Origin of the sequence: Pseudoselenomonas ruminantium (genome assembly GCF_900113715.1) — a bacterium.
Lineage (GTDB): Bacteria > Bacillota > Negativicutes > Selenomonadales > Selenomonadaceae > Selenomonas_A > Selenomonas_A caprae.
Map to the genome: position 1 here is coordinate 1 of NZ_FOQK01000019.1, position 57,671 is coordinate 57,671.

Genomic DNA, 57,671 nt, shown 5'->3' on the forward strand with positions numbered 1-57,671 from the left:
ATGAGCAGGTTTGTACGAACCGTTTCTCTCGTAACAAGCACATCGCTGTAATTCGTAGCCTAATGCCGGAACAAAGCAGGCTTATCCAAACGTAGCAGAGGGCGGGAGCGGAGAAAAAGTGCACCCGCCCCCACCCAAGCTGAGCTGTAACGAGTTTATTTTAACCACGCACGAACAGACAAACTGCAATTTGTCATGGGAATCTGCGAACTTTTCCTTGCTTTCCGCATTCTTGCATGGTATAATTTTCTAGTCGTGAGACAAATATAGTTTTGAGTTGAAATGATTCGTTTCAACCTCTGCTCCTGTTCGAGCAGGAGCCAAAGACCAAAGAGGGAGGTGATTTCGTGAGAAAGTACGAAGTCATATTTATCGTTAAGCCGATGGAAGAGGAAGCTACGAACGCTGTCATCGACAAGTTCACCAAGATCATCACTGAGAATGGTGGTACGATCGATAAAGAAGATCGTTGGGGCAAGAAGCGTCTTGCTTATGAGATCAAAGACTGCGCTGAGGGTTTCTATGAACTGCTCTACGTTACGGCTGAGCCGGCATGCGTTGCTGAGTGCGAGCGCGTAATGAAGATTACGGACGACATCCTGAAGCACATGATCGTTAGATCCGACGAAGAGGCATAAGACGTATAAAGTGCACCGCAAGGTGACAGGGAGGATTTACCATGAATAAGGCAATTTTGATTGGACGTCTGACGCGCGATCCTGAGGTTCGTTATACGCAGTCTGGTGTGGCTGTCTGCACATTCACCCTGGCTGTTGACCGCCGTTTTGCCCGCAGGGAGGAGAACAACGGTCAGCCGACAGCGGATTTCATTCCTATCGTGTGCTGGCGCAAGCTTGCTGAGGTTTGTGGCAATAATCTGGTCAAAGGCCGCCGTATTTCGGTGGAAGGCCGCATTCAGGTCAGAAGCTATGATGCACAGGATGGCTCGAAGCGTTATGTGACGGAAATCATAGCTGACGAAGTTGAGTTCCTGGATTCTAGAAGCTCGGCTCCGCAGGCAGGCGGCTTCGGCGCCCCTGCTCCGGCAGCTCCGCAGCAGCCGGCTGATGCAGGTTCCTTTGGCCCGTCCATCCCTGAAGAAGAAATTCCATTTTAAGACAGGAGGGAATTACTTTGATGAGACGTGACAGAGGCAGAAGACCTCGTAGAAAGGTCTGCTCGTTCTGCGTAGACAAGGTCGAGCATATCGACTATAAAGACGTTGCTAAACTGCGTCGCTTCATTACGGAGCGTGGCAAGATTTTACCGCGTCGTATCTCTGGCAACTGCGCTAAACATCAGCGTCAGGTTACCGTTGCAATCAAACGCGCACGCAACATCGCGCTGCTGCCGTTCACTGCAGAGTAAGAGACATTTCAGGGTGTTGTACTTCGGTACAGCACCTTTTTTCTATTTTGCTTCAGCCGCAGGGAGGTGGCTCTATGACCAACAAGATTGAGACGGCGATGCGCATCTTCACAGAGCCGCGTCATTTCAAGCTTCGTTTGTTTTTGGAAGGAAATATCATCGGCATCTTCACAGGTCTGACGATTGCGCTGTTCCGTTATTTGCTGGAGCTGTCGGAAGACTACACGCCGCTTATCTATGGCTGGCTGCGGAATGATCCTGCCTGGCTGCCGGTCTGGATCTTCGCATTGCTGGTGGTGGGCTGGCTGCTTTACCGCATCGTGCAGAAGGATGGCATGACGTCAGGGTCAGGTATCCCTCAGCTCAAGGGGATGCTGCTGGGCCGTATGGATATGGACTGGGCACGCGTATTGGTGCTCAAGTTTACGGGGGCGGTGCTGGGCATTGGCGCTGGCCTGTCGCTGGGGCGCGAGGGACCCAGCGTGCAGCTCGGGGCCTGCATCGGACAGGGCGTGGGCCGGGTGACGAAGCGTTCGTTTGCGGAAAACCATTACTTGCTTACGGCTGGTGCGGGGGCTGGTCTGGCCGCGGCGTTCAATGCGCCGCTGGCTGGGGTGATTTTCTGCCTGGAGGAACTTACGAAGAATTTTTCGCCCTTTGTGCTCATGGGATCGATTGCGGCAGCTGTGACGGCGACAACGGTTACGCAGTATTTCTTCGGCATGGAGCCGGTCTTCCACATGGGTGAGATTCCCGTCGTGGCGACGGGCAGCATCTATGCCTTGCTGATTGCACTCGGGGCCTTCGTCGGTCTGCTGGGGTTGGCGTTCAACCGGATGCTGACGCGCTCGCTGGATGGCTACGACAAGGCAAGGCTTCCGCATTGGGCCAAGCCGATGGTGCCGCTCCTGCTGGCCTGCGTGCTGGGCTTTGCTTTGCCCCAGGTGCTCGGCGGCGGCAGCCGGCTGGTCGATGCGCTCGTCGTGACCGATTACTCGCTGCTGTTCCTGGTGATACTGCTGCTGGGGAAATTCTTTTTCACGATGGTCTGCTTTGGCTCCGGTGTGCCTGGCGGCATCTTCCTGCCGATGCTCGTGCTCGGCAGTGTCGGTGGTGCGATCTTTGCGAAGCTGGCTGTAGCGGCTGGGGTCATGGAGCCGGTCTGGACAGTCAATTGCATCATTTTCGGCATGGCTGCTTATTTTGCCGCGGTCGTCAAGTCGCCAGTCACTGGTGCGGTGCTTATCATGGAGATGACGGGGTCCTTTGATCATATGCTCGCATTGATACTTGTTTCGATGACGGCTTATCTGGTGGCAGATCTCACGAACAGTGAGCCGGTCTACGATATGCTGCTCAATCGCAGCCTGGCGCTGCGGACACGGATCGAGACAGCGGTGCGCCGTCATCGCATCATGAGCGAGCTTATCGTCGGCATGGGCAGCCAGCTGGATGGCGCGCTGGTCCGTGAGATCTGCTGGCCGGCTGGCAGCCTGCTGGTCAATGTGCGCCGTGGCGGTGAGGAGCTCGCCCCCAATGGCAGCCTGCAGCTGCGGGAAGGCGATTATCTCTATGTCTTGAGCGACGATGTGCACAGGGCCGCATTGGAATCGCTGGCCTTGGAAAAGTCCTCTTGATAATTTCTCGCAGATTTAGTACAATAGTCGTACAACAAGAGCAAACAATAACCTAGGTTTTCTTTTATAGGAGTGAATGAAAAGATGTTTTTGGAAGAACGTCAGGAAATTATTCTCAACATGCTTGCACGGGATGGCAAGGTTCGTGTCCGCGAGCTCAGTGAGAAGTTCAAGGTAACGGAAGACTGCATTCGTAAGGATCTTGGCGCCCTCGAAAAGAAAGGCAAGCTCAAACGTACCTATGGTGGTGCTGTACGCATCCGTGAGAACAGCCATATGGTCGAGGTCAGCAAACATCGCAATACCGATGTGGAGGCCAAGCAGCGTATCGCGCAGGCAGCTGTGAAGCTCATCCATGAGAAGGACATGGTATTCCTGGATATCTCGACGAGCAATCTGGCTATTGCCGAGCTGCTGGTCAAGATGGATCAGGATATCACGGTTGTCACGAATATGATCGATATCCTCGTCGTCCTTGCACGCAACCCGAAGATCCGCGTGGTCTTCGCTGGCGGCAAGATCAACAAGAGCCGCGATGGTTTCTGGGGCGGCATGACGCTGGATTTCATCTCGCGCCTCAAACCGGACATTGCATTCGTTGGTGCAGTAGGCGTTGATGTCAAGGAAAACAGCGTTTCGACCTATGACATTGACGATGGTATCAACAAAGCAGCCATCATCCGTCATAGCAAGAAGGCTTATGTTGTTGCTGAGGCCCGCAAGCTCAGCACGGATGGCAACTACAACTACACGACGCTTGATACGCTTTCCGGCCTGATCACGGATACGCTGCCGGCTCGTGACATCCAGGATGCGGCTGATTCTTATGGAGTTGAGATCATCCTGCCATGAAAATCACCTTTCCTGCTAGACTGAGCTGGGAAAATTTTCATACGGTAATGCTGAAAGGACTGAAGGTATATGCGTTTTACCTGGCAGTCCTTTCCCTTTTCCGGCTCTTTTTCATTGTGTATCTGCATGACTATCTGGGGCCAGCCAGTGGCACAAGTGATATCCTGCTGGCTCTCTGGCGTGGCAGCAGGCTGTCGATGCAGACGGCTGGCTGCCTGGCGCTGCTGAGCTTCCTGCCGTCGCTGTGCCTGCATTATCTGTGGCCGCGCGCCGAGCGATGGAGCTGGCGTGTCATGAACTTCATCGTGCTGGCGGTGCTGGCGGTGCTCTATGCCGCCAGCTTCCCGTTCTACCGGCAGTTCCGCATGAACTTCAACCAGATGCTCTTCACGGGGGCCAATGACGATATCTATGCGTTGTTCATCACGATGATCCAGCAGTACTGGCTGCCTGTGCGGCTGGCCGGTGCTTTGCTGCTGGCGTATGGCCTGTGGCGGCTGCTCTTGGCCTGGCTGCGCTGGACGCCTGTGGAGACGCGGCTGCGGACTGTCTGTCTGGCCACGCCTGTACGCTGGCTGGGGCGTCTGGCCTTCCTCGGGGGCATATATCTGGCCGTACTGTTGGGCATCTTTGGCGGCAGCCTTGGCTGGCAGACAGCCGTCGACTGGGAAAATGCTGGTGTCACGAAGGATGAGTTCCTCAATGAGGCCATCTTGGATAATCCGCAGGCCATTTATCGTGCCTGGGTGCTCAACAGCCGTATGCTGGCCTGCAATGGCCTGGATTTTACGGTGGAGGATATCCGCAGCCTGGCGGCAGTGCTGGCGGGGCGCCAACCCGACAGTGATAATCTCGATGTCTATCTGCAGAAGCAGGCACAGGGCGCACGTATCGATAAGCCGCGTCATGTTTTTGTCATCCTGTCTGAGAGCTTTGCCAATTGGCCGCTGCTCGATAAGTACAAGGATATCCCGATTGCGGCAGGGATGCGTGCCCTGCTGGCTGAGCCGGATACGGATTATTGCCCGACATTCCTGCCCAATGGTGCGAGTACGGTTTCGGCTGTTACCGGGGTGGTCACGGGCTTTGCCGATGCCAACCTCTATCTGACGACGATGCCCGAATCGTTCCGCGAGCCATATGTCACGGCCAGTGCGCCGCAGATGGAGAAGCTCGGCTATACGACGGATTTCTGGTATGCGGGGCCGGCGACCTGGGAGCGTATCGGTGCGTTCACGCAGGCACAGGGCTTCGATCGTTTCTACAGCCGCGGCGATTTCGGCGATGTGCCGGGAAGTGTCTGGGGCTGCGAAGATGAGTGCCTTTATGCGCAGATCCTGGCGGGGCTTTCGGATACGCCGGGCTTCCATGTCATCCTCAACGCCTCGAATCATTCGCCCTATGATGTCGATGTTGAGGCTAAGGGCTTTGACAAGGAGGCCGTGCGGGCGGCGCTGCCGCCAGAGGCACAAGCCGATGAGGAGCTTTTGCGTGAGCTTGGCCATTATTGGTATGCAGACCGCGAATTGGCGAAATTCGTCCGGGAGGTCAAAGACAGATATCCGGACAGCTTGTTTGTCATTGTTGGCGATCATGCAGACCGCTATAACATCGATAAGATGCCGTCGACTTATGAGCGTTATGGCATCCCCTTCATCATCAGCGGGCGCGGCATCCATAAGGGAACGCTATTGGCTGACTCGGCGGGAAGCCAGATCGATATCGTGCCGACAATCATCGAACTCATTGCACCTAAAGGGTTTGCTTATATGGCCATTGGCTCAAGCTTGACGACGGTGAACAAACGCGGCGTCAACTATGGTTTCTGGATCACGCGGCAGGCCATTGGCAAGGCCGATACGGTGCCATTGGTGCCGGAGGCAGTCGGCGGCGGTGCTCCGCCGGCCATTGATGACCAGGCCATGCAGGACTATATCAACGCGGTGCGCAGCCTGTCCTGGTGGAGGCCCAAGTACGGGCCGCTGCTCGATGCGGCATTGCTCAAAGACCGCTGATTGGCTTTAGCGGAAAATCTGTTATAATGTATTAGGTAACAGAATAATAGCGAGAATGGATGGAGAATGGTGAAACGATTAATTGTCAATGCCGACGATTTCGGGCGGCATGAACTTATCAATGCGGCCGTCGAACGCGGCGTGACCGCGGGCTGCCTGCGGTCGGCAACGTTGATGCCAGGCGGCAAGGCCTTTGATTCGGCTGTGGCCGTAGCCAAGCGCCATACCGAGCTCGGCGTGGGCATACACTTCACACTGGTCAATGGCTATCCTGTCCTGCCGCCAGCAGAGATCCCGTCGCTGGTGACGGAACAGGGCGTGTTCTATGATGACCACACGGCGTTCGTCAAGCGGTATATCATGGGCAAGGTGAATCTTGAAGAGGTGCGCGCCGAGCTGGCGGCCCAGTTGCAGAAGCTTGAGCAGGCGGGGCTGTCGCTCACGCATGCGGATAGCCATCAGCATATGCATACGCTGCCGGGCATCATCGATATCGTGCTGGAGCTGGCCCAGGCTGCGGGCATCAAGGCTGTGCGCACGCCGCGCACGCCGTTGTTCTGCGGGGCGTTCGGAGGCGTGGGCCAGCTGATCGGCCGGCTGGGGCTCGGGACACTGGCGCAGCTGGCGGCGGGCAAGGCCAGACGGCGCGGGCTGGCGACGCCGGAGCATTTTGCCGGCATCGTGGCAGGCGAGGCTGTGTCGGAGACGTATCTCATGGAAATCATCCGGCAGCTGCAGCCAGGCACTACTGAGGTCATGATGCATCCGGGTACGGATAACGCCGTGCTCATCCCTGCATGCGGCTGGGACCATGACTTTGAGGCTGAGCTTGCAGCCATCGTTTCGCCAGCCGTGCGGGAACTGGCAGCGGCTGGTGCGGTCGAGATCACAGATTTCCGTGCGCTCTATGCGGCGGAATAAGGAGCAAGATGGATAAGATAACGATAATTGTCCCCTGCTACAACGAGCAGGAGGTCATAGAGAAGTTTCATAATGAGGTAACACGTGTCTTGCAGGACGTGGCAGATTGCAGTTTCACGTATCTGTTTGTCAACGATGGCAGCACGGATGCGACGCTTTCCCAGCTGCAGCAGCTGGCTGCCCGCGAGGAGAACGCGAGCTACATCAGCCTGTCGCGGAATTTTGGCAAGGAAGCAGCCATGCTGGCTGGCCTCGACTATGCAGATGGCGATGCGGTCATCATCATGGACGCGGATCTGCAGCATCCGCCGGAGCTTATTCCGGTGATGATCGACTGGTGGCGCCAAGGCTATGATGATGTCTGTGCCAAGCGTACGGATCGTGCTGATGAAACCTGGTTCAAACGTCATATGGCCAATCTGTTCTACCGTTGCCTGCAGGCCGTATCGAAATTCCGGGTACAGCGCGATGTCGGCGATTTCCGCCTGCTCGATAAACGCTGCGTGGCGGCGCTGCGTCTCATGCGTGAGAATCAGCGCTTTACCAAGGGGATGTTCACCTGGGTCGGCTATCGCAAGAAGGAGATTCCGTTCCATGTGCGGCCGCGGGCGGCCGGCGCAACGACCTGGAGCTATCTGGCGCTCTGCAATCTGGCCGTTGAGGGACTGACTTCTTTCACGACGGCACCGCTGCGTCTGACTACCTTGCTGGGGCTGGGCGTATCGCTGCTGGCGATGTTCTATATGTGCTGGGTGTTGTTCAACGCCCTTTGTTATGGCGATCCCGTGGCGGGCTATCCGACCTTGATCACGGTCATGCTTTTTTTGGGCGGCGTGCAGCTGTTATCGCTGGGCATCATCGGTGAGTATCTTGGCCGCGTGTTCACGGAGAGCAAGCAGCGGCCAATCTACCTGGTCGATGAATACGATGGCCAGAAGATGATTTATGGCAGCCCTGCTGGCCGGCTGCCGCAGGTGCAAGAGAATAAGAGATAGGGGCGTGGCATTTTGTCGCAGAGTAATAATGAATTAGGGCGGAACCTGCTGGTTCTGCTGGGGATTTTCTTGGTGATGTTCATCCTGAATCAATGGATGCCGATCCATCGTGACGATTATGATTATTCGCTGATCTGGATGACTGCGGAGCACGTCAGTTCTTTCCAGGATGTCGTGCATTCGGCATACCGCCACTACTTTTTGCATGGCGGGCGCATGGTTACGGTATTCTGCCTTGATCTCTTCCTCTGGCTGGGCAAGCTGTGGTTTGACATTGTCAATGCGCTGATGTTTGTTGCGCTGGTGGTGCTCATGTACTTCCATGCCCGCCGCTCCGTCGAGTGGCGGCAGGAGCCGGTGCTCTTGGCGGCCACGGGGCTGCTGGCCTGGCTGGCCTTTCCGCATTTCGGCGAGGTAGCTGTCTGGAAGAGCGGTTCGACGGTCTATCTCTGGTCGGCTGTGCCGGTGGCACTCTTCTTGCTGCCGTATAATCTGTCACTGGCCAAGGGCCGTCCGGTGCTTGGCAGCTGGTGGCTGCTGCCGATGTTCCTGCTGGGCCTTATCGCTGGCTGGTCGGTGGAGAATCTGGCTGTCACTGTAGTTGCCTTGACCGCTGGCATCAGCTGGTATCTGCGCCGCCAGGGCGCTATGGCGGGCTGGATGCCTGCCGGCTGTATCGGTTCGCTGCTCGGGCTTATCGGCCTTGTGGCGGCGCCAGGCAACTTCGTCCGCTATGATGACCAGGGCAGCGGCAAGGGGATCCTTGACCATATCGGCAACCAGATTGCGGGTAATGCGGAAATGGTGCTCTACATCCTGCCGCTCATCCTGCTCCTGCTTTGCGCTTGGCGTGTCTTCAAGATGGTGCTGGCCGAGCGTCAGGGCGTCCAGATCGCACGCGGCGGGGCAGAGCTCAGCTATCGTCAGTGGGCACTGCTGGGCTTCATCCTGCTTTTGGTCGTGTCGTATTTCAATGGCAGCTTCGTGGCCTGGACCGTGCGTGATATCCTCTATGCCATCGTGATGGTGCCGCTGGGTCTTACCAAGCCGAAGACCATCGACCACTTTGATAATCTGTTCAAGGGCTTTGATGAGATGGCCATCTACTGGCTGACGATTTTCTTTGTCTACGCGCTGGTCAAGAAACGGCTGGGGCTGTCGGCGCCTGTCATCCGCCAGCTGGCGGAAATGGTCAAGGCGCACGAGGTTTGGCAGGCGTTCCCAGCTGTCCGTTATGCGGGGGGGCTGCTGGCCTTGGCACTGCTCAATAACCTGGTCATGCTGGCGGCGCCGACTTTCCCAGCGCGTGCGACCTTCAGCTCGGTGGCGATGATCATCACGGCGACGATTGCCATCCTGCGCGATCCCGTGATCCGTGAGTATTTTTCCGGTCATGCACGCGTTGTGCTTGGAGCTGGCGCTGTAGGGCTGGCCTTGTTTACGCTGTCGGCAGCTATGCTTGTCACGTACACGCTGCGGCAGGAAAACGATGTGCGGCTGGCCATCGTCCAAGCGGCGGCTGCCAAGGGTGAGCCCATCGCTTATATGGACCCGATCCCGCTGAAGAATCGCGCCTTGCGTCATGTATTCTTTGCCGATTTTGACAACGGCGTGACCAAAGACGGTCTGTGCAAGTATTATGGTATCAAGGACATCAAGGTAAACATGGAGAAAGATAGCCGGCGCTGATGGCCGGCCAGAGGATAGATGCAGATGATTTCGCTGGAAAAATGTGAGCTATGCCCGCGGCGCTGCGGCGTGAACCGGCGGGAACGCGTGGGTTTCTGCGGGGCCGGGGCCAGGGCGCGCATCGCACTGGTCTCGCTGCATCCGTGGGAGGAGCCTTGCCTTACCGGTGCCAATGGCGCGGGGACAGTATTCTTTTCCTACTGCAATCTGCGCTGCTGCTTCTGCCAGAATCATGAGATCAGTCATGAGGGCAAGGGGGAGGAAGTAACCGACGAGCGTCTCGCGGAGATATTCCTCGAACAGCAGCAGCGTGGGGCAGCGACCCTCGATCTTGTGACGCCGACGCACTATGTGCCGCAGATCATCCATGCGCTTGAAATGGCGCGGGGGCAGGGCTTCTCGCTGCCTGTCGTCTACAATTCGGGCGCATATGATACGGTGGAGACCATTGCGAGCCTGCAAGGCTATGTCGATATCTTCCTGCCGGACCTCAAGTATGTCGGGCGCGAAGCCGCTGCCGAATATTCGCAGGCTCCGGATTACTTTGAGCACGCGGCGGCGGCTATCCGCAAGATGGTGGAGATCGCTGGCCCAGTACAGTTCAGCGCTGATGGCCGGATGACGCGCGGCGTATTGATCCGTCATCTTGTCTTGCCAGGACATCGTCACGAGAGCATGAAGGCTCTCGACTGGCTCTGGCAGGAGTTTGGCGATACGGTGCAGCTGAGCCTGATGAACCAGTATACGCCGATGTATCGGGCGGCTGAGCACAAGGGGATGAATCGGCGGCTCACTACCTTTGAATACGAATCGGTGGTCGATCATGCACTGGCGTTGGGGATTACCCGTTGTTACGTGCAGGAAGGGCAGACTGCTTCAGAGGAATTCGTGCCGGCTTTTGATGGCCGCGGGGTCAAAGAAAGCGGACGGTAAAGGAATATATAGACAGGACAGACAGGACCGGCAGGTTGACAGGAGGTATTCTGATTAGCCTGCCGGTTTGTTATGCAGGCCGCAGGCTGATCGCAAGGAGGATTGGTTATAGATTTGCAGGAAATCGGGGTTAGATGTAGAATGAATATATAGGAGCTTAGAAATGGATTAGAATGTGATGGTTTACTATGGGGGGCATTCGTATAAATAAAGCAGAAGGAAAACGGCAAAGGGGAATGCCGGAAGGGCTGCTGTTTATTTCGATGGCGTTGCTCGTTATCGCAACGACGCTTGCGATTTTCGTATCACAGGTTCCCTGTGGGGGCAATGTCATTCCTTCCTCGCGGGGCTATGCAGCTACTGACGCTGACGGGCCGCGCGTCGTAGGGGGCTTTGTGCCGGAAACACCGCGCGGGGCACCGCCTGCCGAGCTGCGAGATGATCCGGCAGCGTCGCAGGAACCGGTTTTCCTGCGCTGGGATTTCATCAACGGTCTGTTCCTGGGGATTCTCGTGCTGGAATTCGTGATCTTTCCCATCCTGTTCTGGATGTGGTTCGGTCCAGGCAGCCAGCGTGTTGATGCCGTGGAAAAAGAAACGTCAGAGAACGAAAAAAGATGACCTTGCAGGATGCAAGGTCATCTTTTTTATGGCTGCTCTTCCGGCAGGCCGTTGGGATCTTCGGTCAAGGGATGCTGGCCGAGCATGGTCGTGAGTGTCTCGCGGCGGAAGCCGTAAGTGGAGCTGGCAAAATCCTGCTCAGGATTGTAGCGGCTCGATGGCGCGTTGAGCAGGCCGCAGATGGTATCGTAGAGCATATCGTTGGTGAAATAGCGGCTCTGATGGCTGCGGAGTGCCTGTGTGTGCCCTGGCAGTGCCTGCTGGTAGGCTGGCGACAGGTACATCCACATGGGGATGCGTACCATATCAAAGCTGAACACGTCCGGATTATGGGAGATTTCGAGGTTCTCGCCGTGGTCGGAGAAGTAGACCATCGCCTGCAGGTTCAGGTTTTTCTGTGCGTAATCGAAGACCTGCGACAGGATGTAGTCGGTATAGAGGATGCTGTTGGCATACGATGGCAGCGAGGTCACTGTGGATTCACCCTCGGCGGTCTCGAATTTGGAAAACTCGCTCGGGTAGCGGTTGTTGTAGTAGATATGGCTGCCCATGATATGTAGGACGACGAAATTATTCTTGGTCGGGTCGAGCTGCGAGAGATATTGCAGCAAGGATTCGTCGTATTTGTCGGAGAAGTTGTAGGAGTCATCGGTCCATTCCGCATGGTCGGCGGTCTTGGCGACAAGGGTAATGGCACTGTCATATTGGCCGTAGCGGCCCTGGTTGCTGAACCACCAGGTTTCATAGCCGGATTTCTTGGCTACGTCGATGATGGAAGCTGATTCGAAGAATTCCTTGCCGTTGTATTGGCTCTGCTCCGTCAGGGCACGCTGCAGCACCGGTACGGTCTGGGACCAGGAAGAGTAGGCATTGTCGAAGCGGAGGAAGCCCGGATCGCCCTGGGCGAGCTTCTCGCTGAGCCAAGGCGTGTCCTCGAAGGGGAAATCCGGCGTGTAGGCTTTCATATAGTTGCGCGAGGCAGACTCACCGATGACGAGGATGACGGTTCCTGGGGCCTTGGCGGCCAGCGTCATCTTGCTGTCGATCATGAGGCTGTTCAGGCGCTCGTCATGGCCGATGCTGTATTCCTGGGTCTGGTTGACATAGGAGATGACATCGTTCCAGAGATCGGCAATCGAGGTCTGGGGCAGATACCAGGATTGAGCATACACTGTAGCCAGCGTGAGCAACGCGAGGGCGCCCATGCGCCCAGCTGTCGGATCATCGGCGAGGGTGCGGCGTGCAAAGTCCAGATGGCAGCGATAGCAGGCATAGAGGAAGAGGCCAAAGCCTGCGAACACGAGCAGCGTCGGCACGAGGCCGAGATTCGACTGGATGAAGTCGACGCTTTCGTGGTAATTCGTCAGATAGAGTGCCATAAGGGAGGCTGGCGAGAGACAGTGCCAGAAGAGGCAATAGTAGGTCGCCTGGATGAAGGGAATCGCCAGGCCGAGAAAGTTCAGGACGGCCATGATGGCGGCGATGACCTTCCGGCAGCCGAGCCGGAAGAGGGCGCTTTCCAAGGCCATCAGCAGGATAAAGGCTGACGTGCCGACGATGAAATCAAAACAGATCTTGGACTGGTACCAAGTAGAAGAATAGGTCCAGGCGTAGAGCAGCGGGAAAGTAACACACCAGCCAATGCCAGTCAAAAGATTGGGCAGTGCTGCTTTACTGAAGATTGGCACGCGCGTGCCGTAGGGGATAAGCATGAGCCCTGCGAGGATTGGCAGCAGGATGGGCATGAAATATTGAGCGCCCATATCTTGGCCGATGTCGATGTAGAAGGCAATCAGGCAGATGAAATATACTGCTGCGGCCACAAACCAGCGGATGATATTGTCCTGGTCGATTGTTGAAAGTTTCATGTATAATCTTCTTTCCTTCTATAATACAATTGAACGGAAAAACCACTGACAATTCTACACGAAATCGCTATTTCCGTCAATTTCTGCGCGCATACGGATTGGATATATTGCGGAAACAATGCCGATATTCAAGGGCGTTCCTTGACTTTTGCCAGGGGAGTCATTAGAATTGACTATATTAAAGAAAGAAGCGAGGAGTTATTATGGAAAAAACGGATCCGTTACGCCTGGAGAATCAGTTGTGCTTTCCGCTATACGCTTGTGCGCGGGAGATCGTCAAGGCATACCGGCCGTATTTGGATGAGTTGGGGCTTACGTATACGCAGTACATCACGATGATGGTGCTGTGGGAAGAGGAAAAGATCAGCGTGAAAGAGCTCGGACAGAAGCTGCACCTTGATTCCGGTACGCTCACCCCATTGCTCAAGAAACTGGAAGGGAAGGGATATCTGACCCGTGAGCGTTCGCGCGAAGATGAGCGTGTGGTCATGGCCTGCATCACGGCTGAGGGCCGGGCACTCAAGCAGGAGGCAGCCTTTGTGCCTGCGGCCATGCGCAGCAAGGTGACGTCCTTTGACCGCAACGATGCCAAAGTCCTTTATGACTTGTTGTACCAGTTGATGGAGATTCTTGGCGAAGCCAATTGCGAAGAAAATAAAAAATAATTTTCTTGGCGTGCAAGGGCAGGAGCGGAAAGGCTTCCTGCCCTTTTTGTGTCCGTTTGTGCCCCTGGCAGTGACTTTTTGCCATTGCCAGGAAAGGGGTTCTTTGGTACAATATATACCGTTACGACAATAAACAACCACAATATATAGGGGGAGGCGGAATCGGATACCGCAGATATGGGGATATCCGGATAGTCTATGGACTTAAAGACAGTTACGAAACGTTCGGGCCATACCGTGGCCTATAATCGTGAGAAGATTTTCAATGCTATTGCCGGCGCTAACGTGGACGGCGGCAAGATGATGACTGACAAGGACATCGATGAGGTGACGAGCCAGGTCGAATGGGATATCCAGGATCGTACGAACATCAGCGTGGAGGAAATCCAGGATATCGTTGAGCAGGAGCTCATGAAATACAATTTCTATGATGTGGCGAAGAAGTACATCACCTATCGGCAGAAGCATGCCGAGCGCCGCGCGGCGCAGAAGCACCTGATGTCTTCCTACCGCGACATTTTCTTTGCTGATGCTGTGGATGTCGATCTCAAGCGCGACAATGCAAACATCAACACCGATGCGTCGATGGGCATCATGCTCAAGCTCGGTGCGGAGGGTGCCAAGCACTTTGTCGATAACTATGTGCTGACGGATGAGTTCCGCGAGGCGGACAAGGAGAACTGGATCCATATCCATGACAAGGATTTCTCGTTGATCACGTTCAACTGCTGCCAGATCGATCTGCTGAAGCTGTTCCACGGCGGGTTCTCGACGGGGCATGGTTTCCTGCGCGAGCCGAACAGCATCCGTGCCTATGCATCGCTGGCCTGCATTGCCATCCAGAGCAATCAGAATGATATGTTTGGCGGCCAGTCCATCAATGCCTTCGACTACGCGATGGCGGAGGGCGTGCGCAAGTCGTTCCACAAGGCCGTGATCGATGAGGCCTACAAGGCACTTCTGTATCAGTTCGCCTGTCGGGATTTCGGCACAGAAGAGGAGTTCAAGCTGGAATTCAAGAAGGTCATGGCTTTCGATGCGTGCCATTATACAGAAAGCTCGGAGGATGCGGATGCCGGCCGCTCGATTGCAGCTATTGAACAGGCGGTCGGGACGCTGTTGGCGGAGGTCTACCATAAGGACACCGACGGCGTGGAGAAAATGGCCAAGGTCATCTATCATCTGGCTTGTGCCGATGTCGTCGAGGAGACGCATCAGGCCATGGAGGCATTGATCCATAACTTCAATACACTGCATAGCCGCGCAGGTGCGCAGGTACCGTTCAGCTCCATCAACTACGGCATGGATACGTCGCCGGAGGGCCGCCTGGCCGTCCGTGAGGTGCTCAATGCCATCTGGTCGGGACTGGGCAATGGCGAGACGCCGATTTTCCCGATTTCGGTCTTCCAGCTCAAGGCCGGCGTCAACTATAATCCGGGCGATCCGAACTACGATTTGTTCCTGCAGGCCTGCAAGACGAGTGCGAAGCGTCTGTTCCCGAACTTCGTGAACATCGATGCGCCGTACAACCTGCAGTATTACAAGCCGGGCGACTATAACAGCGTCGTGGCGACGATGGGCTGCCGCACGCGTGTCATGAGTAATATCAACGGCCCGGAGGAGTCCGGCAGCCGCGGCAACTTCGCCTTCACGACCATCAACCTGCCGAAGCTGGCACTTGAGTCCAAGGGCGATATGGATAAATTCTGGCAGCTGTTCGACAAGTACATCAAGATCAGCCACGACTATCTGCTGGCCCGCCTGCATGTCATCGAGCAGAAGCACGTCTACAACTATCCGTTCCTGATGGGGCAGGGCGTCTGGATGGACAGCGACAAGCTGACGAATGAGGATGGCATCAAGGATGTCCTCAAGCATGCATCCTTCTCCATCGGTTTCTGCGGTCTGGCCGAGTGCCTCAAGGCGCTCATCGGCAAGCATCATGGCGAGAGCGCCGAGGCCCAGGAGCTGGGTCTCAAGATTGTCGGCCATCTGCGGGCGGCAACCGATAAATATACGGAAGACGAGCATATGAACTGGTCGACCTTCGGCACACCGGCCGAATCCACGGCAGGCCAGTTCCAGCGCAGCAACCGCAAGAACTATGGCGTGATCGAGGGGGTCACGGACCGTGCGTACATGACGAACTCCTCGCATGTGCCGGTCTACTATCCAATCAAAGCTATCGATAAGATCCGCATCGAGGCGCCGTACCATGCGCTTGAGAATGCCGGTCATATCGCCTATATCGAGATGGACGGTGACCCGACGAAGAACGTCAAGGCCTTCGAGAGCGTCGTCCGTGCCATGCATGATGCCGATATGGGCTACTTCTCCATCAACCATCCGGTCGACCGCGATCCGGTCTGCGGCTATACGGGACTCATCGAGAACGAGTGCCCGCACTGTCACCGCAAAGAGGTCGAGAAGGGCCGTTTCACGGTGAAACGAATGAAATAAGCGTCAGCTTTGGCTGATGAAAAAAGACCTGCGAGGCAATGGCCTCGCAGGTCTTTCAATTATCGTTGGCGGGATGCGTATGGTCAAGATTGGGCATGCGCAGTCCTTTGCGCAGATAGTCGCGTTGGAGAAAGAAAACGCTTTGGACGAGCTTGTCCTGTTCTCGCGGGGTCAGGCGTCCCTCCAGTGAGACGCCGACATGATAGATGGTGCCAGAGGGCACCTCGATGGGAGTGCAGCGCTCGACGAGCGCGTCAGTCTTGAGGGTGCCATAAAGCGGTACGCCCGGGATGGCGATGGCGACGCGTGACTGCAGCGGAACTTCCTCGTTGCACGCAAAGCAGAGACCGCCGCCACTCAGATCGACCAGCGTGGTGATGGTGGCGTTGCGCAGATTGCCATAGCGTCCGGGCAGCTTGACCAGCATGGGCAGGGCAATGGGGACGCGGACAAAGTGGCGCATCTGGACACGATTGACGTCCGCAGGCTTTTCCAGGCACCAGGTCATATCCTCGAGCACGGAGCTGCTGCGGAAGCTGGTGGTAAAGCGATAGACGCAGCCGTTCCCCGTGACTGCACAGTCAAGGGGAATATCCGCTGCGGGCACGTCGAGAAAGACGTCTGGGGCACAGTCGATGTGGATGGCCAGATAGCGCAGGGAAATCTCTGTGATGACTCCGTGCAGGTCAAGCCGATAGTCCTCATTATTCGTGGTGATGTGAATGAATTGTTCCTCGTGCAGCACGTCGCTTGCGGGCATGGTTTCCGTCGTCATAGGCGGTTTACACTCCAATCCTTAAACCTTTATATCATAGTACCAAAGTCCTAGTATACTGTCAATAAAAGCCTGCCTCTTTTGAGGCAGGCTTTTAAGAAAGGATTGGATATGTCACAGTGACATACTCAGAAGGTTGCCAATCATGCCATATTGCACGCTGGCCGTGAGAAGCTTGGGATTCGTGTAGGCCGATGCCAGCGTCAGCTGGTTGCCGAGCATTTTCTGCATCGACGGGAAAGCCTTGTCCTGCTGCGCGGCGGCAAAGTCGGCGTGGCTTTCAGCCTTGCCGGCAAGGCCGTTCTGGCCCAGGGCATTCTGGACGCGGCTGCCATTCTCGACGAGGGCGGCTGCAAGCTTGTCCTCATCGACAGACAATTCCCCGGTCGCACTGTCGACACTGATCCCGATCTGCTTATAGCTGTCGGCACGATATGTCGTGTCGGCAAACGTATTGGCCAAGGACTTCATGCGGTTGCTGACGCTGCTGTAGTCGCTGGTCAGGTTCAGCGCATCGTTGTAGTCGGAGACGAGCTGCTTGACGTTCTTGATGGCGCTCTTGAGCGGATCGCTATACGTCTTTGTGCCGTCTTCGGCCGTGGTGATGTCGCTCTGGCTGAAGCTGTAATCCATCTTGGCGACTGCTTTGGCCGAGCCCTTGAGATCGCTCATGGCAGAGCCAAACTGGGTCGTGAAGACCTTCTTGGCTTCGTCATAGGAGCTTACGAGCTCCGAAGCACTTGTGCTGATGCCCGAGATGGAGCTGAGGCTCGCCAGACTGCCCGATGAGCTGGCCGAAGACGTGTAGCTGGACCAGAGATCCGTCAGCGAATCCTGAGCGGCGGTCGTCTTCTTCGTCGTATGTGACGAGGAAAAAGCGTTCACGAGATTGCTCAGCGAGGATACGTTGGCCGCTGCAGTCGCAAATGCCGAACTCGTACCACCAGCACTGCTGCTGGTTTCCGTTTGGGCGCTGGACGAGCTGCTGGCGCTGCCAGACGATGTGCTGGGCGTATTGCCCGCAGCCATCTTGTACAGGGTATACGTGTTATTGGCCATGGATGAGATGGTGGACATGATGATCCCTCCTTTCTTGTGTAGTGGAGCGCACAAAACCTCCCTACTTGGTATATCGTCAAATCGAATTGAAAAATTAAGGAGATTTTCGCGTTACGATTCATTCGTGAATTATACGAATAAGCATAGTTTATTTGGGCGAATAAAACCAATAAATTTCAAACAAGGCGTGTGTTTTCAGAAAATATTTATTTTGGCAGAATATGGCGGAAATTGTTTTACTTATAGGGGCAAAACGTGTAGAATAGGAACTGTCAGAGGGATTGTTCCCTCAAATGTTCAGGCCGTGAGCAGAACCTGCCACAGCGACGCCGGGCAACCGGAGGCAGGCTGCTTGTGATAATATGGAGTAAAAAGAATAGGTGGGGATTTACAACATGTTAAAGAAGACGAAAATCATCTGCACGCAGGGACCATCCACGGAGAAACCGGGCGTTATCGATGCGCTGATTGCAAACGGTATGAATCTGGCCCGTTTCAATTTCTCCCATGGTGACCATGAGGAGCATCTGAACCGTATCAACATGGTACGCGAGGCGGCTAAGAAGGCTGGCAAGGTCATCTCCCTGGTTCTGGACACGAAAGGTCCGGAGATGCGTCTGGGCGAGTTCAAAGACGGTAAAGTCATGCTCGAGAAGGGCAACAAGTTCACGCTGACGTATGATGATGTACCGGGCGATGAGACGCATGTTTCCGTCAACCACAAAGGTCTCTATACGGAAGTAAAACCGGGTGATACGCTGCTTCTGTCCGATGGTCTCGTAGCACTCAAGGTTGATGAAATCAAGGGCAAAGACATTGTCACGACGATTCAGAACAGCGGTAAAATGAGCACGCGCAAACGCGTTGCTGCACCGGGTGTATCGCTGGGCCTGCCGCCGATTTCCGAGCAGGATGAGAAAGACATCATCTTCGGCTGCGAGCAGGACATGGATTTTGTCGCTGCTTCCTTCATCCAGCGTCCGGCTGATGTCCTGGCTATCCGTAAGCTCATCGAGGAGCACAATGGTCATATGGAGATCATCCCGAAAATCGAGAATCTCGAAGGCGTCAAGAACTTCGATGCTATCCTTGAAGTTTCTGATGGTATCATGGTTGCTCGTGGTGACCTCGGCGTTGAGGTTCCGGCTGAGGATGTGCCGCTGATCCAGAAAGAAATCATCCGCAAGTGCAACAAGGCTGGCAAACCGGTCATCGTTGCTACGCAGATGCTCGATTCCATGGAGCGCAACCCGCGTCCGACCCGTGCAGAGGTTTCCGACGTTGGTAATGCTATCCTCGATGGTACGGATGCTATCATGCTCTCTGGCGAGACGGCTTCCGGTGACTACCCGGTTGAGGCAGTTGCTACGATGAACCGCATCGCCTGCCGCATCGAGTCCGCTCTGGAGTACAAAGATCTCTTCATCGAGCGCGGCTTCGAGCATCTCCAGTCCCGTACGCGTGCAGTCGCTCATGCTACGGTACAGATGGCTTATGAGCTCGATACGCCGGCTATCATCACGCCGACTGAGAGCGGTTACACGACGAAAGTCGTTTCGAAGTATCGCCCGAAAGCAGCTATCGTTGCTTACACGCCGAGCGAGAAAGTTGTCCGTCAGCTGAACCTGCGCTGGGGCGTATATCCAATCCTCGGCACGGAGTGGAACGATGTTGACGAGATGCTCAGCAATGCAACGGCTGCCGCTGTCAAGAACGAGTACGTAAAACGCGGCGACACGACGATTGTTACGTCGGGTATCAAAGTTGACAACTCGGCTGCTGTCGGCAAGAACACGAACTCCATCCGTGTTTACGCTATCTGATAAGAATATCGGACTATTGGAAGAAGCTTCCCTGGGGGAGGCTTCTTTTGTTTTTCGACGCTTTTTCTTGCAGAGAAATGCTACTCTATGGTAGAATAATATGGAAACTGTAATTAAAGGGAGGCTTACATACATGTTGCTTACCGTTTTGATGATATTAGATGCATTGGTAGCAATCATCCTCATCGCGTCGGTGCTCGGTCAGGAGGCGAAATCTTCTGGCATGGGCGGTATGGGCGGCGGTGCGGATACCGTATTTTCGAGCAAAGCTCGGGGTATGGATGCGCTGCTGGCACGCGTTACCGTGGTTTTTGCGACTTTATTTGCGGTTATTACGATCGTGATTGCCCGCATGACCAACTAATACGAGAGAGCGTTCCCTGTTCTGCAGTATCAGAGCAGGGGCGTTTTGTATTACGGCGAGGGGAGGCAAGAGGATGATTTTACCTGGTGCAGAGCCGTTTTTCCTGCCAGGCGGCAGGGAAGGGGTGCTGCTCATTCATGGGTTCACGGGACTGCCGGCGGAGCTGCTGCTCATGGGGCAGTACCTGCATGCGCGTGGTTTTTCGGTGCTTGGGGTCCGGCTGGCCGGGCACGGGACAACGGTTGAGGATATGAGCCACATGACCTGGGAGGACTGGATGGACTCTGTCCGCGATGGCTATGCGTTGCTGTCGGGCTTCTGCGATACCGTCGATGTCATAGGCCATTCGATGGGCGGGCTGTTTGCGCTGCTGCTGTCGTCGGAGGAAAAGATCGGCAAGGTGGTCACGCTGGCAGCGCCTATCCAGATCGCGGAGGAACGCGGCATCAAGTTCCTGCCGCCGCGCGAGGTCTGCAATAACCAGTTCGTCCCGAAGGCCCGCCGCCGTCTCAAGGGAGTGCCGGAGGCGGTCAACAACACGTACCGCAAGATGCCGCTTATCGGCGTCCATGAGCTCGTCGATGTCATCGAGAAGACGAAGGGCTGCATCGACAAGGTCACGGTACCGGTACTCATCATGCACAGCCGGGATGACCATACGGCGGCGCCTGTCAGTGCCGAGTATATCTATGATCATGTGCAAAGCCATATCCGCCGGATATGCTGGCTGGAGGAGTCCGGCCATCTGCTGCCTGTGGCAGCGGAACGCGAGAAAGTATTTGCTGAGGCTGCGGCCTTCCTGCAGGCGCCTGACGCGTAAGTGGCGCTGGCAGGAGAAACGAGTGGAAAGGGCAGGTGTGCTCTTTCAGGAAAAGGGAGAAAAAGAAACTTTATGGATTTGAAAGAACGAATTGTCGCGTATATGCGTGAAGCGGCCTACAAGCCACTGTTGGCAGAGGATCTGGCCGAGGAAATGGGACTGACGCTGGACGAGCAGGTGGAATTCCCGCAGGCCCTCGAGGAGCTCGAACAGGAGGGGGCGATCATCCGGAACCGCAGCGACCTCTACGGTGTGCCGAGCCGCATGCATCTGGTGGTAGGCCGCATTTCGATGACGGCCAAGGGCTTTGGCTTCATCATCCCTGATGTGCGTGAGTCGGAGGAGGAGACGGATGTATTCGTGCCGGGCCCGGGTATCGGCTCGGCTATGCACGGTGACCGCGTCGTGGCGCGTGTCACGCCGTCGGAGGAGCCGGGACGTTCGCGCGAGGGCGAGATCATCCGCATCCTGGAGCGGGCCAATGAGAAGATTGTCGGTACCTTTGAGAGCAGCAAGACCTTTGGTTTTGTGACGCCGGATAATACGAAGCTCACCCAGGATATTTTCGTGCCGAAGAAATTCTTTCATGGCGCGAAGACCGGCAGCAAGGTTGTCGTCAAGATCACGAAGTGGCCGGATGGCCGCCGCAACGCCGAGGGCGATGTCATTGAGGTACTCGGCAAGGTCGGCGATCCTGGTGTCGATGTGCTGGCGGTCATGCGCCAGTATGAGCTGTCGGAGACATTCCCCGAGGATGTGCAGGCAGCTGCCGATGCGGTGGAGCAGGAGCCGTCGCCAGAGGAATACCGTGGCCGCGCTGACCGCCGCAATCTGCCCATCGTGACGGTGGATGGCGAGGACTCCAAGGATCTTGATGACGGTGTCTTTGCACGCAAGAATGAGGATGGCTCGTTCTTCCTCGGCGTCTATATCGCCGATGTCAGCTGGTATGTCCGGGAGAACCAGCCGCTGGACCGCGAGGCCTATGCGCGCGGTACGAGCGTCTATCTGGTCGACCGTGTCATCCCGATGCTGCCGAAGGAACTCTCGAACGGCATCTGCAGCCTCAATGCGGGCGTCGACCGCCTGTCGATGGCTTGCGAGATGCAGATCTCTCCAGAAGGCGAGATCACGAGCTATGAGATCCTGCCGGCGGTCATCCATGTATACCGCCGTTTGACGTACAATATCGTCAACAAGGTGCTGGTCGACAAGGAGGAGCCGTTCCTGTCGGACAACCATGATATCGGCACGATGCTGGAGACGCTGGCGGAGCTGCGCGGTGTGCTCAAGGCGAAGCGCCATCGCCGCGGGTCGATCGACTTCGACCTGCCGGAGGTCAAGGTCAAGCTCGACGAGAAGGGGCATCCGATCGCGCTGATCAAGCGCGAGGGCTCGCTGGCCGAATCCATCATCGAGGAGTGCATGCTGGCGGCCAACGAGACGGTGGCCCGTCATATGGATACGAAACATCTGCCCTTCATGTACCGCGTGCATGAGCAGCCGACGACGGAGAAGATCGAGCGCCTCAACAATCTGCTTGGTGCCTTCGGCTTGTTTGTCCGTCAGGACGAGGCGGGACAGATCCAGCCCATGGATGTCCAGAAGGTACTCGAGAAGGTCGAAGGCCGTCCCGAGGAGCGCATCATCAGCACCGTGGCGCTGCGCTCGATGCAGCAGGCCCGTTATTCCGAGCTCAGCCTTGGGCATTTTGGCTTGGCGGCCCGTTACTACACGCATTTCACGTCGCCGATCCGCCGCTATCCGGACCTCATCGTCCATCGCCTGCTGCGCGAGACGTTTGCGACGGGGACGCTGCCTGCTGAGCGGCAGGCCAAGCTCAAGACGATGCTGCCAGAGACGGCTGACCATGCATCGCAGCGCGAGCGCATCGCCATCGAGGCCGAGCGCGAGACGACCGATATGAAGAAGATCGAGTACATGGCGCAGTTCGTCGGTGAGGAATTCTCCGGCGTCATCAGCGGCGTCACGGCTTTCGGCATCTTCGTCGAGCTTGACAATGGCGTCGAGGGTCTTGTCCATGTCTCGACGATGGTCAATGACTACTACGAGTATGTCGAGGAGCAGTTCGCGATGGTCGGCGAGCGCACGCAGGCCAAATACCGCCTGGGCGACGAGGTCGAGGTATTGCTGGTGCGCGCGAGCGTCGAGGAGCGTAATCTCGACTTCGTGCTCAAGGACAATGGTGCCTATGATCCGGAGGCCATGAAGAACGCCGTCCGTGGCGGCCGCAGTGGCGGCAAGGGCAAGTCCGGAAAAGCGGGCAAAGGCGAGAAGAAAGGCGGCAAGGACAAGAAGGAAAAAGGCCGCGGAGAGCGCAAGCCGAAAAAGGCTGCCATGAGCCCTGACGAGATCGTCGTCGAGCAGCTCTATGCGGTGGACGGCGAGGAGAAGCCCAAGAAGAAACGCTCGCGCGGCGGCCGTGGCAAGAAGCGCGGTGCTTCGGGCGAGAAGCTGCCGAAGCAGGAGCAGGCACAGCCGCAGAAGGGCAGCCGCAAGCGTGCGGATAAGGAGGCCAAGCCCCAGGAAAAGGGCGGCAGCGACCGTTCCCGCAACCGTGAGGAGCGCCGTGGCGGCAAAGAGGGCGACTATCATCGCGTCTATGTGACGGGGCTCAACAGTGCTGTCTGGCCGGATCCGCCGGGGTATCATGAGCGCAAGCTGCGCGAGGAGGCCCGCCAGGAGAAGGAAAAGGCGAAGAAGGCTCCGAAGCGGCGTCCGCGACCGCATCGCAAGACGGAAGGCGGCACGGCCAACAGTAAATGATTATTCCCACTGAAAGCAGTGAGGTGAATATTATTGGGGAAGAAAAACATTGCCATCAAGATTGCCTGCGAGAACCGCAAGGCACGTCATGATTTTTTCATCCATGAGACCTTTGAGGCAGGGCTGGCTCTGCAGGGGACAGAGGTCAAATCCCTGCGGGCCGGCAAGGCCAATCTCAAGGACAGCTATGCTGTCATCAAGAATGGCGAGGTTTTCGTCGAGCATATGCATATCAGCCCGTATGAGCAGGGGAATATCTTCAATCACGATCCGCTGCGCACGCGCAAGCTCTTGATGCACAAGGCGGAGATCATCAAGCTGTTCAGCAAGACACGCGAGAAGGGCTTCACGCTGGTGCCGCTCAAGGTCTACTTTAAGCATGGCCGCGCGAAGCTGGAGCTCGCGTTGGCCAGCGGCAAGCATAACTATGATAAGCGCCAGGATCTGCAGGCAAAAGCGGCCAAGCGTGACGTAGAACGTGCGCTTAAAGATCGGCAGCGTTATTAAAAGGATATTTCGCAGCAGGAAAGACGCCATATCTTTATCGGTAGAGATAGATATGGCGTTTTATATTTTCAAGAGTGTAATGTTGTAGCATGATGGTGCGAGGTGGTATAATAGGCAGGTATTCTTTGGATTGGAGATGAATCTATGGGTAAACCGACGAAAATGAAACGCGGGCTGAAGAACCGGCATCTGCAGATGATAGCGCTCGGCGGCGCTATCGGCACGGGATTGTTCTATGGCTCGACGTCTACGATAGCACTGGCTGGCCCGGCGGTCATGCTGGCGTATCTTCTGGGCGGCATCGTGATATTCTTCATCATGCGCATGCTCGGCGAGATGGCAGTGGATGAGCCGGTATCGGGGTCGTTCAGCTACTATGCGACAAAGTATTGGGGCAAGTTTCCAGGGTTCCTGTCCGGCTGGAATTACTGGTTCAACTATGTGCTGGTATCGATGGCTGAGCTTACGGCGGTCGGCATCTACATGCAGTTCTGGTATCCGGACCTGCCGCAGTGGATTGCGGCACTTATCTGCCTGGTTGTCATCACGGCCATCAATCTCATCAATGTCACCATCTACGGCGAGTTCGAGTTCTGGATGGCGCTCATCAAGATCGCAGCTATTGTCTTGATGATCGTGCTTGGATTGTACCTGCTCCTGAGCGGGCCGCAGAGTTTCCCCGATAACTTCAGCAACATCTGGGTCAATGGCGGGTTCCTGCCGAATGGCTGGTGGGGGCTGGCGCTGGCGACGGCGGTTGTCATGTTCTCTTTTGGCGGCATCGAGCTTATCGGCATCACAGCTGGCGAGGCTGAGGAGCCGGAGAAGTCCATCCCGCGCGCCATCAATCAGGTGATCTGGCGTATCCTGCTGTTCTATGTCGGCACGATGGCCGTGCTCATGGCGCTCTGGCCCTGGAACAAGGTCGGGGCCGAGGCGAGCCCCTTTGTGCAGATCTTCTCCCATGTCGGCGTGCCCGCTGCGGCGCACATCCTGAACTTCGTCGTGCTCACGGCAGCGGTGTCGGTCTACAACTCGGCTATCTACAGTAACAGCCGCATGCTCTATGGCCTGGCGAGCAAGGATGAGGCACCGGAGTTCCTCGCACAGTTGTCGGGGCGCGGCGTGCCGGTCAAAGGCATCTTCGTCTCGTCGGGCATCACGCTGATCTGCGTGGCCCTCAATTACTTCTTTCCGGGCAAGGTCTTCATGTATCTGATGTCGATCGCGACAATCGCGGCGACCATCAGCTGGATGACGATCACGATCACGCATCTGAAGTTCCGCCGCCATTGCCAGGCGCAGGGGAAAGCGACGAAATTCCGCTCGCCGTTCTATCCGGCCATCAACTATGTCTGCATCGCCTTCCTGGTGGGGGTCTGGTATTTCATGCTGCAGATCCCTGATATGGCACTGGCTGTCTACCTGCTGCCCGTGTGGCTGCTGGCCCTTTGGCTGGGGTATCTCTACCGCGAAAAGAAACATATTGCATAAAAAAGACTGTCACTTCTTGGCGAAGTGGCAGTTTTTTTGCAGGAATCTGCTGGGAAATGGCGAATAAATTAATTGATGTAGTGTGATGTTTTTGGGAAAAAAGGAAAGAGGTATCATCATGGGATTGAAACAGAAATTCCTGGCATTGGCGGGCGTGGTGGGCCTGTTGATGGCGGTCATGTCAATCATCGGCTATTACATGGCCAGTTCGAATCTGCAGGAGAGTGTCGAGACAGAGCTGCGGGCAACGGTAGCCCGTGATGCCGCCAACCTGGATGGCTGGCTGCGCGAGAAGAAGGCGGTGGATGTCAGTACCGCCAACACGGCCTCCGAGATGAAGGGCGACATGAGCCGCATCAAGACGAAGGCAACGATGGGCACGATCGTTTCGGACAAGGAGATCCTGGAGATGTCCATCGGCCTGGAGGATGGCTATTTCGGCGTGTTCTATTCGCCGGATGAGACGGGCAAGAAAGATCCGACGCAGCGCCCTTGGTATAAAGAGGCCAAGGCCGCCGGCAAGACGGTGTTCACGGAGGCGTATGTAGCTGCCAGCACGGGCAAGCTCGTCGTATCGGTGGCGACGCCGATCAAGAATGAAGGACAGTTCATCGGTGCGACCTGCACGGATATCGCACTGGACGTGCTCGATAAACAGGCTGAGGAGATGAAATACCACGGTCAGGGCATCGGCCTCATCATGGAGCGCTCGGGCAACATCCTGGCTACGACCGGCATCGGCGAGGCGATGAAGAACGTCAAGGAAGTCGATGGTGTCGGCAAGCATTTCGAGGAAATGATCCAGAATGACAAGGGGTATTTCGAGTTGGAGTGGAACGGTGAGACGCAGCTCTTTGCCTACCGGACGGTACCGACGACTGGCTGGGTCATGGCGATTGCCGTGCCGAAGTCCTTTGTATTCGCGTCACTCAACCATATGAAGATCATCTACGGCGTGCTGACCGTGGTGGGCCTGCTGCTCACGATGTTCGTGTTCCTGACCTTTGCAAACCGCATCACGACGCCGATCTCCGGCCTCGAGGAACACGCTACCCAGCTGGCGAATGGCAATCTGCACATGGATGACCTGCCTGTGGAATCGGCGGATGAGATCGGTGCCTTGACGCAGGCCTTCAATACGATGAGCGGCAATCTGCGCAAGCTGATCTCGCAGATGGCGTCGACGTCGGAGCAGGTAGCGGCTTCGTCCGAGGAGCTCACGGCCAATGCGCAGCAGTCGGCTGAAGCGTCCGTGCATGTGGCGGAGACGGTCGGCGATGTGTCGCAAGGCATGGAGGAGCAGCTCAAGGATATCGATGCAGCCAAGAAGAATGTCGATACAGTGTTCACGGATATCACGGCCATGGCCGACAAGGCCCGCGTGGTCTCGAATACGTCGACGCAGACGGCGGATGCGGCCCAGAAGGGCTCGACGCTCATGGAGCAGGCTGTCTCGCGCATGGGCCATATCGAGACGAGTGTCATGTCTTCGGCGGAGGTCGTCAAGAAACTCGGTGAGAACAGCCAGAAGATTGGCCAGATTGTCGAGGCGATCTCGTCGATTGCTGAGCAGACGAACCTGCTGGCGCTCAATGCGGCCATTGAGGCAGCACGTGCCGGCGAGCACGGCCGCGGTTTTGCCGTGGTAGCTGAGGAAGTCCGCAAGCTTGCCGCTGAGTCGCAGGAGTCGGCCGAGCAGATCAAGGAGCGCATCGCATCGATCCAAAAGGATACGGCTGAGGCCGTCGAGTCGATGGAGGCGGGGACGGATGAGGTCAAGTCCGGCACAGCGGCTATCCGTGAGGTCGGCGCGCAGTTCGCTGATATCCTATCGATGGTCAATGGCATCAACACGCAGATGGAGGAGATCAATGCCTCGGTGCGCACGGTGACCGAGGGGGCCGGCCATATCGTCGAGGCGGTGGATTCGATCGATATCATCAGCCGCAAGACGGCAGACAGCACATCGAGCATCTCGGCAGCCACCGAGGAGCAGTCGGCGTCCAATGAGGAGATCGCAGCAGCTTCGCAGGCTCTGGCCAAGATGGCGGCCGATATGCAGACGGCTATCGGCAAATTCAAGATCTGATCTGTGGCAGCTGATAGAACGAAAACCGGGGTTGTGAGAAATCACAACCCCGGTTATTTGTTTCTTATTCAAGTACGTGCTATCTGGGTGATGGCCGCTGGCATACTGGCAAGCGGCAGCTGCCGCTCGACGGCACCGCAGTCGTAGGCAGCCTTGGGCATGCCGTAGACGATGCTGCTGGCTTCGTCCTGGCCGAGGGTAGGTGAACCCTGCTTGCGCATGCGCAGGAGCCCTGCGGCACCGTCCTTGCCCATGCCTGTCAGGATGACCCCTAGTGCGTGGCTGCCGACCTCGCTGGCGACTGAGTCGAACAATACGTCGACGGATGGGCAGCAGCTATGTACGGGCTCGCCAGGACGGCAGTCGAGAACCAGCAGGGAACCCTGCCGGTGGACGGTCATATGCTTGTTGCCCGGTGCGATGTAGACGTGGCCGGGACGGACAATATCGCCGGTCGCTCCCTCCTTGATGGCCAGCACGCATTCGGTGTTGAGCCGTTCGGCCAGCAGCCGGGAGAACATCGGCGGGATATGCTGGACGATGACGATGCCCGGCAGCGGCGGCCGCAGCTGCGTGAGGATGGCCGACAGGGCCTCGGTTCCCCCTGTGGAGGAGCCGATGGCAATCAGCTGGATCTGTCCGTGGGGAAGGGCGGCCGCCGAAGGCGGCACTGGTGCCGCCTTCGGCGGTGGCTCTGCAGCCGCAGGCTCCGTGGGAGCTGGCTGTGCAGGCGGGGCTGGTGGCAGTGGCGCGGGAGGCGGCGTGGGCTCTGCCTTGGCGTGCATCGCCTGCTGGGCAGCTGGCGATAGGGGCAGCCAGCCCTTGCTGGGCATGGTGGCCGTCCAGATTTCCCGCGTGACCACAGCACCGGGGCCGACCCCGCTGCTATCCGCTTTGCTGTCATCGGCAGCGCTTGGCGCATGGGCGAGCACGAGCTGTGCCAACTCATCAAAAAAGCCAGCCATGGCCGCTGCGGGGCCGGGCTTCTGGACGTGCGCACGGGCGCCGCAGCCCAAGGCAGTGCGGCGGCTGGTGCTCAGGAGTCCATAGGTGATGATGGGGAGCTCTGGGTGCTGGCTGGAAAGAAGCGGCAGGAATTGGTTGCCGTCGACAGTGATGACACCCATGGCAAAATTCAGGAGGATGACAGACGGGCGGAACAGCGACAGCTTGTTCTGGGCTTCGATGGGATCTCCTGCCCGTTCGATGAGGCTGCTTTTGGGCAGGCGTTGCAGCAGGGCCTCGACGCAGGTGTCCCGGAAGAATATGGAATTTTCGATAAGGAGCAGCCGTATGTCCCGCATGTGTGCCTCCTTCTGCCTGTCGGAGCAGTCCGCTATATCTGGCTTCATTGTAGCATATCATACTTATCGCTGGAAAGAAGGAATATACGGATAAATGTTGAATTATTAGTTTTGGATGGTAGAATAGTTTCCAGAGGAATGGAAACAAAGATAGGAGTGTATGCATCATGAATCGAATCAGTAAATTGTTGGCAGCTGTTGGTTTTGCATCGGCTATGGTATTTGCGCAGGGGCAGGCCGATGCGATGGTCGTCACGGGAATCAGTCAGAGCATGACGATTGCCGACAAGACGGTGACGGCGACGGACCAGGATGGCGTGAAGATCAAATTTGTCGCTGACGGCAAGGTCATGCGCCTGATGAGTGCCGATGGCACGAAGGATTACATGTCCTTCAACAGCTTTGACGGCCTGTATACGGGAGTGGAGTTCAGCGTGCGGGCAATCGAGACGGCAGATCCGGGCAAGCGCCTGTTTGAAATCATAGCTACGCGTGGTGCGCATGGCAAGAACTGCGGCTATTGGCTCATCGGCAAGCATATGGGCCAGTGGACGACCTATGTATCCTGGAACAGCTTCGCCAATATCGGTTTCCGCGTTGACCGCTGGCATCAGCTGTCCTCGCGCATCGTCGACCAGCAGCTCGTCGTGACGAGCACGGACGGCTATGGCCATGTCGATTTCCAGACCCAGGTCTTCTGGGATGGCTCGTGTGGCTGGTTCGGTCTCAGAAGGATGTAAGGAAATAAAAAATAAGTGTTGACAGGAATGCTGTCATCGCTTATAATAAATCCTGTCAGTTACGAGAGTGATTGACAAATTGCTGATTTAGCTCAGTTGGTAGAGCAGCTCATTCGTAATGAGCAGGTCGTAGGTTCAAGTCCTATAATCAGCTCCATTTTTCTTTGCTGATTTAGCTCAGTTGGTAGAGCAGCTCATTCGTAATGAGCAGGTCGTAGGTTCAAGTCCTATAATCAGCTCCATTGAGAGCATGAGGCTTCCGAGGAATCGGAGGCCTTTTTTGTGTAGGCAGGACTTTGGCGGAACGTGGAGAAATATTCCTAGAGCGATTTAATCGAAATATAAATTGCGATTAATGACATTGTCAACTAAATTCCTTATCATGAGGATAAACAAGTACGCATTTCTGGGGAATGAGAAGCAAAGGTGGTACATATGGGGAGATTGTTTACTGGTTTGCTGGCTGCGGTCATGCTCTTGGCAGGTGTGGCTGCTTGCGAGGCGGCCCCGCAGGTCATCACGGCGTCAGGCGTCTATACGATGGGGGAGAATGACTCGCCCAAGATCGCCAAGGATGCTGCACGGCAGGAGGCCATGCGCGTCGCTACGGAAAAGGCGGGAGTCTATGTGGAGAGCTATTCCAAGACGCAGAACATGCAGCTCAGCGAGGACGATGTGAAGGTCATATCGGGAGCAATACTCAAGGTCACGGATGAGAAGGCTGAGCCAGATCTCACGAATGGCGTCTGGCGCTATACGGTGACGATCACGGCCGAGGTGGATACGGACAAGATCGACCTCAAGGCGATGATGGACAACCGTTCGAAGCTGGAAAAGCTGCAGAAAGAGCGGGATGAACTGAAGAAGCAGAATGAAGAGCTGCTGGAAAAGTACAAGAAGGCCCGGGGCGCGGAAAAGGACCGGCTGGGGACGAAACTGGAGACGCAGTACGATCTCGGACAGGTTTTCGACCGTTGCGTCGCGATGATCCAGCGCGGTGAGCAGACGCGGGCTGTCAGCGAGCTTACCAAGGTCATCGCCGACAAGTCCGTGACGGACAGCCCGCTGGCGTATGCTTACTATCTGCGCGGGCGTGCATACTATGAGCTCAACGCGCATAACAAGGCCCTCGAGGACTTCAATGAAGCCCAGCGGGTCCCCCATAACGACAATATCTATCCGGTCTGGCGCGCGCACTACTACCGGGGGCTGATATTCTATGACCGCCGACGCTGGCAGGAGGCCTATGAGGAGCTCAAGCTGGCCTGGGATGCGTCGGACCATACGGACCGTGAGATGTATCAGGCTCTGCAGCGGGCGGATGACAAGGCCCATCCGCAGGCGGCTCAGCCGCAGCGCCGGACGCCGGCCCGCAATCCGCAGCGGCAGACGGGGAACGGTATCGACTGGGGCCATATCATTGGCGAGATCATCACCGGCGCGATCAATGAGAGCGGCCTGGCCAAGGATGTCCATATCACCGTGGGCGATTGATGGGAACGGAGACGATGATCGTCATGAGAGAATTTTTGCAGCGGCAGGGATTGGATGGACGGCTGCTGGCAGCGGTAGACCGCTATCGCCAGCAATATCCATGGCAGGGGCAGCGTCCGCTGGTTGTCCCGCGCTATCATTACTATGGGCGGGAGATCCTCACGGCCGCGATCACGGCCGTGCTGGCAGGAGAGAACCTGCTGCTGGTGGGGCCGAAAGCCACTGGCAAGAATGTTCTGGCGGAAAATCTCGCCGCCATTTTTGGCCGCCCCGATTGGAATGTATCGTTCCACATCAACATGGACGCGGCGTATCTGCTCGGGACAGATACCTTCCGCCAAGGGGCGGTGGAGTTCCGGCCAGGCCCAGTATACGAATGCGCTGAGGCTGGTGGCTTCGGCGTCCTCGATGAGATCAATATGGCGCGCAATGAAGCGCTGGCAGTCCTGCATTCGCTGCTGGATTTCCGGCGCATCCTTGACGTTCCCGGTTACGGCCGCCTGCACATCCATCCGGCGACCCGTTTCCTGGCGACGATGAACCATGGCTATGCAGGGACGCGGGAACTGAATGAGGCGTTGGCTTCCCGGTTTGTCGTCCTGCAGCTGCCGCTCTTGGATGGCGATGGGCTGGAGCAGCTCATCGGGACGGAGTTTGCCCGGCTGAAGGCAGCTGGCCGCCGGCTGATGGCCCAGCTGTTCCTCGACCTGCAGCAGAAGTGCGCGCAGGCGGAAATCAGCAGCAAGGCGGTGGACCTGCGCGGGCTGCTCGATGCCCTGCATCTTGTGGAGCTGGGACTGCCCGTGCGGCAGGCACTGGATATGGGACTGGTGAACAAATGCTTTGATGCCGAGGAGCGTGCACTCGTGGCAGATGTCATCGCGCTGCGCATCGCAGCTGGCATGACATCCGCGGAACTTTTTGACTGAAAGCGGGGATGGCTATGCGGACAGGCAGCAGGGAAAGCCGCCAGCGGCGGGCACTCAATATCGTCTGGACGGCTGCCGGGGAGTATGGCTTCCAGCCTGATTTCCTGGCGTTCCACCGCGATGGGACGCCAGATATCTATCTCAATTCGATCGTTGGCTTTGCCCATCGGTACTACGATGCGGAGAAGCTGGCGGCCTATGTGCGGACCCTTGATTCCTCGCTGCTGCATGAGACATTTGCAGATATCCTCTGGCTCGGCATCGAGCAGGCGGTCTTCCGGCGGGAGCTGCCAGTCCGGCCGGTGCTGGCAGAGCTGCGCCGCGAGCATGCGCGGCAGTTCCTCCAGGATGATATCGATGTCTCGCTGCAGAGCCTCATGCTGCGCCGCGAAGTCATCCACACGCTCAGAGCGGGACGCTGCCATGAGATCCTGGGGGAGCCGGCAGGGATCCGCAACCCTTGGGACAAGCGCCTGTATGCGGCCCTTGACTATCCGGCTGGACTTACAACTGAGGAAATCATTACGCGCACAGAGGATATCCTGCGGCGCTTTTTCGTGTTCCATTGGTCGGCGGGATACAGAGCCAGCTGGCATATCTCGCTGGGGAGCCGCCTGAATGCCTGGCTGCGGAGGCTGCTGCCACATGAGCCGGCACCACCTGTGTGGCAGCGTCTCATCAGCTCCGGTGCTATGGGCAGTGATGGCACGGAAAGCTATGACCTGCTGCCGGGGCGGAATGCAGCTATGGCCGCGATCCGGCAGGTGTTCGGGGCACCGCTGCTGACGGAGGCGCAGCGGCAGCTCATCGAAGCTGAGCTGTGCCAGGGCAGCCATGCCCGGGCACAGCTCTATTATGCTGCGGGCGGCGATGACAAGGCGCGGGTGGCCAACCGGTCCTTCTGGCGGGAAAAGCAGGCGCGGTACCGGCTGGCCATGCGCCAGCTGCAGGCGCGGCTAAAGGACTGCATGTCGGTATACCGGCAGCCGCTGGCGGTGCCCGCCCATAAGGGCAGGCTGGCGGCCGGCCGCGTGTGGCGTGCGTCGTATCTGCAGGACAGCCGGGTGTTCACCGCCTGGCAGGACAGCCTGCAGGCTGACTTCGCAGTGACTTTGCTGCTGGATGCTTCGGAGTCGCGGCGGAGCCAGCAGGGCATCATCGCTGCGCAGGCCTATGTGATCGCCCAGAGCCTGCTGGCCTGCGGGATCCCTGTCCAAGTGCTGTCCTTTTGCAGCCTGCGTGGTGTCACGGTGCTATGCCAGCTCAAGTCCTTTGCCGAGCCAGAGGCGGCGGGGGTGTTCGGCTATGCGGCGCGTGGCTGGAACCGGGATGGTCTGGCCTTGCTGGCCGCGGCGCGTCTCCTGCGTCCCGCAGGCGGGCACAAGCAGCTGCTGCTGGTGCTGACCGATGCGAATCCGAGTGATGAGCTGGGGCTTCCGGGGGGCGGCATGCGCATGGGCAGGCGGTATATGGCGGAGGCGGCCATCCAGGATACGGCGGCTGCTGCCCGTCAGCTGCGCCAGCAGGGCGTACGGCTCATCGGTCTGGTGAACAGCATCCTGCCCGGGGAAGTGACGGGGGCGGCGGTGCAGGCGATATATGGGCAGGATGCTGCCCGCAGCGAGGATATCGGGCAGCTGGCCAGGACCGTCAGTGGCCTCATCGAGCGGCAGATCCGGCAAAGCTTTGCTTGAAAGATCGCCTGCAGGACGTAATACTTGCATTTTTCAAGGAAACAAGGCAAAATAGAATAAGGAAAGTTTCGATAATTGTAAGGAATGGGTTTGTTTCAGAAAAATTTTGCTTATAGGTGATACGAGTTTATGCAAATGGATTTGATGCGGCAAGCCTCGGTGCTGGTAGTAGATGGCAGCGAGAACGATCGCAAACAATTGAAGAATATCCTGGCACTGCGCGTGAAGCTTTGGGGCGTGAATGCGGGCTGTGAGGCCTTGGCCTATATGGGAAACACCAGCCCGGACCTCGTGCTGTTGTCGGCAGACCTGCCGGATATGGATGGCTTCGAGCTCTTGCGCCGCATGCGTGAGGATGTGCAGCTGCGGGAAATCCCGGTCATCATGATGACGCCGGATCAGAGCCAGAAGGCTGAGGCTGCAATCACGATGGCTGGCGCCTTTGATATCGTGCGCAAGCCCTTCGTGCCCATCATCGTCGTCAAGAAGGTGGAGCAGGTACTGGAGCTTGAGTACCTCCATCGTCATCTGCGCAGCGAGGTCAGGCGCCAGACGCGACTCGCTGAGGAGCGTCTGGCATCGAGCCAGCGGCTGTTCGAGGAGACGGTCATGGCGCTCGCGAAGACCATCGATGCCAAGGATGCCTATACGCGCGGCCATTCGCAGCGCGTAGGCCGCTATGCGCGTTTCATCGCGTACAAGCTGGGCTGGCATGAAGAGGAGCAGCAGAAGATCTACTTCATGGGGCTGCTGCATGATATCGGCAAGATCGGCGTGCCGGAAGCCATCATCAACAAGCCCGACAAGCTGACAGATGAGGAGTACGACAAGATCAAGGAGCATACGGTCATCGGTTCGGAGATACTGGAGCTTGTCGCAGAGTTCCCGGAGCTGACGATCGGTGCGCGTTCGCATCATGAACGCTTCGATGGCAAGGGCTATCCCGATGGCAAGAAGGGCGATGAGATTCCCATCTATGCGCGCATCATCGCTGTGGCTGATGCCTATGATGCGATGACTTCCAAGCGCAGTTATCGCGATGTGCTGCCGCAGAATGTCGTGCGCGATCAGATCGCCAAGGGCCGGGGCAGCCAGTTCGATCCGGAATTTGCTGATGTGATGCTGCAGATAATCGACGAGGATGTCGATTACATCCTGCATGAGCGCTGAAACTGGATATCGGAGACTACCGCATGAACGCTGCTGACGTTCTGCGGTTTTTTTATAGCCCGTAGTTATCGAAATAATACAAAAACTTTATCGCATATAGTTCGGAATATATAGACAATTCACTATACTTATGCTAAGATAATTTACAGGCAATCAATCGTTTCAGTTGTATTTTCAATCTTAGAATGGGGGGACACTCAATGGTTACATTCCTGATTGCTTTACTGGCACTTATCGGTGGTTATTTCATCTATGGCAAGATAGTCGACAACTTGTTCGGCCCGACCGACAAGCCGACACCGGCCCTCGTCCATAACGACGGCGTTGACTACATCCCCTTGCCGACCTGGCGTGTTTTCATGATCCAGCTGCTCAACATCGCTGGCCTGGGCCCGATCTTCGGTGCTTTGGGCGGTGCGCTTTGGGGGCCCTCGGTATACCTTTGGATTGTCCTCGGTACGATTTTTGCCGGTGGCGTCCACGACTACCTTTCGGGAATGATTTCCTTGCGTGAGGATGGCAAGAGTATTTCCGAGGTCGTCGGCCATCACATGGGCAGCACGATGCTGTTCATCATGCGCGTGTTCTCCGTAGTGTTGCTGGTACTCGTCGGTACTGTCTTCATGACGGGGCCGGCAGGCTTGTTGGCGAAACTCACGGGTGTGGCCGTCACGGTTGTCCTGCCCTGCGTCCTGCTCTACTACTTCCTGGCAACCTTGCTGCCAATCGATGCGCTGATCGCCCGCTTCTATCCGCTGTTCGGCGCCTGCCTCATCATCATGGCGCTGGGCATCATGGGCGGCATGCTCTTCGGTGTCGGCGGGCATACGATGCCGGAGCTCCAGCTGGCCAATCTGCATCCCAAAGGGGATGCGATGCCGATCTGGCCGCTGATGTTCATCACGGTTGCCTGTGGTGCTGTCTCGGGCTTCCATTCCACGCAGTCGCCGATCATGGCCCGCTGCCTCCGCGATGAGCGCCTGGGCCGTCCGGTATTCTACGGGGCGATGGTCTCCGAGGGTATCATCGCTTTGATCTGGGCCGCTGCTGGTGTCACGTTCTACGATGGCACGGGCGGGCTTGCCAAGGCCATGGCTGCTGGCGGCGCTGGCTCGGTGGTCTATGATATCTGCGTCGGCTTCATGGGTGGCTCGGGCAGCATGACCGGCTATATCGGTGCGACGCTGGCAATGCTCGGTGTCATCGCCTGCCCCATCACTTCGGGTGATACGGCGTTCCGCAGTGCGCGCCTGACGCTGGCTGACTGGTTCGGCGTCGAGCAGACCAAGGCGCTCAAGCGCTTGTTGTTTGCCGTGCCGCTGCTGGCTATCGGCGGTATCCTCTCACAGATGGATTTCAACATCATTTGGCGTTATTTCTCGTGGACGAATCAGACGCTGGCCATGATTGTCCTCTGGACGGGTGCGACTTATCTCTACCGCGTCCACAAGGGCAGCAAGGCGTGGATGATCCCCGCCGTACCAGCAACGTTCATGTCGGCGGTCACTTTCACGTATATCCTGCAAGCGCCAGAGGGCTTCCAGCTGGCAACGAGCATCACGTATCCGTGCGGTATCATCTTTGCTGTCTGCTGCGTGGCGCTGTTCGCGAAGAAGATCCTCATGAGCAAACAGGACTGAGATTGATGGCTGAGGCCTTCCCTGCGGGGAGGGCCTTTTTTCTGCCTTGACATCGGAGCCTTTCACGTATAAAATACATTTATAGTCATGCGAATGATTATTGATTTTATTGTGGAGGTGAACTCTTGAAAAAAGAAAAATTTACGGTTACAGGTATGACCTGCTCGGCTTGCTCGGCCAGAGTGCAGCGGGCCGTCGAGAAAATAGCAGGCACGCAGGCCGTCAATGTCAATCTGCTGACCAACAGCATGCAGCTTGAGTACGATGAGCAGCTCACAGATCCGGCGGCCATCGTGGCAGCGGTCGAAGGGGCTGGCTACGGAGCCAGCTGCCAGGGGGATGGGACGGCGGCGGTCCCCCAGGAGAAGATGGCCGATACGCAGGCCGTGTCATTACGCCGTCGGCTGGTCTGGTCGGTGGTGTTCCTGCTGCCAGTCATGGCCGTGTCGATGCATGCAATGCTTTTCATGGCGCTGGGGATGCCCGTGCCAGCTGGCATAGCGGCCCTGCTTGACGGGCCGGAGAATGCGGTCACCTTTTCCTTCCTGCAGATGCTGCTCGTGTTGCCAGTCATGTATCTGAACCGCCGCTTCTATATCGTGGGGGCGCGGACGCTGCTTCAAGGTTCGCCGAATATGGATACGCTGGTCGGCATGGGCTCGCTGGCAGCTGCGCTGTTTGGCGTCTTTGCGATCTTCCGCATCGGCTGGGGGCTGGGCCATGGTGATATGGCCCTCGTGCTGGAGTACAGCCAGAACCTCTATTTCGAGTCAGCGGGCATGATTGTCACGCTGATCACTGTCGGCAAGTATCTTGAGGCGCGGGCCAAGGGACAGACGAGCCGGGCGCTCGAAAAGCTCATGGATCTGGCCCCGAAGCAGGCGGTGGTCCTGCGGGCGGGGACGGAACAGCTAGTTCCTGTGGAGAAACTGGCCGTGGGCGATATCGTTGTTGTCCGTCCGGGCGAGCGGATCCCGGTGGACGGTGTGATAGTGGAAGGCACGACGAGCGTGGACGAGTCGGCCATATCGGGCGAGAGCATTCCCGTGGAGAAGGGGGCTGGCGATTCGGTGGTCTCAGCGACCATCAACAAGACAGGCTTCATCCATTTCCGGGCTGAGCGTATCGGCGAGGATACAACCATCAGCCAGATCATCCGGCTGGTCGATGAGGCCAGTGCCAGCAAGGCACCGATCGCGCGGCTTGCCGATAAGATCGCAGGCGTCTTTGTCCCTGCGGTCATTGCCATCGCTCTGGCTGCGGGCGGCATCTGGCTCCTGCTGGGCGCCAGCGTGGAGTTCGCGTTCTCGATTGCCATATCGATCCTGGTCATCTCGTGCCCCTGTGCGCTGGGGCTGGCGACGCCGGTGGCCATCATGGTAGGCACGGGCAAGGGGGCTGAGCACGGCATCTTGATAAAATCCGGCGAGGCCCTGGAACTGGCTCAGGCTATCGATACCGTCGTCCTGGATAAGACCGGTACGATTACCGAGGGCAAGCCGCGGGTAGTGGAGATCCAGCCGCTGGGGATCAGTGCGCCGGAGCTCCTGGCGGCAGCTGCGGGCCTGGAACAGGGCAGCGAACATCCGCTGGCCGAGGCCGTAGTGGCTTATGCCCGTGAGCAAGGCGTGCATCCCGTGGCGATGACGGAGTTTGCGGCTGTCTTTGGCCGCGGCGTCCAAGCCAAGCAGGGGAAAGAGACCTGGCTGGCGGGCAATGCCCAGTTCCTGATGGAACAGGGCGTCGTGCTCGAAGGCTGCCAGCAGCGCATCGATGCGCTGGCGGATGCGGGCCAGACGCCGCTACTGTTTGCGCGGGGCTCGCAGCTCGTCGGCATCATTGGCGTGGCCGATACGGAAAAGCCGACGAGTGCTGAGGCAATCCGCCGCTTCAAGGCCATGGGCATCGATGTGGTCATGCTGACTGGCGACAATGCGCGCACGGCTGAGGCCGTCCGCCGCCGCTTGGATATCCCCAGGGTCATTGCAGGCGTCCTGCCGGCGCATAAGGAAGAGCACATCGCGGCGCTGCAGGCTGCGGGCCATAAGGTCGCGATGATCGGCGATGGCATCAACGATGCACCGGCATTGGCACGCGCGGATGTCGGCATCGCCATCGGTGCCGGCACCGATATCGCCATCGAAAGTGCCGATGCCGTGCTCGTGAAGAACGATCTGCTCGCTGCGGTCGATGCGGTGCGGTTGTCGAAGGCGGTCATCCGGAACATCCGCGAGAATCTGTTCTGGGCATTTTTCTACAATGTCATCTGCATCCCGCTGGCGGCGGGGGTATTCTATACGGCAGCGGGCATCAAGCTCTCGCCGGTCGTGGGCGCGGCGGCCATGAGCCTGTCGAGTGTCTGCGTCTGCCTGAACGCTTTGCGGCTGCGCTGGTTCCAGCCTGTCGTGGCAGGAACGGGGCTCGGGGCCGCTGCGGAGCATAGGGGTATAGAGGAACATAAGGAGGAAAAAGAGATGGAAACGACTTTGAAGATTGAGGGCATGATGTGCCAGCATTGCCAGAAACACGTCAACGATGCGCTGGCCAAGATGGATGGCGTCACCAGCGTCACGGTTGACCTTGAGGGCGGCAAGGCTGAGGTGACGGCCAGCCGCGAGATTCCCCGCGAGGAATTCAAGACGGTCATCGAGGCGGCCGGCTACGAGCTCGTGGATTGATCGCATGACAGGAAAAGAGCTGTTGCAGCTGGCAACAGCTCTTTTTGTTTTCGCGCGGGCCTGCGCTTCCCGGCCGGCTGGTTGATTTCGGCGGCTTTGCGCTTGCTGATGGCCAGGCCGTTCCGAGGGCCGGTGATGACGGCGATCAGAGGGGCGATTCCTTCGCGGGGATGTGGCTGGTTTTTTATATTTCAGGCAGGTGTTTTTTTTTCTTTTCGCGAATAGTATTACTGACGAAAGATTTGATGGATCCGCGAGGAGGCAGGGAATCTTATGTACTATTATTGCTTGATTGATTTCTTGGCTTTGCTGGTGCTGCTCATCATCAACCATGATGTCCTGCTGAAAAAGGCAGATGCAGCGGACTCGCCGGTGCAAAAGCGTTACCGCTATTTCCTGTATGCGGTCATCGCTTATTATTTCACCGATATGATTTGGTACTGGCTCTATGTCGAGTCTTGGCTCAGCTGGCTGTACATAGATACCGAAGTGTATTTGGTCGTGATGGCGGCAGGCATCCTGCTCTGGGCAAGGTTTGCGGTGGAGTATCTGGGCAGCCGGACAGGCTTCAGCAAGCTGCTGATCTATGCCGGGCGCATCTTGTTTGTCTATGTGCTCATCGTCACGCCGCTCAACCGCTGGTATCCGATCATGTTCTGGTTTGATGGCGAGGGTGTCTATCAGACTGGCATAGCCCGGGAGCTGATGTTCATCGCACAGGTGGCATTATTGCTGCTGACTGCGGTATATACCCTTTCCGTATCGCTGCACAGCGTGGATAGGAAGCGGCAGCGCCATCGGACGATTGGCCTTTCCGGCCTGATCATGATGGTCTTCGTGGCGGTGCAGATCTTCTTCCCCACCTATCCCCTCTATGCCATCAGTTATATGCTGGGGTGCTGCCTGTTGCGCACTTTTGTCATCGAGAACGAGCGGGAGGAGTACCGCTCCAGCCTGGAGATCGCGCTGGAGCGGGAGAAAGAGCATTTTCAGGAGCTCAAGAACGCTTGGAAGCTCGCGTATACGGATGCGCTGACGGGGGTCAAGACCAAGCTGGCCTATGTGGAAAAAGGAGAACAGATCGACAGGCAGATCGCCGATGGCACAATCAGGAATCTGGCGATTGCGGTCTTTGATGTCAATGACCTGAAGCAAGTCAATGACAGCTTAGGGCATGATATCGGCGATGCGTTCATCAAGAAGGCCTGCCGGCTGATATGCGGGGTCTTCAAGAAGAGTCCCGTGTACCGTGTGGGCGGCGATGAATTCGTAGCTGTCCTCGAACAGGAAGACTATGAAGACAGGCACCGGCTGCTGCAGGCCTTCAACCAGCAGATAGAGGCCAACAGGCAGAATGGCTCTGTGGTCATCGCGGTGGGCATGGTGGAATACAAGCCCGGCGAGGACAAGAGCTATAAGCGTATCTTTGAACGGGCGGACATGCAGATGTACCAGCGGAAGCGGGAGCTCAAAGCACTGGCTGACGAGCCTGCTGTCTTCGTGGGAAAACCTGAAAACACATAGATGAAAACGCGGCTGTCAGCAGCCCCTGGGCAGGACAGAAGGGGGGGACGGCCTACTGCCCAGACAGATTTTAATGTTTTTCTTGGGATTTCGCGCAGGATCTGTGATACAATAGACATAATATCAGAGTATCGATACAGAGGGGGATTTTTGAGATGAAGAAATATATTGCAGCGTTATGCATGGCTTGCTTGCTGGCTTTTTCAGCTAATGCATTGGCGGCGACGCCGGATGCTGCGGCATTGTCGGGGGAGCAGGAGATTGCTGTTAAATGGATGGATGCCATGCTTGTCAAGCAGGATTCGGCAGCGGTTATCAAATTGCTGGACCCAGAGAGACAGAAGAAGATCTCGCAAGATGATCTGGCAAAGAATTTGTCGCAGCTCAGCCAGAAATACGGGAAATATCAGGAATCCCGCTTTATCAGCTGGACGCGCTTCGATCAAGCGGATCAGATGATTTATCTCATGCACTTTGAGAAAGAACAGCTGGTACGCTGTGAGCTGCTGTTCAATAAGAAAGGACAGCTTGAGGGTTTCTCGCTGGCAGCGCTCAAAGAGAATGCAAAAGACCAGCAAACGGAAAAGAAATAAGCAGCAAGAGCTTTTCGGCCGGCAGTCGTCACTGCCGGCCGTTGCTATTTTTTGATACACTGTTATAATGGAAGATAGAGTATCAGAATGGAGGAATACGGATGAAACGCAGTGAGCGCATCTATCATTACATCCAGGAAAAGTCAGCGGCTTATACAAAAGAACGGCTGACGGGACAGGTTGGATTTGATGCGCAGGAGATTGCAGCCGCGCTCGATATCCTGCGCAATAATGTATCCAAGGAACTCAATGAACTGCATCGGCAGGACCGCATTGTCAAGTTTGCGGGCCGGCCGGTGCGTTATTTTGACAAGGAGACGCTGGAAACTTTGCTGGATACGGATTTTGGGGTGGGGCCCTGTCAGTTCCAGGATATTGGCCAGTGCCGGGAGTCCAGCGGCGAAAGTGCGGCGGATATGAATCCCTTCGAGCACCTTATCGGTGCGGACAAGAGTCTCAAGCGGCAGGTCGAGCAGGCTAAGGCGGCCATCCTTTATCCGCCGGATGGCTTGCATACATTGATTGTTGGCCAGACCGGTGTCGGCAAGACTTTGTTTGCGCATATGATGTTTGCCTATGGCAAGTCGATGCATCGTTTTGGCAATGAGGCGCCGTTCATTACGTTCAATTGTGCGGACTATTATAACAATCCGCAGCTTTTGATTTCGCATGTGTTTGGACATATCAAAGGGGCATTCACCGGCGCAGATACAGCGAAGGCTGGTCTTGTGGAGGAGGCCGATGGCGGTGTGCTGTTCCTTGATGAGATTCATCGCTTGCCGCCGGAAGGCCAGGAGATGATTTTCTATTTCATGGATACGGGTACCTTCAACCGCCTGGGCGAGACGACGCGCAGCCGCAGGGCCAAGGTCCTGATCATCGGCGCGACGACGGAGGACCCGAACTCGGCGCTCACGCGCACCTTCGTACGCCGCATCCCGAATATCATCACGATACGGCCGCTGGCTGAGCGCACGCTGGAAGAACAGCTCGACATACTCAAGCTGCTCTTCATGGATGAGGCCCAGCGGGTCAAGAAGCCGGTGCGCATCAGCGTGGAGTCGGTCAAAGCCTTGATCGGCAGCATCGGCAGCGGCAATGTCGGCCAGCTCAAGTCCAACATCAAGCTCTTGTGTGCCCAGGCCTTCCTCAATGGCATCGACAATCCCAATTATATCGAGGTCGATTTCAAGATGCTGCCGGGCAACGTCAAGGACGGCCTGCTGACGCTGTCGGCCAATCGCCAGGCGCTGACGGAGCTGACGAAGTACGTGAGCGAACCGCTGGTGGTATCGCCGCCGGGGCGGAAACTGCAGCTTGAGGATGAGAGCGGCGGCGAAGGCGGCTTCAATCTGTATCAGGTGGTCGAGGACAAGGTGGCCCTGCTGAAGGGCGAGGGCATCAGCGATGATCTCATCAAGCAGATCGTGGCGACCGATGTCAATGTCTATGTCAAAGACCTCTATAATAAGAAGCATTCGGTCAATATGACGACGCGCGAACGCCTGCTGAAGATTGTGGACGAAGCGCTCGTGGATTTTTCGGAGCAGGTTTCGCTGTTCGTGCAGAAACGCATGAATCGCAGCTACCGCGACCGCTTCCTCTATGCCTTCAGCCTGCATCTGTCGGCGTTCCTCAAGCGCGTCAAATCGAAAGAGTCGATCCCGTATACGGAAATCGAGGGCGCGGTGCCGCAGGATTCGCAGTGCTTGCAGGTGGCGGTCGAAATCGGCGAGATGGTCGAGAAGCACTACCATCTGAAGGTGCCGCGCAATGAGATCGAGTATATCGCCCTGCTGCTGGAGTCCTCCGATGATGATGACCTTGATGAGAAGGTAACGATTCTTGTGGCAACACATGGCAAGAGTACGGCAAGTTCGATGGTCGATGTTGCGCAGAAACTTTTCAGTTCGGCGGATATGAATATCATTGCCGTCGATATGCCGTTGGAGGTCAAGCCGCAGGCAATTTTTGACAAGACAGCGGCAATGCTGCAGGCGATGAAGTGTACCAAGGGTGTATTGATCCTGGCGGATATGGGGTCACTTTGCAATATCGGTTCGATGCTGGCAGAGAAACTCAAGATTCCAATCCGCACGCTCGATATGGTATCGACGCCACTGATTCTTGAGGCTATGCGCAAGGTGGATATTGCCGGGATGGACCTTGATAGCATCTATGAGTCCTTGCGTAACTTTAAAGGCTATGAAGCGGTGGATTCAACGGATACCATTGCCGAAGGGGAAAATGGGCCGGAGGCTATCGTGACAATCTGTTCGACAGGACAGGGGGCAGCGCTCAAGCTCAAGTCTTTGGTGGAGGAAATCCTGCGCAATGCTGGCCGCTCTGTGGAAGTTATCCCCATCGGGCTGGTGCATATGGATGAACGCATCGAGGAAATTGCGAAAAGCTATCATATCGTAGCCGCTGTCGGGATGAAAAAGCCGCAGGTACAGGTGCCGTTCATTTCGCTCGAACAACTTATTGATGGCTCAGGTGAGCAGCTGCTGGCTGAGCTCATGCTGGATCGGAACATAAGTATGGTACCTAAAGCAAAAAGCAATCTGGTCGTGCAGAAGCTTTGCGAAGAATCTTTGCAGAAATTCCTGACCTACCTGAATCCGGCTAAGGTCATGGGGGGGTTGCTGGAGTTTGACCGGCAGCTTGAGACGGAGCTGGGAATCAAGCTTTCCAATCCGCTGCGCATCCGCATCATCGTTCATTGCGGTTGTGCGCTCGAGCGTATCGTCACGCGCAGTCCGCTGGTCTACAAGGGCGATAAATCTGCAGTTGATACACAAAAACTCGCAGCGGTCAAAAAAGCGGCCAGAGTATTCGATAAGACACTAAAGCTCCGCTTTGATGAAGATGAGTTCTATTTTATGGCCGATATGATATAAAACAATAAGAAAAATATGCAATATGATACACTATGGTGCGAAAATGCGCCATAGTGTATTTTGTTTGGGTATATTTTATTTTCTGACAGTATCAAAGCGTATCAAAAAGCATATGGAAGTGTATTAAATGTGTATCAATAGTATCGGAGAGAAAAAAACTTATCTGAAAAAACCCTGTAAAATCAAGCGAAAGAAGAATTTTTCATTTTGATACACAAAGTTGGCACGCGTCTTGCAATATATAAGGGCGTAAGGCAAAAAGCCAAAAACATTCAGATTCGACCAAAAACGAAAGTGGTTATAGGTAGTTGATTCTTAAGGAGGTACTTTGAATGTTTGGTATTATCGTTGGTACGCACGGAATCTTTGCACAGGAACTCGTAAAATCCTGTGAAATGATTTGCGGTGAGCAGAAAAATGTTCGTGCTGTGACGCTGGTCCCGGGTGAGGGACCGGATGATGTCGTCAAGAAATACGAGGCAGCAATTGCTGAGCTCGACTGTGAGGGCGGCGTCCTGTTCCTGAATGATCTGTTCGGTGGCAGTCCGTACAACGCTGCATGCCGTCTGGTTATCAGCAATGAGAACTACGGCATCGTGACGGGTGTGAATCTCCCGATGCTTATCGAGATGTGCAGCGCTCAGCTGATCGATGATGGTTCGGATATCCAGGCACTGATGGAAAAAGCTGTCGAAGCCGGTAAGAACGGCACGCAGACGTTCCATGCCAGCCAGATTTCCGATGATGAGGAGGAGGACTTATAATGAATATCGTATTAGCAAGAATTGATGATCGTCTGATTCATGGCCAGGTTGCCACGGTCTGGTCGAAGGTAACGGGCTGCTCGCGCATCATCGTTTGCGATGATGATGTAGCCAAGGATACGATTCGTGCTACGCTTTTGAAACAGGTTGCACCGGCGGGAATCAAATCCCATGTCGTTGACCTTGACAAGGCTATCCGCGTTTATGAGAATCCGAAATATGAGAATGAGAAATGCCTGCTGCTGTTCACGAATCCGACCAGCGTTCTCTACCTGGTCGAGCATGGCGTTGACATCAAGAGCGTCAACATCGGCGGCATGAGCTTCAAAGAAGGCAAGCATCAGATTACGGGTGCTGTTTCCGTTGATGACAAGGACATCGAGGCCTTCAAGAAACTCAACGAGAAAGGCATCGAGCTTGAAATCCGTAAAGTTGATACGGACAAGAAAGTTATGCTGATGGATGTCCTTAAATAAGGATATTCTTCATATGACTGGCAGGGAGCAATTTGGGAAGGCTTCTTGTCAGGGAAAATTCATATTACATAATGGAGGGAATACACAATGAGCTCTATTCAAATCCTGCTTATCTTTATCTTTGCGACAATCGCAGGCATGGGGTCCTGTCTGGACGAGATGCAGACGCATCGCCCGCTTATCGCCTGCACAGTCACTGGTCTTATTTTGGGGGATATGACGACTGGTATCATCATCGGTGGTACGCTTGAAATGATGGCACTGGGCTGGATGAACATCGGTGCTGCAATTGCACCGGATGCTGCACTGGCTTCCGTTATTTCGACGATTCTCGTTATCGCCAGCCATCAGGATGTGGCAACGGGTATCGCTATCGCTATGCCACTTGCTGCTGCCGGTCAGGTCCTGGCAATCATTTGTAAGACGGTTTCCGTTGTATTCCAGCATAAAGCAGACGATTACGCAGAAGAGGGGAATCTTTTTGGTATCGATCTGTGCAACTACGGCGCTCTGATCCTGCAGGGTCTGCGTGTCGGTATCCCGGCTTTGCTCGTCGCTATGACGGTCGGTACGGGTGCTGTTGAGAACATGCTCAACGCTATTCCGCCGGTCATCTCTGGTGGTCTTCAGGTTGCTGGTGGCTTCATCGTTGTTGTAGGTTATGCAATGGTCATCAACATGATGGGTGCTCAGTACCTCATGCCGTTCTTCTTCCTCGGTTTCGTTGTGGCAGCGTTCACGAACTTCAACCTCGTTGCTCTCGGTGTCATCGGTCTTGTAGCCGCTATCGTCTACATCCAGCTGAACCCGAAATATCAGGCAGTAGCCGCAGCTCCGGCAGCAGCAGCTTCCAGCTCTGACGACGATCTTGATGACGAACTTGACTAAGCGCGAATAGAGGAGGATATACATAATGGAAAAGAAAATTACTTCCAGCGATTTTTTCTGGACTTTCGTCCGTTCTAACTTCCTGCAGGCATCCTGGAACATGGAGCGTATGCAGGGCCTGGGCTACTGCTTCGGCATGGTACCAATCCTTCGCCGTCTCTATGAGGGTGAGGAACTCAAGAAAGCAATCAAACGTCACCTCGAGTTCTATAACACGCAGCCATTCGTAACGGCACCGATCATCGGTATCACGGCAGCTCTTGAGGAGAAGAAAGCCAACGGCGCACCGATCGAAGATGGTGTCATCAACGGTATCAAAGTCGGTATGATGGGCCCTCTGGCCGGTGTCGGTGACCCGATTTTCTGGGGCACGCTCCGTCCGATCACGGCAGCTCTTGGTGCATCCTTTGCACTGACGGGCAGCATCGTCGGTCCGATCCTGTTCTTCGTCCTGTTCAATGCAATCCGTCTGGCAGTCCGCTGGTACGGCATCAAATACGGCTATGCCAAAGGTACGGACATCGTCAAAGACATCGCTGGCAACAAGCTCCAGAAGATCACGGAAGGTGCTTCCATTCTCGGTCTGTTCGTCATGGGTGCTCTCGTAAACAAATGGACGTCGGTCAATATCCCGGTTGTCGTTTCGGAAATCACGAACGCTAAAGGCGAGCATGTCGTCACGACGGTCCAGGGTATCCTTGACCAGCTCATGCCGGGTCTTGTACCGCTGCTCATGACGTTTGCCTGCATGGCACTCCTCAAGCGCAAAGTCAGCGCTATCACGATTATTTTCGGTCTGTTCGCAGTTGGTATTATCTGCTATGCCCTCGGCATCATGAACGTAAAATAAAACAACGTTACAAATTTGGGAAAGGAGCTGATTTTCGGCTCCTTTTTCGGTTGAAATACTTTACTTTTATGGCTGAGTTTCGTACAATAAAGAAGTATGGTTTGATAACAGTGATTTATTTATTCTTAGTTTTTTTAGGTTTGGTAGGAGAGATGTTTCCATGATTAAAAAAGCGATTGCGGTAATGACATCTGGCGGCGACAGCCCGGGAATGAATGCGGCTGCCCGTGCAGTAGTCCGCACGGCATTGTATGAGGGTGTAGAGGTTTATGGCATCAATAACGGCTATCAGGGTATGGTCGACGATGATATCGTCAAGCTCACGAGCCGCAGCGTCAGCGATCTCATCCAGCGCGGTGGTACGTTCCTCGGCACGGCCCGCTGCATGGAGTTCAAGACGCCGGAAGGCCGCAAGAAGGGCTTTGACAACTTGATGAAACACGGCATCGAAGGTCTCGTAATCATCGGTGTCGACGGCAGCCTTACGGGCGGCAGCCTGCTCTCCAAAGAAACGGGTATGCCGATTGTTGGCCTGCCGGGAACGATTGATAATGATGTTTGGGGCATGGATTATACGATTGGCTGCGATACGGCTGCCAACACGATTGTCGATGCTATCAACAAGCTGCGCGATACGGCTTCGGCTCATCGCCGTATCATGCTCGTCGAGGTCATGGGCCGCAACTCTGGCTGGCTGGCTATGATGGCTGGCATCGCTGGCGGTGCGGAGTATGTCCTCGTTCCGGAGGTAAAATACGATCTCGATGAGATGTGTCATGAACTCAAGGCTATGTATGATGCTGGCAAACGCTACAGCATCATCGTCGTTGCCGAGGGCGCTGGCTCGGCTGTGGGCCTTGGCCAGGTCGTCGAGGAGAAGACGGGCATCGATACGCGCGTATCGGTACTTGGCCATATCCAGCGTGGGGGATCGCCGACGGTCGAGGACCGCATGAAGGCTTCGATGCTGGGTGAGAAGGCTGCACTGGCTATCATTTCGGGTGCGACGAATGTTGTCTTCGGTTTCAATGAGGGCAAGGTGGTAAGCGTCAACCTGTTTGATGCCGTCAATAATCAGAAAACGTTGGATCCAGAGCTTGTACGCCTGGCTCGTGTGCTCGCATAAGATGAATCTGGGAGTCCCACTGGTAACACAGTGGGACTTTTCGCGAAAAAGGGTGTATTAGAGAGTTGGGGAAACACAGAAAGGCTACCTTGTGGAAGGGGCTGCGGCGGGCAATCCTGCTCGCTGCCAGCCTGCTCCTGCTGCTGATGCCCAGAGGGCTGGCAGCAGATTTGGACGGGCCGTGGTACTGGCAGGAAGATCCTGTGAGCAGGGACGGCGTGTCTAGTGTGGAAGTGGTGCAGGCTGCGCTTGCCGGTATGGGGAACTGGCAGCCGTATGCGGCACCAGCACAGCCGCCATTCCAGCGTGACGACCAGTATATCTGGCTCATGACCGTGCTGCCGCAGGCCGATGAAATGCGGGATGCATCGCTGCTTATGATGGTGATAGATCAGAGCTTTGAAATCTGGCTGGATGACCGGCAGATATATACGTATGGCAATCTGGAGCCGCAGCTGATGTCCTATGGGCAGAAATGGCATCTGATTCCACTGCCGGCAGATTATGCTGGCCGCCACCTGTATATCCGTACGTTTTCAGCAAATCCGCTTTACTTGGGGGATTTTGGTACGATAAAGCTTGACGCGAGTGTGGTGCAGATGTCAACGCTTATGCGGCAGGATATCCCGTACATCGCCAATATTCCGCTGGCCGTATTCATGATACTGATTATGCTGATGTATTACATGAGTCCTACGGCACCGAAGACGCTGTATGCACAGATTATCCTGTTCATGCTGGCTTTTGTCGTATGGATGATTTGCGCATCGAATACGAAGCAGCTCTTTATCGATGCACCGGTTTTCTGGTGGCTGCTTTGGCGTGTCGATGTTTATTTCCTGCCCATCCTGGCAACATTGATTGTCTATCGGGTAGTGGACAAGCGCTATCGGCGTTCTACCTGGATGGCGATGCTTTCTTTTGTCGTATTGCTGTTCATTGCCGTTTTGTCGGAACTCTTAGGTCTTAACGGGTTGGATGGTTGTGCTTCAGCATTCTATATCATGCTGCCGGCTATCGAGGGGCTGGTATCGTATTGGACAATCCGTTCGGCTATCCGCGGGAATAAATATTGCCGGGCTTTGTTGGTGCCATTGGTGGGAATGGTCAGTATCGGTTCGATCGATGGGTTCTCGCGTCATTTTCATTGGCTGCCTGAAGTTTGGTATCTGTTGCCGTATGGTACGGTAACTATCGGTATTTTTATCCTGTATATTATCCAGCAGCAGATCCGCCGGGAGCGCATGTTATCGGCAAAGGCTGCAGGCCTTGAGGAAGCTGTAGCAGAGGCAGTGGCGCGCTCAGAGATTGATGCGCTGACGCATTGTTATAACCGCAATCGGATGGAGGCGGTATTGGCGGCGGAAATCCGTCAGCATGGGCCGGAGAAGGAACCGTTTTCACTAATCATGCTCGATATTGATTACTTCAAGGTAATCAATGATACTTATGGGCATGATGCTGGCGATGAGGTACTGGCAGCTTTTGCCGGTGTCATCCGCAAGAATATCAAGAAATCGGATATTTTCATCCGCTGGGGTGGAGAGGAGTTCATCCTCATCTGCCGTGGTTGCTCAAGTGATGAGGCATATTTTGTGGCAGAGCGCTTGCGGCGGCAGGTGGAATGGTCGTGTATCTTTGCGCGCCAGCGTATTACCTGCAGCGTCGGGGTCGCTTCCTGGCAGGGGGCAGATGACAGTGCTGCCCAGCTTATCAAACGTGTCGATACGGCACTTTATACAGCAAAACGCAGCGGCCGCAACATGGTTTGCCGGGAATCACTGCCGCCAGAGAAAATGGATTTAGCATTAAATGGAAATTGAAGATTCAAGGCAAGCAAAAAGCTCTCATTCCCTGAGGATGAGAGCTTTTTGCTTGCCTGTTTTGCCTGGATTATTTTACGAGTGAACCTGGATATTTGAGGGTAGCGAAGTAGTCATCAATGGTCTGGGCGCGGCGGATGAGTTCGATGCTGCCATCTGCGCGCAGCAGGAGCTCGGCGCACCAGAGCTTGCCGTTGTAGTTGAAGCCCATCGCACTGCCGTGGGCGCCTGTATCGTGGATGATCACGAGGTCACCGATATCGATTTTAGGCAGCTTGCGGTCGATGGCGAACTTGTCGTTGTTTTCGCAGAGGGAACCCGTGATGTCGTAGAGATGGTCGCAGGGTTCGTTCTCTTTGCCGGCAATCGTGATGTGGTGGTAGGCACCGTAGAGCGCCGGGCGCATGAGGTTGGCCATGCAGGAGTCGAGGCCGATGTAGTCTTTGTAGGTTTTCTTCTCGTGCAGTACCGTCGATACGAGCCAGCCAGCCGGGCCGGTCATAGCGCGGCCGCTTTCGGTCATGAGGCCGACGTCGCCGAGACCGTTGGGAACCATCATCTCGTCGTAGAGCTGATGGATGCCTTCGCCGATCTCCATGAGGTTCAGGGGCTCCTGGCTGGGCTCGTAGGGGATGCCGAAACCGCCGCCGAGGTTGACGAACTCGACATGGATGCCGAGCTTCTGTTTGAGTTCGACGGCCAGTGTGAACATCAGCTTGGCTGTGAACAGGAAGGCTTCGGTGCGGCGCTCGTTCGAGGCGACCATCGTATGGAGGCCGAAGCGGCGGACGCCTTTGTCCTGCGCTATTCTGTAGGCTTCAAACAGCTGGTCGCGGGTCAGGCCGTATTTGGCTTCAGTCGGCTTGCCAATGATATCGTTGCCTTCGATGAGGTCGCCAGGGTTGTAGCGGAAGCAGAGAATCTTGGGCAGGCCAGCATGTTTCTCGAGGTATTCGATATGGCTGATGTCGTCGAGGTTGATGATGGCACCGAGTTCGATGGCTTTCTGGAATTCATCTGCAGGAGTATCGTTGGAGGTCAAAAGGATTTCCTCGCCCTTTACGCCAGCGATATCGGAGAGCAGCAGCTCGGCAAGGCTGCTGCAGTCGGTGCCGGCACCTTCCTCATGCAGGATCTGCACGATGCGCGGGTTGGGCAGTGCTTTGACGGCGAACTGCTCGCGGAAGGAGGGAGCCCAGGCAAAGGCCTTCTGCAAGGCGCGGATATTTTCGCGGATTGCTTGTTCGTCATAGATGTGGAATGGCGTCGGATATTGGGCGATGATTTCCTGCAGACGGTCTTTGTTCAGTGGGAATACTTTTTTTGCCATGGCGACTACCTCCTGATAACCATAGAGAATTATTCTTGATTGTAAATTTGTAAATAAATTATAACAAGATGGCATAATAAAGTCAATATTTATAATAAAATCGTATATTCATCTTACTGTCTTAGTAAAAATTTATCAGTGAATTTTTATTGAGATTTAATTGCCGTGTAAATCTTAATCACTATAATGTTAGTGTTTTGTGGAAGTCAGGGGGCAAGATGGGAAGGAAGGGTAATGCGTGAGAAAGAAAACAAGTATATTTTTATTGGTCATGTTATGTTTGGCCTTTGTGTTGTCGGGATGTACAAGGATGTCTTCCCTGACGCAGACTGCATGGAAGGATACGGCATTGACAGGTCAGTATTCAATGCTGAATATCCGGATACCAGAGGTCAAGGAGGAAACACCGAAGCTGTTTCACGATAGTGATATGCAGATCAAAGCCTGGACGGCGCGCGATGATTCGCGGGATGTTACGTTTACCGTGGAAAATGCAGCATACGACCCTGCTTTGCATTATTGGATCAATTTGCAGGGGGAGGCGGAAAATGTAAAAGCTATCCTCACAGGTACGCATATGGATGTGCAGAATGTGACGATGGAGACAGCAACTCTTGCTGGCCGGGAGGCCCGGAAAATCGAGTTTGACTATGCAGGGGGACATTTTTTAGCCTATGTAACTGTGGTGGATAACAAGGATATCTGGGCGGTTGTGCTGGATACCAGCAGAGTAAAAGAGCAGGAGCAGGTTCAGCAATTGATACAGGAGATGCTGGATAATCTGAGCGTAGAGATACAGCCGCTGGATCCGGCCAAAGCAGCTGAACAGCAGCAGAAGATAGCGGCCAATGCCCCGCAGGTAGCATTGGGGAATTTGCGGCTGGCAGAAGATTCATTCCTGCATTGGACGTACTTGTGCTTGGATTTACAGAATACAAACTCGCAGCGGACTATTGACCGCTATCGCATACGGGTGTACAGCTACGACAAGAATGGCCAGATCATACCCAAATCAGAAAAACACAGCGGTAAGGTTTATGAGCTGTATGAATACGATAAAAAAATACCGCCAGGACAGTATGCGGATGAAAACTCCGGCTGGCAGGTAAATCCGCAAGCTAAGGGGATCGGCAGATATGAGATAGTGCTTGATTCGATCATCTACACCGATGGTTCGGAATGGAGGGCGTTGGAGGGCCAGGAAATCAAAACTGCAATCGATTTATAACCCGGAAGTAGATGTCGCCCACCTCTATAGGTGACAAGTTCCTTATTTATAAGAGGCGGTGAACATATATCTCCCGCCTCGTTGAAAAGCCAAGAGGAAGTTTTTGCCTGCGGCAAAACTGGAAAAACGGCGTTATAATGGAAAAAGGCAGATGCCGCCAAGAAGCTCCTGCAGAGGGCTTTTGGGCGGCGTTTTGTGTATACGAGGCATAGGTTCTTTTCATCAGCAGATAGAAATGATACAATGGTTCTGTATTATATATAGTAGAAAAAGCCGTTGCAAGGAGGATGGAAATGCGCAGATTGCTGAGTTTCTTGAAGGTGTTCCGCTATGATCTGATTGTATTGCTGATGGCCATACGCCATCGCGATACGCCAGGCCGGATCAAGGGGATACTGGCCGCTGCCATCCTGTATCTCGTGAGCCCTGTGGACATCATCCCCGATGCGGTGCCTTTGGCGGGGGTTGTCGATGATGCGGTCATCGTGCCGGCGGTCATCTATGGTTTGACGAATATGCTGCCTTCGCATGTGCGGCGCTATGCGGAGACCCGCGCTGACCAGGCCACGCGCTATATGCCGGTGGTGCTCATTGCGGCGTCGTTGTTTGTGCTCGTATGGCTCGGGCTTATCGTCTATGGATTGTGGCGGCTGTTGTTTGCTTGAGGCCGCTGGGCAACAGATAAAGGAAGAGGAGTTTTATTTTGCGTTTATATATTGCCGAGAAACCGAGTGTCGGACGGGAGCTGGCTAAGTGCCTGACTGGCCCGGTGGTGCGTCACGATGGCTATCTGGAGACGCGCGATGGCATCGTGACCTGGCTGTTCGGTCATATCCTGCGCCAGGCTGAGCCGGATGAATACAATCCGCAGTACAAGCGCTGGCGGGCCGAGGATCTGCCGATCATCCCTGACCAGTGGAAATTGTTTGTGGACAAGAACTGCGAGAAACAGTTCGCCATCGTCAAATCGCTGATCGAGAAGGCCGATGAAATCGTCCATGGCGGTGACCCGGACCGTGAGGGGCAGCTGCTCGTCGATGAGGTGCTCGACTATATCGGCACGACAAAGCCGGTCAAGCGCATCCTGCTCAACGCTCTCGATGAGACGAGCATCAAGAAGGCCAACAGCAGCCTGCGCGAGAACAAGGAGTTCTTCAATCTCAAGCAGTCGGCTCTGGCGCGTGCGCGCGCTGACTGGCTGATCGGCATGAACCTGTCGCGCGCCTATACGCTGGCGGCACGCCGGGCCGGGCATGATAAGCTCGTGCTGCCGATCGGCCGCGTCAAGACGCCGACGCTGGCGCTGGTCGTGCGCCGCGAGCGCGAGATCGAGAATTTCAAGCCTGTCGATTACTATACCATCAAGGGAACCTTTGCCCATGCCAATGGTTCATTTCAGGCCCAGTGGAAGCCCAAGGATACGATGGCGGGCCTCGACAGTGAGAACCGTCTGATCGACAGGCAGATGGCTGAAGACAAGCTGGCGTTCTTCCAGGACATGCCACATGGTGGCGTGATCACGGCGTACCAGAAGACGAAGAAGCAGGAGCCGCAGCCGCTCCCCTTCTCGCTGTCCACGCTGCAGGTGCTGGCAGGAAAGATGTATGGCTATGCGCCGCAGCTCGTGCTCGATACGGCCCAGAAGCTTTACGAGAAGAAGCTCACGACGTATCCGCGTTCGGATTGCGAGTATCTGCCGACGAACCAGTTCGGCGATGCGGGTAAGATCCTGCAGAATCTTGCTGCTGCTGGTGATGCTGAGGTGGCAGCCTGGGCACCGAAAGCGGATAGGAAGATCAAGAGCCGGGCGTGGAACGACAAGAAGATATCGGCCCACCATGCAATCATCCCGACAACGGTCCAGGCCAATGTGCTGACGATGACGGCGGAGGAGCGCAATCTGTATCATCTGATCGCGCGCGGCTATATCGCCCAGTTCTATCCCGTCCATACCTATGACCAGACGAAGGTCGAGGTCACTTATAAGGAGGAGCTGTTCACGGCCAGCGGCCGCACGGAGCGCGACCTTGGCTGGAAGGAAATGTACCAGTCCAAGCGCAAGAAGGCCGAGGACGAGGATGAGAACAAGGAAGAAGACGAGAGCGATAAGACGCTGCCGGCCATGAAGAAAAAGGATGGTGTCAACTGGACAGGCGGCGATATCACGCAGCGCGCGACCAAGCCGCCGGTGCGGTTCACGCCGTCGACACTGCTGGCCGGCATGAAGGAGATCCATAAGTACGTCAAGAATCCTGAGGCCAAGAAGCAGCTCAAGGATGTCTATGGCATCGGCACCGAGGCGACGCGGGCGACGATCATCGATGATCTCATCAAGCGCAAGTTCATGACGGCCAAGGGCAAGAAGAAGTATCTGAGTCCGACGCCGGCGGCGTTCCTGCTCGTCGACGCGCTGCCCGATGAGATGACTTATCCGGATTCGACAGCCATCTGGGAGGACAAGCTCCATTCGATGTCCGAGGGCGATGGTTCGCTCGAGGAATTCCTCAAGGGGCAGATCGAGTTCACGCGGCGTCTCTGCGGCAAGGCTGGCAATGCGCGCATGGAGGTCACGGGCGAGAACGTCTGCCCGCGCTGCCATCAGGGCGTGCTCTTGCAGCGCAAGGGCAAGAACGGTATCTTCTGGGGCTGCTCGAACTATCCGAAGTGCCGCATGACCTGCAACGACAAGGATGGCAAGCCGGATATGGATGATGCGCGGTCGCGCCTGGCCCGCAGCCCGCAGGCCATGGCTCCTGCCGCTGTCTCGGCTTCGGCCATGGCTCGCCAGGGTGGCGCAGCTGCAAGCCGGAGGCCGGCCGCCAGCTATGCCGCGCCGCCTGCGCCTGTGTATTCGGCCCAGTCGTACGCAGCGCCGTCGGCACAGGATATGGCAGAGCTCGATTCGCTGTTTTCCGCAGCGGATTATGAGGCTAGCCTGGCGGATGCGATGCAGAATTATGTGTCGCCGCAGCCGCAGAAGAAGGGCTGGCAGAACTGGGGCGACAAGCCTAAGTATTCAGCCAGCCCCATGGAGCACATGGAGGAAAATGCAACGGCCAAGGCGAAAGATAGTAAGGATAGGGATAAATACCTCTGTCCGCGCTGCCGTGAAGGCCATCTGCGGCAGATACGTGGCAAGAACGGCATGTTCTGGGGCTGCACGAATTATCCGCGCTGTACAGCGACATTTGATGACGAGAAGGGCAAGCCTGTATTGTGAGGGGCTTGAGAAGGAGAATAAATGACAACGTTCAAAGATCTAGGCATAGAGACGGCCTTGGCTGATGCCCTGGCCAAACAGGGGATAGCTGCGCCGCTGGCGATACAGGAAAAGACCATCGCCAGGGTACTGGCTGGCAGCAACATCATCGGCCAGGCACCGACAGGGACAGGCAAGACGCTGGCATATCTTTTGCCAGCATTGCAGCAGATCGACCCTGCGCTGCGTCAGGCGCAGGTGCTGATCCTTGCGCCGACTTATGAGCTGGCGATGCAGATCGCCAATGTGGCGCGGGAGCTCAGCCAGGCGGCAGATCTCGGCATCAAGGTGCAGGGACTCATCGGCGGCGCGAATATCGCCCGCCAGATGGATAAGCTCAAGGAGAAGCCGCAGCTTATCGTCGGATCAGCCGGCCGCATCATCGAGCTGGCGCGCAAGGGCAAGCTCAAGCTCCAACAGGTCAAGCTGCTCGTGCTCGACGAATTCGATCGCTTGCTCGATGACCAGAACCTGCAGAACACGGTCGATGCTGTCCGTCTGCTGCCCAAGGAGCGGCAGGTCATCCTGTTCTCGGCGACGGCGCCGAAGAAGGCACTGGAGCGGGCAGATTTCCTCGACCAGCCTGAGCATATCGTCGTCGAGGCTGATCCTGAGACGCTGGCGAATCGGGAGGATTATTATCTCATGACGCCGTTCCGCGACAAGATCGAGAATGTCCGTAAGCTCACGCGTAATCTAGGGGTCAAGCGCGGGATGGTATTCATCAACCGCGTCTATGATGCGGAGAAGACGCTGGCACATCTGCGGTATGACGGCATCCGGGCAGATTCGCTGCTGGGGCACAGCAACAAGCAGGCGCGGCAGAAGGCTATCGCTGATTTCAAGAAGGGGCGCATCCAGCTGCTCCTGTCGACAGATCTGGCGGCCCGGGGACTTGATGTGGAAGGGGTAGACTACGTGTTCAATCTCGATCTGCCCGAGGATGCGCAGGTCTATCAGCACCGCGCAGGCCGTACGGCCCGGGCTGGAGCCAAGGGCACGGTCATCACGCTGGCTGACATCAAGGAGGCCTACAAGCTCGAACAGCTGGAGAAGCGTTTAGGCATCGCGTTCAAGCCGCTCAAGAAGGCGAAGAAGAGCAATGCGCCGGAAAAGAGAAAGAAAGAGCGCCCGTATAAGGCATATCATAAGAAGGCTTCGCCGCAGCCTGCGGTCAAGAAGCCAATCAAACAGTAAGCAGGAGGGAATTTTATCTTGGATATCGTGCCGATACTATTGCAGTTAGTACTGGTTGTATTCCTTATTTTCATGAATGGCTTTTTTGTCGCGGCGGAGTTCGCCTGCGTTAAGATACGGCCGTCGCGGCTGGAGACGTTGATCCAGGAGGGCAGCAAGCGGGCGGCCTACGCCAAGCGGCTCACGGATCATCTCGATGCGTCGCTGTCGGTCACGCAGCTGGGCATCACGCTGGCCTCGCTGGGACTGGGCTGGGTCGGCGAGCCGGCTGTGGCCACGCTGATCCTGCCGGTCACGCAGGCAATGGGCATCGATGCGACGAT

General features: G+C 56.0%; 46 protein-coding genes and 2 tRNA genes (1 of these 48 running past the window's edge). 43 read left to right on the forward strand and 5 right to left on the reverse strand.

The features are described 5' to 3' along the window. The first annotated feature begins 347 nt into the window (after positions 1–347). The 11 genes from rpsF (at position 348) to BM181_RS10280 (ending at position 11,030) form a co-directional block, all read left to right on the forward strand. Positions 348–638, forward strand: coding sequence for a 30S ribosomal protein S6 (rpsF, locus tag BM181_RS10230; RefSeq protein WP_075429896.1), 291 nt, complete (start codon positions 348–350; stop codon positions 636–638). A 41-nt stretch (positions 639–679) separates the two neighbouring features. After that, a complete protein-coding gene (locus BM181_RS10235) occupies positions 680–1,117 on the forward strand; it encodes a single-stranded DNA-binding protein (RefSeq protein WP_075444643.1) in 438 nt (145 codons plus the stop codon). A 20-nt stretch (positions 1,118–1,137) separates the two neighbouring features. Continuing rightward, the gene (gene rpsR / locus BM181_RS10240) at positions 1,138–1,368 is read left to right on the forward strand and encodes a 30S ribosomal protein S18 (protein ID WP_014425267.1); all 231 of its coding nucleotides are present in this window, start codon (positions 1,138–1,140) and stop codon (positions 1,366–1,368) included. 74 nt (positions 1,369–1,442) lie between these two features. Continuing rightward, positions 1,443–3,005: a ClC family H(+)/Cl(-) exchange transporter gene (locus BM181_RS10245; protein ID WP_075444645.1), complete on the forward strand. Its 1,563-nt coding sequence runs from the start codon at positions 1,443–1,445 to the stop codon at positions 3,003–3,005. Positions 3,006–3,089: 84 nt separating this feature from the next. Continuing rightward, the gene (locus BM181_RS10250) at positions 3,090–3,857 is read left to right on the forward strand and encodes a DeoR/GlpR family DNA-binding transcription regulator (RefSeq protein WP_075429890.1); all 768 of its coding nucleotides are present in this window, start codon (positions 3,090–3,092) and stop codon (positions 3,855–3,857) included. Positions 3,858–3,904: 47 nt separating this feature from the next. Beyond that, positions 3,905–5,872, forward strand: coding sequence for an LTA synthase family protein (locus BM181_RS10255; protein ID WP_256211354.1), 1,968 nt, complete (start codon positions 3,905–3,907; stop codon positions 5,870–5,872). A 69-nt stretch (positions 5,873–5,941) separates the two neighbouring features. Continuing rightward, the gene (locus BM181_RS10260; protein ID WP_075444713.1) at positions 5,942–6,793 is read left to right on the forward strand and encodes a ChbG/HpnK family deacetylase; all 852 of its coding nucleotides are present in this window, start codon (positions 5,942–5,944) and stop codon (positions 6,791–6,793) included. Between the two features lie 8 nt (positions 6,794–6,801). After that, positions 6,802–7,788 (forward strand): glycosyltransferase family 2 protein, encoded by a 987-nt coding sequence (locus BM181_RS10265; protein ID WP_075444649.1) that lies wholly within the window; start codon positions 6,802–6,804, stop codon positions 7,786–7,788. 12 nt (positions 7,789–7,800) lie between these two features. Next, positions 7,801–9,477 carry a DUF3329 domain-containing protein gene (locus tag BM181_RS10270; RefSeq protein ID WP_256211355.1) on the forward strand — a complete coding sequence of 559 codons (1,677 nt, stop codon included), beginning with the start codon at positions 7,801–7,803 and terminating at the stop codon, positions 9,475–9,477. Positions 9,478–9,501: 24 nt separating this feature from the next. Next, positions 9,502–10,410, forward strand: coding sequence for a radical SAM protein (locus BM181_RS10275; RefSeq protein WP_082336265.1), 909 nt, complete (start codon positions 9,502–9,504; stop codon positions 10,408–10,410). Positions 10,411–10,646: 236 nt separating this feature from the next. Beyond that, positions 10,647–11,030, forward strand: coding sequence for a hypothetical protein (locus BM181_RS10280; protein ID WP_075444651.1), 384 nt, complete (start codon positions 10,647–10,649; stop codon positions 11,028–11,030). Positions 11,031–11,056: 26 nt separating this feature from the next. Here BM181_RS10280 and BM181_RS10285 read toward each other — a convergent pair whose 3' ends face one another. Then, the gene (locus BM181_RS10285) at positions 11,057–12,898 is read right to left on the reverse strand and encodes a phosphoethanolamine transferase (protein WP_075444653.1); all 1,842 of its coding nucleotides are present in this window, start codon (positions 12,896–12,898) and stop codon (positions 11,057–11,059) included. Between the two features lie 203 nt (positions 12,899–13,101). Here BM181_RS10285 and BM181_RS10290 point away from each other — a divergent pair, with 203 nt between their 5' ends. Then, the gene (locus tag BM181_RS10290) at positions 13,102–13,563 is read left to right on the forward strand and encodes a MarR family winged helix-turn-helix transcriptional regulator (protein ID WP_075444655.1); all 462 of its coding nucleotides are present in this window, start codon (positions 13,102–13,104) and stop codon (positions 13,561–13,563) included. 198 nt (positions 13,564–13,761) lie between these two features. Then, positions 13,762–16,023, forward strand: a complete 2,262-nt coding sequence (locus tag BM181_RS10295) for an anaerobic ribonucleoside triphosphate reductase (protein WP_075444657.1) — start codon at positions 13,762–13,764, stop codon at positions 16,021–16,023. Positions 16,024–16,078: 55 nt separating this feature from the next. On the opposite strand, the gene BM181_RS10300 is transcribed toward BM181_RS10295, so the two are convergent. Beyond that, positions 16,079–16,798 (reverse strand): flagellar brake protein, encoded by a 720-nt coding sequence (locus BM181_RS10300; protein ID WP_075444659.1) that lies wholly within the window; start codon positions 16,796–16,798, stop codon positions 16,079–16,081. A gap of 114 nt (positions 16,799–16,912) precedes the next feature. Next, positions 16,913–17,875: a flagellar filament capping protein FliD gene (fliD, locus tag BM181_RS10305; protein ID WP_075444661.1), complete on the reverse strand. Its 963-nt coding sequence runs from the start codon at positions 17,873–17,875 to the stop codon at positions 16,913–16,915. Between the two features lie 377 nt (positions 17,876–18,252). Between fliD and pyk the strand changes: the two genes are divergently transcribed. From pyk to BM181_RS10340, 7 genes are all read left to right on the forward strand, one after another. Further along, complete coding sequence (pyk, locus tag BM181_RS10310) at positions 18,253–19,680, forward strand: pyruvate kinase (protein WP_075444663.1); 1,428 nt, start codon at positions 18,253–18,255, stop codon at positions 19,678–19,680. A 151-nt stretch (positions 19,681–19,831) separates the two neighbouring features. After that, a complete protein-coding gene (gene secG, locus BM181_RS10315; RefSeq protein ID WP_075444719.1) occupies positions 19,832–20,044 on the forward strand; it encodes a preprotein translocase subunit SecG in 213 nt (70 codons plus the stop codon). 73 nt (positions 20,045–20,117) lie between these two features. Beyond that, complete coding sequence (locus BM181_RS10320; protein WP_075444665.1) at positions 20,118–20,864, forward strand: alpha/beta hydrolase; 747 nt, start codon at positions 20,118–20,120, stop codon at positions 20,862–20,864. Positions 20,865–20,936: 72 nt separating this feature from the next. Continuing rightward, a complete protein-coding gene (rnr, locus tag BM181_RS10325; RefSeq protein ID WP_075444667.1) occupies positions 20,937–23,651 on the forward strand; it encodes a ribonuclease R in 2,715 nt (904 codons plus the stop codon). Between the two features lie 33 nt (positions 23,652–23,684). Next, positions 23,685–24,158, forward strand: a complete 474-nt coding sequence (gene smpB / locus BM181_RS10330; protein WP_075429865.1) for an SsrA-binding protein SmpB — start codon at positions 23,685–23,687, stop codon at positions 24,156–24,158. Positions 24,159–24,302: 144 nt separating this feature from the next. Further along, positions 24,303–25,652: an amino acid permease gene (locus BM181_RS10335; protein ID WP_075444669.1), complete on the forward strand. Its 1,350-nt coding sequence runs from the start codon at positions 24,303–24,305 to the stop codon at positions 25,650–25,652. Between the two features lie 118 nt (positions 25,653–25,770). Next, on the forward strand, positions 25,771–27,741 hold the full coding sequence (locus tag BM181_RS10340) for a methyl-accepting chemotaxis protein (RefSeq protein ID WP_075444670.1): 1,971 nt from the start codon (positions 25,771–25,773) through the stop codon (positions 27,739–27,741). 68 nt (positions 27,742–27,809) lie between these two features. On the opposite strand, the gene BM181_RS10345 is transcribed toward BM181_RS10340, so the two are convergent. After that, positions 27,810–29,045, reverse strand: coding sequence for a chemotaxis protein CheB (locus tag BM181_RS10345; protein ID WP_218150113.1), 1,236 nt, complete (start codon positions 29,043–29,045; stop codon positions 27,810–27,812). Positions 29,046–29,212: 167 nt separating this feature from the next. Between BM181_RS10345 and BM181_RS10350 the strand changes: the two genes are divergently transcribed. The 18 genes from BM181_RS10350 to BM181_RS10435 all read left to right on the forward strand — a co-directional run bounded on the left by BM181_RS10350 (position 29,213) and on the right by BM181_RS10435 (position 50,334). Continuing rightward, on the forward strand, positions 29,213–29,785 hold the full coding sequence (locus tag BM181_RS10350) for a hypothetical protein (RefSeq protein ID WP_075444671.1): 573 nt from the start codon (positions 29,213–29,215) through the stop codon (positions 29,783–29,785). Positions 29,786–29,866: 81 nt separating this feature from the next. Then, a tRNA-Thr gene (locus tag BM181_RS10355) sits at positions 29,867–29,942 on the forward strand. A 9-nt stretch (positions 29,943–29,951) separates the two neighbouring features. Further along, positions 29,952–30,027, forward strand: a tRNA-Thr gene (locus BM181_RS10360). 193 nt (positions 30,028–30,220) lie between these two features. After that, positions 30,221–31,279: a tetratricopeptide repeat protein gene (locus tag BM181_RS10365; RefSeq protein ID WP_075444672.1), complete on the forward strand. Its 1,059-nt coding sequence runs from the start codon at positions 30,221–30,223 to the stop codon at positions 31,277–31,279. A gap of 23 nt (positions 31,280–31,302) precedes the next feature. After that, positions 31,303–32,208, forward strand: a complete 906-nt coding sequence (locus BM181_RS10370; RefSeq protein ID WP_255449324.1) for an AAA family ATPase — start codon at positions 31,303–31,305, stop codon at positions 32,206–32,208. A gap of 14 nt (positions 32,209–32,222) precedes the next feature. Then, on the forward strand, positions 32,223–33,902 hold the full coding sequence (locus tag BM181_RS10375; protein ID WP_075444673.1) for a vWA domain-containing protein: 1,680 nt from the start codon (positions 32,223–32,225) through the stop codon (positions 33,900–33,902). 129 nt (positions 33,903–34,031) lie between these two features. Beyond that, on the forward strand, positions 34,032–35,072 hold the full coding sequence (locus BM181_RS10380; RefSeq protein WP_256211356.1) for an HD domain-containing phosphohydrolase: 1,041 nt from the start codon (positions 34,032–34,034) through the stop codon (positions 35,070–35,072). Between the two features lie 200 nt (positions 35,073–35,272). Then, positions 35,273–36,712 carry a carbon starvation CstA family protein gene (locus tag BM181_RS10385; RefSeq protein WP_075444675.1) on the forward strand — a complete coding sequence of 480 codons (1,440 nt, stop codon included), beginning with the start codon at positions 35,273–35,275 and terminating at the stop codon, positions 36,710–36,712. A 125-nt stretch (positions 36,713–36,837) separates the two neighbouring features. Beyond that, the gene (locus BM181_RS10390; RefSeq protein WP_075444677.1) at positions 36,838–39,390 is read left to right on the forward strand and encodes a heavy metal translocating P-type ATPase; all 2,553 of its coding nucleotides are present in this window, start codon (positions 36,838–36,840) and stop codon (positions 39,388–39,390) included. A gap of 273 nt (positions 39,391–39,663) precedes the next feature. Beyond that, positions 39,664–40,914: a GGDEF domain-containing protein gene (locus tag BM181_RS10395; RefSeq protein ID WP_075444679.1), complete on the forward strand. Its 1,251-nt coding sequence runs from the start codon at positions 39,664–39,666 to the stop codon at positions 40,912–40,914. A 155-nt stretch (positions 40,915–41,069) separates the two neighbouring features. Further along, a complete protein-coding gene (locus tag BM181_RS10400; protein WP_075444681.1) occupies positions 41,070–41,507 on the forward strand; it encodes a DUF3887 domain-containing protein in 438 nt (145 codons plus the stop codon). A gap of 101 nt (positions 41,508–41,608) precedes the next feature. After that, a complete protein-coding gene (locus BM181_RS10405) occupies positions 41,609–44,407 on the forward strand; it encodes a sigma-54-dependent transcriptional regulator (protein WP_075444683.1) in 2,799 nt (932 codons plus the stop codon). Between the two features lie 332 nt (positions 44,408–44,739). Next, positions 44,740–45,171 carry a PTS sugar transporter subunit IIA gene (locus tag BM181_RS10410; protein ID WP_075444685.1) on the forward strand — a complete coding sequence of 144 codons (432 nt, stop codon included), beginning with the start codon at positions 44,740–44,742 and terminating at the stop codon, positions 45,169–45,171. Further along, positions 45,171–45,647 carry a mannose/fructose/sorbose PTS transporter subunit IIB gene (locus BM181_RS10415; RefSeq protein ID WP_075444687.1) on the forward strand — a complete coding sequence of 159 codons (477 nt, stop codon included), beginning with the start codon at positions 45,171–45,173 and terminating at the stop codon, positions 45,645–45,647. The genes BM181_RS10410 and BM181_RS10415 overlap by 1 nt, the downstream gene beginning before the upstream one ends. Before the next feature lie 87 nt (positions 45,648–45,734). Next, positions 45,735–46,535: a PTS mannose/fructose/sorbose transporter subunit IIC gene (locus BM181_RS10420; protein ID WP_033170957.1), complete on the forward strand. Its 801-nt coding sequence runs from the start codon at positions 45,735–45,737 to the stop codon at positions 46,533–46,535. 25 nt (positions 46,536–46,560) lie between these two features. Continuing rightward, on the forward strand, positions 46,561–47,385 hold the full coding sequence (gene manZ, locus BM181_RS10425; RefSeq protein ID WP_033170956.1) for a PTS mannose transporter subunit IID: 825 nt from the start codon (positions 46,561–46,563) through the stop codon (positions 47,383–47,385). Between the two features lie 160 nt (positions 47,386–47,545). Next, positions 47,546–48,511: a 6-phosphofructokinase gene (gene pfkA / locus BM181_RS10430; RefSeq protein WP_075444689.1), complete on the forward strand. Its 966-nt coding sequence runs from the start codon at positions 47,546–47,548 to the stop codon at positions 48,509–48,511. 65 nt (positions 48,512–48,576) lie between these two features. Next, positions 48,577–50,334: a GGDEF domain-containing protein gene (locus BM181_RS10435; RefSeq protein WP_143092164.1), complete on the forward strand. Its 1,758-nt coding sequence runs from the start codon at positions 48,577–48,579 to the stop codon at positions 50,332–50,334. Between the two features lie 70 nt (positions 50,335–50,404). Here the strand turns inward: BM181_RS10435 and BM181_RS10440 are convergent, their stop codons facing one another. Further along, complete coding sequence (locus BM181_RS10440; protein WP_075444693.1) at positions 50,405–51,664, reverse strand: diaminopimelate decarboxylase family protein; 1,260 nt, start codon at positions 51,662–51,664, stop codon at positions 50,405–50,407. Between the two features lie 310 nt (positions 51,665–51,974). Here BM181_RS10440 and BM181_RS10450 point away from each other — a divergent pair, with 310 nt between their 5' ends. The 5 genes from BM181_RS10450 to BM181_RS10470 form a co-directional block, all read left to right on the forward strand. Beyond that, on the forward strand, positions 51,975–52,892 hold the full coding sequence (locus BM181_RS10450) for a DUF5780 domain-containing protein (RefSeq protein WP_143092165.1): 918 nt from the start codon (positions 51,975–51,977) through the stop codon (positions 52,890–52,892). A gap of 293 nt (positions 52,893–53,185) precedes the next feature. After that, positions 53,186–53,557 carry a YkvA family protein gene (locus tag BM181_RS10455; protein ID WP_075444699.1) on the forward strand — a complete coding sequence of 124 codons (372 nt, stop codon included), beginning with the start codon at positions 53,186–53,188 and terminating at the stop codon, positions 53,555–53,557. A 38-nt stretch (positions 53,558–53,595) separates the two neighbouring features. Beyond that, the gene (locus BM181_RS10460) at positions 53,596–56,112 is read left to right on the forward strand and encodes a DNA topoisomerase III (protein ID WP_075444701.1); all 2,517 of its coding nucleotides are present in this window, start codon (positions 53,596–53,598) and stop codon (positions 56,110–56,112) included. Positions 56,113–56,133: 21 nt separating this feature from the next. Beyond that, positions 56,134–57,348: a DEAD/DEAH box helicase gene (locus BM181_RS10465; protein WP_082336266.1), complete on the forward strand. Its 1,215-nt coding sequence runs from the start codon at positions 56,134–56,136 to the stop codon at positions 57,346–57,348. Positions 57,349–57,366: 18 nt separating this feature from the next. Then, a protein-coding gene (locus tag BM181_RS10470) for a hemolysin family protein (RefSeq protein WP_075444703.1) crosses the window boundary here: on the forward strand, positions 57,367–57,671 show its start. It continues 1,024 nt past the right edge of the window; only the first 305 of its 1,329 coding nucleotides appear in the window; its start codon is at positions 57,367–57,369; its stop codon lies beyond the right edge, outside the window.

Bases quoted from the DNA above. Each gene is read 5' to 3' on its own strand.
- BM181_RS10300 (WP_075444659.1), bottom strand. From the start codon at position 16,798: ATGACGACGGAAACCATGCCCGCAAGCGACGTGCTGCACGAGGAACAA.
- rpsR (WP_014425267.1), top strand. From the start codon at position 1,138: ATGAGACGTGACAGAGGCAGAAGACCTCGTAGAAAGGTCTGCTCGTTC.
- BM181_RS10290 (WP_075444655.1), top strand. From the start codon at position 13,102: ATGGAAAAAACGGATCCGTTACGCCTGGAGAATCAGTTGTGCTTTCCG.
- BM181_RS10320 (WP_075444665.1), top strand. From the start codon at position 20,118: ATGATTTTACCTGGTGCAGAGCCGTTTTTCCTGCCAGGCGGCAGGGAA.
- BM181_RS10350 (WP_075444671.1), top strand. From the start codon at position 29,213: ATGAATCGAATCAGTAAATTGTTGGCAGCTGTTGGTTTTGCATCGGCT.
- BM181_RS10375 (WP_075444673.1), top strand. From the start codon at position 32,223: ATGCGGACAGGCAGCAGGGAAAGCCGCCAGCGGCGGGCACTCAATATC.
- BM181_RS10440 (WP_075444693.1), bottom strand. From the start codon at position 51,664: ATGGCAAAAAAAGTATTCCCACTGAACAAAGACCGTCTGCAGGAAATC.
- BM181_RS10400 (WP_075444681.1), top strand. From the start codon at position 41,070: ATGAAGAAATATATTGCAGCGTTATGCATGGCTTGCTTGCTGGCTTTT.
- BM181_RS10365 (WP_075444672.1), top strand. From the start codon at position 30,221: ATGGGGAGATTGTTTACTGGTTTGCTGGCTGCGGTCATGCTCTTGGCA.
- rnr (WP_075444667.1), top strand. From the start codon at position 20,937: ATGGATTTGAAAGAACGAATTGTCGCGTATATGCGTGAAGCGGCCTAC.
- BM181_RS10370 (WP_255449324.1), top strand. From the start codon at position 31,303: ATGAGAGAATTTTTGCAGCGGCAGGGATTGGATGGACGGCTGCTGGCA.
- BM181_RS10415 (WP_075444687.1), top strand. From the start codon at position 45,171: ATGAATATCGTATTAGCAAGAATTGATGATCGTCTGATTCATGGCCAG.
- BM181_RS10455 (WP_075444699.1), top strand. From the start codon at position 53,186: ATGCGCAGATTGCTGAGTTTCTTGAAGGTGTTCCGCTATGATCTGATT.
- BM181_RS10280 (WP_075444651.1), top strand. From the start codon at position 10,647: ATGCCGGAAGGGCTGCTGTTTATTTCGATGGCGTTGCTCGTTATCGCA.
- BM181_RS10395 (WP_075444679.1), top strand. From the start codon at position 39,664: ATGTACTATTATTGCTTGATTGATTTCTTGGCTTTGCTGGTGCTGCTC.
- BM181_RS10420 (WP_033170957.1), top strand. From the start codon at position 45,735: ATGAGCTCTATTCAAATCCTGCTTATCTTTATCTTTGCGACAATCGCA.
- BM181_RS10285 (WP_075444653.1), bottom strand. From the start codon at position 12,898: ATGAAACTTTCAACAATCGACCAGGACAATATCATCCGCTGGTTTGTG.
- BM181_RS10345 (WP_218150113.1), bottom strand. From the start codon at position 29,045: ATGCGGGACATACGGCTGCTCCTTATCGAAAATTCCATATTCTTCCGG.
- BM181_RS10340 (WP_075444670.1), top strand. From the start codon at position 25,771: ATGGGATTGAAACAGAAATTCCTGGCATTGGCGGGCGTGGTGGGCCTG.
- BM181_RS10250 (WP_075429890.1), top strand. From the start codon at position 3,090: ATGTTTTTGGAAGAACGTCAGGAAATTATTCTCAACATGCTTGCACGG.
- BM181_RS10255 (WP_256211354.1), top strand. From the start codon at position 3,905: ATGCTGAAAGGACTGAAGGTATATGCGTTTTACCTGGCAGTCCTTTCC.
- pfkA (WP_075444689.1), top strand. From the start codon at position 47,546: ATGATTAAAAAAGCGATTGCGGTAATGACATCTGGCGGCGACAGCCCG.
- BM181_RS10275 (WP_082336265.1), top strand. From the start codon at position 9,502: ATGATTTCGCTGGAAAAATGTGAGCTATGCCCGCGGCGCTGCGGCGTG.
- BM181_RS10465 (WP_082336266.1), top strand. From the start codon at position 56,134: ATGACAACGTTCAAAGATCTAGGCATAGAGACGGCCTTGGCTGATGCC.
- BM181_RS10245 (WP_075444645.1), top strand. From the start codon at position 1,443: ATGACCAACAAGATTGAGACGGCGATGCGCATCTTCACAGAGCCGCGT.
- secG (WP_075444719.1), top strand. From the start codon at position 19,832: ATGATATTAGATGCATTGGTAGCAATCATCCTCATCGCGTCGGTGCTC.
- BM181_RS10235 (WP_075444643.1), top strand. From the start codon at position 680: ATGAATAAGGCAATTTTGATTGGACGTCTGACGCGCGATCCTGAGGTT.
- BM181_RS10265 (WP_075444649.1), top strand. From the start codon at position 6,802: ATGGATAAGATAACGATAATTGTCCCCTGCTACAACGAGCAGGAGGTC.
- BM181_RS10405 (WP_075444683.1), top strand. From the start codon at position 41,609: ATGAAACGCAGTGAGCGCATCTATCATTACATCCAGGAAAAGTCAGCG.
- BM181_RS10335 (WP_075444669.1), top strand. From the start codon at position 24,303: ATGGGTAAACCGACGAAAATGAAACGCGGGCTGAAGAACCGGCATCTG.
- manZ (WP_033170956.1), top strand. From the start codon at position 46,561: ATGGAAAAGAAAATTACTTCCAGCGATTTTTTCTGGACTTTCGTCCGT.
- fliD (WP_075444661.1), bottom strand. From the start codon at position 17,875: ATGTCCACCATCTCATCCATGGCCAATAACACGTATACCCTGTACAAG.
- BM181_RS10380 (WP_256211356.1), top strand. From the start codon at position 34,032: ATGCAAATGGATTTGATGCGGCAAGCCTCGGTGCTGGTAGTAGATGGC.
- BM181_RS10295 (WP_075444657.1), top strand. From the start codon at position 13,762: ATGGACTTAAAGACAGTTACGAAACGTTCGGGCCATACCGTGGCCTAT.
- pyk (WP_075444663.1), top strand. From the start codon at position 18,253: ATGTTAAAGAAGACGAAAATCATCTGCACGCAGGGACCATCCACGGAG.
- BM181_RS10450 (WP_143092165.1), top strand. From the start codon at position 51,975: ATGTCTTCCCTGACGCAGACTGCATGGAAGGATACGGCATTGACAGGT.
- BM181_RS10385 (WP_075444675.1), top strand. From the start codon at position 35,273: ATGGTTACATTCCTGATTGCTTTACTGGCACTTATCGGTGGTTATTTC.
- BM181_RS10410 (WP_075444685.1), top strand. From the start codon at position 44,740: ATGTTTGGTATTATCGTTGGTACGCACGGAATCTTTGCACAGGAACTC.